This is a genomic window from Aurantimonas sp. C2-5-R2, assembly GCF_036549495.1.
GTDB lineage: Bacteria > Pseudomonadota > Alphaproteobacteria > Rhizobiales > Rhizobiaceae > Aurantimonas > Aurantimonas coralicida_A.
Genome location: NZ_JAZHLJ010000028.1, coordinates 1 through 48,869, shown reverse-complemented (window position 1 = coordinate 48,869; position 48,869 = coordinate 1). Strand labels below are relative to the sequence as shown.

At 63.0% G+C, this 48,869-nt stretch carries 45 protein-coding genes and 4 pseudogenes; 22 read left to right on the top strand and 27 right to left on the bottom strand.

The features are described 5' to 3' along the window. Window positions 1-1,579, top strand: a 1,579-nt coding sequence (locus VQ044_RS13530) for an O-linked N-acetylglucosamine transferase, SPINDLY family protein (protein ID WP_442880639.1), incomplete at its 5' end; no start/stop codon positions are given. Window positions 1,580-1,684: 105 nt separating this feature from the next. Here VQ044_RS13530 and VQ044_RS13525 read toward each other — a convergent pair. Beyond that, window positions 1,685-2,497 carry a cephalosporin hydroxylase family protein gene (locus tag VQ044_RS13525; RefSeq protein WP_327646723.1) on the bottom strand — a complete coding sequence of 271 codons (813 nt, stop codon included), beginning with the start codon at window positions 2,495-2,497 and terminating at the stop codon, window positions 1,685-1,687. Window positions 2,498-2,875: 378 nt separating this feature from the next. Between VQ044_RS13525 and rfbF the strand changes: the two genes are divergently transcribed. The 5 genes from rfbF to VQ044_RS13500 all read left to right on the top strand — a co-directional run bounded on the left by rfbF (window position 2,876) and on the right by VQ044_RS13500 (window position 7,934). Then, window positions 2,876-3,649 carry a glucose-1-phosphate cytidylyltransferase gene (rfbF, locus tag VQ044_RS13520; RefSeq protein ID WP_327646724.1) on the top strand — a complete coding sequence of 258 codons (774 nt, stop codon included), beginning with the start codon at window positions 2,876-2,878 and terminating at the stop codon, window positions 3,647-3,649. Then, a complete protein-coding gene (gene rfbG / locus VQ044_RS13515) occupies window positions 3,640-4,704 on the top strand; it encodes a CDP-glucose 4,6-dehydratase (RefSeq protein WP_327646772.1) in 1,065 nt (354 codons plus the stop codon). Before rfbF ends, rfbG begins: the two co-directional genes overlap by 10 nt. Beyond that, window positions 4,701-5,231 carry a dTDP-4-dehydrorhamnose 3,5-epimerase gene (gene rfbC / locus VQ044_RS13510; RefSeq protein ID WP_327646725.1) on the top strand — a complete coding sequence of 177 codons (531 nt, stop codon included), beginning with the start codon at window positions 4,701-4,703 and terminating at the stop codon, window positions 5,229-5,231. The genes rfbG and rfbC overlap by 4 nt, the downstream gene beginning before the upstream one ends. After that, window positions 5,228-6,538, top strand: a complete 1,311-nt coding sequence (locus VQ044_RS13505) for a glycosyltransferase family 2 protein (protein WP_327646726.1) — start codon at window positions 5,228-5,230, stop codon at window positions 6,536-6,538. The genes rfbC and VQ044_RS13505 overlap by 4 nt, the downstream gene beginning before the upstream one ends. Before the next feature lie 169 nt (window positions 6,539-6,707). Continuing rightward, window positions 6,708-7,934: a class I SAM-dependent methyltransferase gene (locus VQ044_RS13500; RefSeq protein ID WP_327646727.1), complete on the top strand. Its 1,227-nt coding sequence runs from the start codon at window positions 6,708-6,710 to the stop codon at window positions 7,932-7,934. 56 nt (window positions 7,935-7,990) lie between these two features. Here the strand turns inward: VQ044_RS13500 and VQ044_RS13495 are convergent, their stop codons facing one another. Genes VQ044_RS13495 through VQ044_RS13485 form a run of 3 tightly spaced genes read right to left on the bottom strand, consistent with a single transcriptional unit; the run spans window position 7,991 to window position 11,242 of the window. Next, window positions 7,991-9,298, bottom strand: coding sequence for a glycosyltransferase (locus VQ044_RS13495; protein WP_327646728.1), 1,308 nt, complete (start codon window positions 9,296-9,298; stop codon window positions 7,991-7,993). Then, a complete protein-coding gene (locus VQ044_RS13490) occupies window positions 9,295-10,368 on the bottom strand; it encodes a radical SAM protein (RefSeq protein WP_327646773.1) in 1,074 nt (357 codons plus the stop codon). The genes VQ044_RS13495 and VQ044_RS13490 overlap by 4 nt, the downstream gene beginning before the upstream one ends. 16 nt (window positions 10,369-10,384) lie before the next feature. Beyond that, window positions 10,385-11,242 carry an NAD-dependent epimerase/dehydratase family protein gene (locus VQ044_RS13485; RefSeq protein ID WP_327646729.1) on the bottom strand — a complete coding sequence of 286 codons (858 nt, stop codon included), beginning with the start codon at window positions 11,240-11,242 and terminating at the stop codon, window positions 10,385-10,387. Between the two features lie 434 nt (window positions 11,243-11,676). Here VQ044_RS13485 and VQ044_RS13480 point away from each other — a divergent pair, with 434 nt between their 5' ends. The 9 genes and pseudogenes from VQ044_RS13480 (at window position 11,677) to VQ044_RS13440 (ending at window position 21,819) form a co-directional block, all read left to right on the top strand. Continuing rightward, on the top strand, window positions 11,677-12,807 hold the full coding sequence (locus VQ044_RS13480; protein ID WP_327646730.1) for an FkbM family methyltransferase: 1,131 nt from the start codon (window positions 11,677-11,679) through the stop codon (window positions 12,805-12,807). After that, complete coding sequence (locus tag VQ044_RS13475; protein ID WP_327646731.1) at window positions 12,804-13,529, top strand: FkbM family methyltransferase; 726 nt, start codon at window positions 12,804-12,806, stop codon at window positions 13,527-13,529. Before VQ044_RS13480 ends, VQ044_RS13475 begins: the two co-directional genes overlap by 4 nt. Before the next feature lie 689 nt (window positions 13,530-14,218). Further along, entirely contained in the window at window positions 14,219-15,922 is a 1,704-nt protein-coding gene (locus VQ044_RS13470; protein ID WP_327646732.1) for a B12-binding domain-containing radical SAM protein, read from the top strand. A 165-nt stretch (window positions 15,923-16,087) separates the two neighbouring features. After that, window positions 16,088-16,279, top strand: a complete 192-nt coding sequence (locus tag VQ044_RS13465; RefSeq protein ID WP_327646733.1) for a hypothetical protein — start codon at window positions 16,088-16,090, stop codon at window positions 16,277-16,279. A gap of 671 nt (window positions 16,280-16,950) precedes the next feature. Continuing rightward, on the top strand, window positions 16,951-17,250 hold the full coding sequence (locus VQ044_RS13460; RefSeq protein WP_327646734.1) for a hypothetical protein: 300 nt from the start codon (window positions 16,951-16,953) through the stop codon (window positions 17,248-17,250). Beyond that, on the top strand, window positions 17,247-17,678 hold the full coding sequence (locus VQ044_RS13455) for a type II toxin-antitoxin system VapC family toxin (protein WP_327646735.1): 432 nt from the start codon (window positions 17,247-17,249) through the stop codon (window positions 17,676-17,678). Before VQ044_RS13460 ends, VQ044_RS13455 begins: the two co-directional genes overlap by 4 nt. A 61-nt stretch (window positions 17,679-17,739) precedes the next feature. Continuing rightward, a pseudogene (locus VQ044_RS13450) lies at window positions 17,740-17,847 on the top strand (IS5/IS1182 family transposase); the annotation flags it as partial. Window positions 17,848-18,204: 357 nt separating this feature from the next. Continuing rightward, complete coding sequence (locus VQ044_RS13445) at window positions 18,205-20,898, top strand: bifunctional acetate--CoA ligase family protein/GNAT family N-acetyltransferase (RefSeq protein ID WP_327646736.1); 2,694 nt, start codon at window positions 18,205-18,207, stop codon at window positions 20,896-20,898. 3 nt (window positions 20,899-20,901) lie between these two features. Next, complete coding sequence (locus VQ044_RS13440; protein WP_327650927.1) at window positions 20,902-21,819, top strand: histone deacetylase family protein; 918 nt, start codon at window positions 20,902-20,904, stop codon at window positions 21,817-21,819. Window positions 21,820-22,166: 347 nt separating this feature from the next. On the opposite strand, the pseudogene VQ044_RS13435 reads toward VQ044_RS13440, so the two are convergent. The 8 genes and pseudogenes from VQ044_RS13435 to VQ044_RS13400 all read right to left on the bottom strand — a co-directional run. Then, window positions 22,167-23,132 (bottom strand): annotated as a pseudogene (locus VQ044_RS13435) (FAD:protein FMN transferase); the annotation flags it as partial. Continuing rightward, window positions 23,113-25,320 (bottom strand): PepSY domain-containing protein, encoded by a 2,208-nt coding sequence (locus VQ044_RS13430; protein WP_327646738.1) that lies wholly within the window; start codon window positions 25,318-25,320, stop codon window positions 23,113-23,115. The gene VQ044_RS13430 and the pseudogene VQ044_RS13435, both read right to left, overlap by 20 nt. An 11-nt stretch (window positions 25,321-25,331) precedes the next feature. After that, window positions 25,332-25,802 (bottom strand): DUF2271 domain-containing protein, encoded by a 471-nt coding sequence (locus tag VQ044_RS13425; protein WP_327646739.1) that lies wholly within the window; start codon window positions 25,800-25,802, stop codon window positions 25,332-25,334. Window positions 25,803-25,852: 50 nt separating this feature from the next. Beyond that, window positions 25,853-26,191: a hypothetical protein gene (locus tag VQ044_RS13420; protein ID WP_327646740.1), complete on the bottom strand. Its 339-nt coding sequence runs from the start codon at window positions 26,189-26,191 to the stop codon at window positions 25,853-25,855. Between the two features lie 341 nt (window positions 26,192-26,532). After that, window positions 26,533-27,108 carry a hypothetical protein gene (locus VQ044_RS13415; RefSeq protein WP_327646742.1) on the bottom strand — a complete coding sequence of 192 codons (576 nt, stop codon included), beginning with the start codon at window positions 27,106-27,108 and terminating at the stop codon, window positions 26,533-26,535. A gap of 131 nt (window positions 27,109-27,239) precedes the next feature. Further along, the gene (locus VQ044_RS13410) at window positions 27,240-27,389 is read right to left on the bottom strand and encodes a hypothetical protein (protein WP_327646743.1); all 150 of its coding nucleotides are present in this window, start codon (window positions 27,387-27,389) and stop codon (window positions 27,240-27,242) included. Window positions 27,390-27,394: 5 nt separating this feature from the next. Continuing rightward, the gene (locus VQ044_RS13405) at window positions 27,395-27,853 is read right to left on the bottom strand and encodes a cytochrome b/b6 domain-containing protein (RefSeq protein ID WP_327646744.1); all 459 of its coding nucleotides are present in this window, start codon (window positions 27,851-27,853) and stop codon (window positions 27,395-27,397) included. Beyond that, a complete protein-coding gene (locus VQ044_RS13400) occupies window positions 27,853-28,230 on the bottom strand; it encodes a PepSY domain-containing protein (protein WP_327646745.1) in 378 nt (125 codons plus the stop codon). Before VQ044_RS13400 ends, VQ044_RS13405 begins: the two co-directional genes overlap by 1 nt. A 145-nt stretch (window positions 28,231-28,375) precedes the next feature. Here VQ044_RS13400 and VQ044_RS13395 point away from each other — a divergent pair, with 145 nt between their 5' ends. Then, complete coding sequence (locus tag VQ044_RS13395) at window positions 28,376-29,035, top strand: response regulator transcription factor (protein WP_327646746.1); 660 nt, start codon at window positions 28,376-28,378, stop codon at window positions 29,033-29,035. After that, window positions 29,032-30,372 carry an ATP-binding protein gene (locus VQ044_RS13390; protein WP_327646748.1) on the top strand — a complete coding sequence of 447 codons (1,341 nt, stop codon included), beginning with the start codon at window positions 29,032-29,034 and terminating at the stop codon, window positions 30,370-30,372. Before VQ044_RS13395 ends, VQ044_RS13390 begins: the two co-directional genes overlap by 4 nt. A gap of 10 nt (window positions 30,373-30,382) precedes the next feature. On the opposite strand, the gene VQ044_RS13385 is transcribed toward VQ044_RS13390, so the two are convergent. The 4 genes from VQ044_RS13385 to VQ044_RS13370 all read right to left on the bottom strand — a co-directional run bounded on the left by VQ044_RS13385 (window position 30,383) and on the right by VQ044_RS13370 (window position 32,540). Next, window positions 30,383-30,784, bottom strand: a complete 402-nt coding sequence (locus tag VQ044_RS13385) for a hypothetical protein (protein WP_327646749.1) — start codon at window positions 30,782-30,784, stop codon at window positions 30,383-30,385. Between the two features lie 147 nt (window positions 30,785-30,931). Then, complete coding sequence (locus tag VQ044_RS13380) at window positions 30,932-31,429, bottom strand: cytochrome c (RefSeq protein ID WP_327646750.1); 498 nt, start codon at window positions 31,427-31,429, stop codon at window positions 30,932-30,934. A gap of 174 nt (window positions 31,430-31,603) precedes the next feature. Continuing rightward, on the bottom strand, window positions 31,604-31,960 hold the full coding sequence (locus tag VQ044_RS13375; RefSeq protein WP_327646751.1) for a hypothetical protein: 357 nt from the start codon (window positions 31,958-31,960) through the stop codon (window positions 31,604-31,606). A gap of 166 nt (window positions 31,961-32,126) precedes the next feature. Then, on the bottom strand, window positions 32,127-32,540 hold the full coding sequence (locus VQ044_RS13370; protein WP_327646752.1) for a hypothetical protein: 414 nt from the start codon (window positions 32,538-32,540) through the stop codon (window positions 32,127-32,129). A 554-nt stretch (window positions 32,541-33,094) separates the two neighbouring features. On the opposite strand from VQ044_RS13370, the gene VQ044_RS13365 reads away from it, so the two are divergent. The 5 genes from VQ044_RS13365 (at window position 33,095) to VQ044_RS13345 (ending at window position 40,105) form a co-directional block, all read left to right on the top strand. Beyond that, window positions 33,095-34,096, top strand: a complete 1,002-nt coding sequence (locus VQ044_RS13365) for an HlyD family secretion protein (RefSeq protein ID WP_327646753.1) — start codon at window positions 33,095-33,097, stop codon at window positions 34,094-34,096. Then, complete coding sequence (gene rbbA / locus VQ044_RS13360; RefSeq protein ID WP_327646775.1) at window positions 34,089-36,836, top strand: ribosome-associated ATPase/putative transporter RbbA; 2,748 nt, start codon at window positions 34,089-34,091, stop codon at window positions 36,834-36,836. The genes VQ044_RS13365 and rbbA overlap by 8 nt, the downstream gene beginning before the upstream one ends. After that, complete coding sequence (locus VQ044_RS13355) at window positions 36,836-37,963, top strand: ABC transporter permease (RefSeq protein ID WP_327646754.1); 1,128 nt, start codon at window positions 36,836-36,838, stop codon at window positions 37,961-37,963. The genes rbbA and VQ044_RS13355 overlap by 1 nt, the downstream gene beginning before the upstream one ends. Window positions 37,964-38,241: 278 nt before the next feature. Next, window positions 38,242-38,871 carry a TetR/AcrR family transcriptional regulator gene (locus VQ044_RS13350; RefSeq protein WP_327646755.1) on the top strand — a complete coding sequence of 210 codons (630 nt, stop codon included), beginning with the start codon at window positions 38,242-38,244 and terminating at the stop codon, window positions 38,869-38,871. Window positions 38,872-39,043: 172 nt separating this feature from the next. Continuing rightward, window positions 39,044-40,105, top strand: a complete 1,062-nt coding sequence (locus VQ044_RS13345; protein ID WP_327646756.1) for an alpha/beta hydrolase — start codon at window positions 39,044-39,046, stop codon at window positions 40,103-40,105. Between the two features lie 16 nt (window positions 40,106-40,121). Here VQ044_RS13345 and ftsH read toward each other — a convergent pair. The 11 genes and pseudogenes from ftsH to VQ044_RS13290 all read right to left on the bottom strand — a co-directional run. Beyond that, window positions 40,122-41,810, bottom strand: a pseudogene (gene ftsH, locus VQ044_RS13340) (ATP-dependent zinc metalloprotease FtsH); the annotation flags it as partial. A 122-nt stretch (window positions 41,811-41,932) separates the two neighbouring features. After that, a complete protein-coding gene (locus VQ044_RS13335; protein ID WP_327646757.1) occupies window positions 41,933-42,178 on the bottom strand; it encodes a hypothetical protein in 246 nt (81 codons plus the stop codon). Window positions 42,179-42,674: 496 nt separating this feature from the next. Beyond that, on the bottom strand, window positions 42,675-44,294 hold the full coding sequence (locus tag VQ044_RS13325; RefSeq protein WP_327646759.1) for an MBL fold metallo-hydrolase: 1,620 nt from the start codon (window positions 44,292-44,294) through the stop codon (window positions 42,675-42,677). Window positions 44,295-44,392: 98 nt separating this feature from the next. Next, window positions 44,393-45,238, bottom strand: coding sequence for a F0F1 ATP synthase subunit gamma (locus VQ044_RS13320; RefSeq protein ID WP_327646762.1), 846 nt, complete (start codon window positions 45,236-45,238; stop codon window positions 44,393-44,395). Then, the gene (locus VQ044_RS25680) at window positions 45,235-45,462 is read right to left on the bottom strand and encodes a hypothetical protein (RefSeq protein WP_442880635.1); all 228 of its coding nucleotides are present in this window, start codon (window positions 45,460-45,462) and stop codon (window positions 45,235-45,237) included. Before VQ044_RS25680 ends, VQ044_RS13320 begins: the two co-directional genes overlap by 4 nt. A 74-nt stretch (window positions 45,463-45,536) precedes the next feature. Beyond that, a pseudogene (locus VQ044_RS13315) lies at window positions 45,537-46,688 on the bottom strand (F0F1 ATP synthase subunit alpha); the annotation flags it as partial. Continuing rightward, a complete protein-coding gene (gene atpF, locus VQ044_RS13310) occupies window positions 46,672-47,415 on the bottom strand; it encodes a F0F1 ATP synthase subunit B (protein ID WP_327646763.1) in 744 nt (247 codons plus the stop codon). The gene atpF and the pseudogene VQ044_RS13315, both read right to left, overlap by 17 nt. A 6-nt stretch (window positions 47,416-47,421) precedes the next feature. Next, the gene (locus VQ044_RS13305; RefSeq protein ID WP_206456179.1) at window positions 47,422-47,667 is read right to left on the bottom strand and encodes a F0F1 ATP synthase subunit C; all 246 of its coding nucleotides are present in this window, start codon (window positions 47,665-47,667) and stop codon (window positions 47,422-47,424) included. Continuing rightward, complete coding sequence (locus VQ044_RS13300; protein WP_327646765.1) at window positions 47,664-48,362, bottom strand: F0F1 ATP synthase subunit A; 699 nt, start codon at window positions 48,360-48,362, stop codon at window positions 47,664-47,666. Before VQ044_RS13300 ends, VQ044_RS13305 begins: the two co-directional genes overlap by 4 nt. Beyond that, entirely contained in the window at window positions 48,359-48,664 is a 306-nt protein-coding gene (locus VQ044_RS13295; protein WP_327646766.1) for an N-ATPase subunit AtpR, read from the bottom strand. Before VQ044_RS13295 ends, VQ044_RS13300 begins: the two co-directional genes overlap by 4 nt. Then, window positions 48,661-48,777, bottom strand: coding sequence for an AtpZ/AtpI family protein (locus VQ044_RS13290; RefSeq protein WP_327646768.1), 117 nt, complete (start codon window positions 48,775-48,777; stop codon window positions 48,661-48,663). Before VQ044_RS13290 ends, VQ044_RS13295 begins: the two co-directional genes overlap by 4 nt. Between the last annotated feature and the right edge of the window lie 92 nt (window positions 48,778-48,869).

The window sequence follows — 48,869 nt, the reverse complement described above, 5'->3', positions numbered from 1 at the left end:
CCTCAGTGGAATCGGCACCCCGAGCCTAACGGCTCGAGGCGGGCAACGCCGCCCACTTCAGAGTTTCAACAGAGACCGGGACATTCCCCGAATAAACCCGGGCGATGCGGCGATATACTACAATATTGCCGGGACACTTCAAGAAAAAGGTGAGGTAGAGGAATCCGTCCGTCACTATCTTCGAGCGCTCGAACTCGCTCCCGATTACCACAAGGCGCGAGCGCAGCTTTTGCACCAGCTGGCGCATCTGTGCGACTGGGATCGACTGCAATCCTTCAGCACGGGCACGGCGACCCTGGGGATCGTCGGCGAGCCGGTCGAGCCGTTCGCTTTGTTGTTCCTGGAAGACTCGCCCTCGCGCCAGCGTATCCGCTCGGAACGGTTTGCCGCTAAGAGGTTCGAGGCGAGCCCCCTCCCCATACCGATTCGGACTGTCGTTCCGCGGAAAAACTTGCGCATCGGTTATTTCTCAGCCGATTTTCACAGCCACGCGACCATGTATCTTCTCTCCCAAGTCCTGCTGGGGCATGATCGAAGTTCGTTCGAGATTTACATCTATTCCTATGGCACCAAGCAGGACGAATGGATCACGCCCACCCTGAAGAACGCCGTTACCCGTTTTCAGGATGTGCGGGAATTGTCCGATCTTGATCTGGCCGGCCTCGCCCGTCGTGATGGCCTCGACATCGCCGTCGATCTGAAAGGCTATACGCGGAATTCGCGGTCCGGCATTTTCTCGCACCGCCTGGCGCCGATCCAGATCAGTTATCTCGGATATCCCGGCACGATGGGCACCCGCTTCATCGATTACATTATCGCGGATGACGTGGTCATTCCGCCCTCGCACCGTGAACACTATACCGAGAACGTCATATACCTTCCCCATTCGTATCAGCCGACCGACAATAGCAGAGAAATTCCGGACAAGCCGTCGAGCCGCCAGCAATTCGGGTTGCCGCCAGACGGCTTCGTCTTTTGCTGCTTCAATGCGACCTACAAGATCACCCAGCGCGAATTCGCCATCTGGATGCGCCTTCTCGACAAGGTCGATGGAAGTGTTCTTTGGCTGTTGCGATCCAACAAGTGGGCCGAAGCGAACCTTCGTGCGGCGACCAGGACGCACGGAATCGATGAATCACGGCTCGTCTTCGCGGAACGGCAGCCGCATCTTGAGCATCTGGCGCGGCACCAGCATGCGGATCTTTTCCTCGACACGTTCAACGTCAATGCCCATACGACGGCGAGCGATGCTCTATGGGCCGGGCTGCCGATCGTCACGAGAATGGGCGAGCAATTCGCGGCAAGAGTGGCCGCGAGCGTCTTGCATGCCGCAGGGCTTCCAGAACTGATAACCGATTCCGACGAGGCCTATGAGATGCTCGCCCTCGACCTGGCGACGGATCGATGCAAGCTCGACGCGATCAAGCAGAAGCTTTCCGACAATCGTCTCACCCAGCCGCTGTTCGACAGCAGACGCTATACGAAACATCTGGAAGCTGCCTATCGGCAGGCCTATCAGCGCTATATTGACGGCAAGGCAGCCGACACGATCCGGGTGGAAGACGATATGGCGGGGTGATTGCCCAGACGGCAGATCGATCTCGCGATCGCAGCGACCGTAAGATCGGCCGACCGCACCTGGTTGCCCGGCGTACATTGCAATCCGCAAGAACTACAGGGCGTTTCAGACACGCCTCAGAAAACCGTCCGGTGAGGCCGTGATCATCAGCTTGTGCTCGATGTCCTTGTCGATCTCGAAGTGCAGGGACTGGCCGTCTCGGCCAGTCCGTCCGGTGGTGTTCAGCGCCTCCATGTACTCCCAGACCGCTGTCTTGGGGTTGTTACCTTTGCCCCATGGACGATCGGCGCACATGTCTGCGGGAAGGTTCTCCACGCCGCTATCCCAAACCACGCAGTAACACCCCTTGGACGTCAACGGTGCATACAGTTCAAGCTCCTCCAGCACATGCGCGTGGGTGTGATTGGAGTCCAGGAACACCATGACGCGCTCATAGCCATCGGCATGCGCATAAATCGCCTCCGCCGACTCCCGCGAAATGGACGACCCCTCGAGCAAATGGATCATGCGTCGCAGCGGATGGGCATCCAAGCCTTCGCGGTTATGCGCTCTGATGTCGATATCGACGCCGACGACCTTGCGCCGGCTCGCCTTCGGGTCGATCACGGTCCCGGCTTCGACTGCATCGCAATAATCGAGCAGCGCCAACATCGAGGCGCTCATGATCAAGGATCCGCCGTGAGCAATGCCGGTCTCGACGATCAGGTCGGGGCGGCACGCCCAGATCAATTCCTGGATGGCATAGATGTCCTGAGGCACCTGAATGATCGGCCGTCCAAGCCAGCTGAAATTCTGCGCGTAGCGATGCCGGATGGCCTCGCGAATCCAGATATTGCTCAGTCCGATAAAATCTCGGTCTTCACCGGCATCGCGGATATTCGATGCCACGAAATTGCGAAACTGTTCAGCGGGGTCCATCTCGTCTCCAATCGGCGCGCATTCCGAGGCGTCCTGTCGGCCCTGGCAGGCCCTGCAGTAAGGCGAATCGGCAGCAACGCACAAGCGGATGCTTCAAGGGCCAGGCGCGGCGTCGGTGATGGTCGGGCAGAGAGGGGTACAACGTGGCGGTGGCGAAGACCGCCGACGTCGGCAATGGTTGTCGACAGGCACTTGCCGCCATCTGGAATCGACGAAACCGCCGTCCGTCCGGCTTATCATCAGGCCCACACAAGCGAGTCTCCCTTAAGTCAATCAGGTGATTCTCGGGGACTTCTGGCAGATTTTGATGCAGCGTCATTCACCGTTTTCATCTGTAGCGCCATGCAAATCGGCGCATGCAGAAGCCCGGAATAAGGCATGAAAGTCGTTATCCTGGCGGGCGGCCGCGGCTCGCGACTGGCCGAGGAAACCTCGGTGCGACCGAAGCCGCTGGTGGAGATCGGCGAAAAGCCGATCATCTGGCACATCATGAGCATCTACGCCCATTTTGGCTTCAAGGACTTCATCGTCTGTGCCGGCTACAAGGGCTACCAGATCAAGGAATATTTCGCGAACCTCGTTCTGCACCACAGCGACGTCACGGTAGATCTCGGCCGGAACCTGATCCACTATCACCAATCGGACAAGCTCGATTGGCGCGTCAGCGTGATCGACACCGGTCTCGACACTATGACAGGCGGGCGGCTGAAGCGCGCCAAGCCGTATCTTACGCCGGGCGAGCCCTTTTGCATGACTTATGGCGATGGGGTCGCCGACGTGGACGTGGCCCGCGAAGCTGCGTTTCATCGCGCGCACGGGCTCAAGGCGACAATGTGTACCGTGGCACCACCCGGCCGTTTCGGCACGGTCAATATCGAGGGCGAACGCGTCTCGGCCTTCGTGGAGAAGCCCACGGCCGACACGCAACGCATCAATGGCGGCTTCTTCGTCCTGCAACCGGAGGTGCTCGATCTCATCGAGGGCGACGGCACGGTATGGGAGAGCGGGCCGCTGGAACGGCTGGTCGCCGAAGGCCAACTCGCCTCCTTTCGCCATGATGGCTTCTGGCGTCCCATGGACACGCTGCGCGAACGTATTCACCTCGACGAAATGTGGAATGCCGGCGCCGCGCCATGGAAGGTTTGGACGTGACCGGATTCTGGACCGGCCGTCGCGTCCTCGTCACCGGTCATACCGGCTTCAAGGGCGGCTGGCTCTGTCTGTGGCTGGAGCGCCTGGGGGCGCAGGTGACGGGCGTTGCCCGCGCGCCCGAGACCGAGCCGGCGCTTTATCACCTGCTTGGCCCCTGGAGCGGCCATGAACATCATCTCGCCGACATCCGCGATCTGTCGGCGCTGGCGCCGCTGGTAAATACGGCGCGCCCGCAAGTGGTGTTTCATCTGGCTGCCCAGCCGTTGGTGCGGCGGTCCTATGCCGAGCCGGTCGAGACCTTCGAGACCAATGTCATGGGCACGGTGAATCTTCTTGCGGCCATTCATGGGGCGCCGGATGTGCAGGCGGTGGTGGTGGTGACCACCGACAAGGTCTATGCCCATCGCGATGATGGTCGTCCGTTTGACGAGGACGACCGGCTCGGCGGCAATGACCCCTACAGCTGCTCGAAGGCCTGTGCCGAACTCGTCGTCCAGGGTTTCCGCGACAGTTTCTTCGGTTCGGGCGGCCCGGCACTGGCCACCGCCCGCGCCGGCAATGTGGTCGGCGGCGGCGACTGGTCGGAGGATCGGCTGGTGGCCGATTGCGTGCGTTCGCTCGAAGCGGGGAGGCCCGTCCATCTACGCGCGCCGCGCTCGATCCGGCCCTGGCAGCATGTGATTGAGCCGCTGGCGGGCTATCTGAAACTGGCGCAGGCGCTGACGGAGGAGCCGGCCCGCGCGCCGCAGGCTGTGAATTTCGGTCCGGACCCGGATCAGTCCGCCACGGTAGCCGAGATGGCGGAGCGGCTCGCCGCCGCTTGGGGCGCTGCCGAAGCCTGGCTTGCCGACGAGGGACCGCATCCGCCCGAGGCGAAGGCGTTGCGTCTGCGCTCGGATCGCGCCGCCGAGGCACTGGGCTGGCGACCCCGCCTATCGCTGGACGAAACCCTTACCTGGACCGCCGACTGGTATCGCGCTCACCGCGCCGGTGCCGACATGCGCGAATTCACGACGACGCAGATTGCCGCCTATGAAGAGCGGGCGTCGCGATGAGATTCATTGAGACGAAGGTGGCCGGCGCCTGGGAGATCGAGATCGAGCCACTCTCCGACGAGCGGGGTTTTTTTGCGCGCGCGTTTTGCGCGGAAACCTTCGCGGCGCGAGGGCTGATGGATCGATTCGTTCATGCCGACATTTCCTTCAACCCCTCCCGGGGCACGCTGAGAGGGATGCATCTCCAGGCTCCTCCGAGGGCTGAGATCAAGCTCGTTCGCGCCGTGCGCGGCCGAATTTTCGATGTCGCCGTGGATCTGCGACCGCAGTCGCCGACCTATCTCGGCCATGCCGCCGTCGAACTCGACGCGAGCCGCTGGAACGCCCTCTATGTGCCCGCCGGCTGTGCCCACGGGTTCCTTACCCTCGAAGACGATTGCGAGGTCCTCTACCTCGTCTCCGAGATCTACGCCCGCGACCTCGCCCGCACCTTCCGCTGGAACGATCCCGCCTTCGGCGTGAACTGGCCGGCCGAACCCCAGATCATCTCGGCCCGTGATGCCAATGCAGAGGACTTCAAGCCATGAACGCTCCCTTCGATCCCGCAAAGCTGCCTGCCAGCGCGCCCACCACAGTCATGGAGGCGCCGTCCGATGTGACGCTCAGCATCTGCGTCCCCACCTACAATCGCGCGCGCTTCCTCGAACATCTCTTTCCGCATCTGGCCGAGGCGAGCCAGGCCTTCGACTTCACCTATGAAATCGTTGTCTCGGACAATGCTTCGCCGGACGATACGGCCACCGTGGTCGAGCGCTTCCAGGCGGACGGCTTGCCGATCCGCTATTTCCGTCAGGAAGAGAACAAGGTTCTTTCCAACCTCCTCAGCGCCTTCCACCACGCGCGCGGACGCTATCTCGTCTATCTGGCGGATGATGATCTGATCGTACCGGAGGCGCTGGCCGACAACATCCGCTTCATGCTGGCCAATCCGGAGATCCGGGCCTGCTACACCCCGTGGGACATCTACGACGATGTGAACAAGGCCTCGCATCAGTTGTTTTATCAGCTGGATAGCGAACTCGCTGTCTTCCATCCCGGTCAGGAGGTGGATCTGCTCAACATGCTCGTCAAAAATCACATCATCCCGGAGATCGCGATCTACCGGGCCGATGCCGTGCGCTGCATCGTCTCGGCGCCACGCTTCTGTTACTGGGCGTTCAGCTATCTCGCCACAATCGCCGCGCAAGGGCCGATCGCCTTCCGGCAGATGCCCTACTACCGCTCGGTGACACTGTCGCCCGTCATGCCCAACCGGTCCCAGGAAGGAACTGCCGATAACCTGACCAACTGGGACAGCTTTCGAGGTGGCATCGAATATATGATTTTCAGCCTACTGCGCCGGCACAACGTAACCCCCGACGCGGAAGTACGGCTGGCGTTCCGCGACATGGTGGACAGCTTTCTGCAATTGCGTATGCGCGTGACCTTGAGACTGTGGCTGGGCCGCCGGGATTATATCCGCGCCTATGAAATCCTCTGCCGCCTGAACTATCTCAACCCCAACGCGATCGAGGGGATCGACAATCTGGAGAAGCTGTCGCCGTTGATCATGGCGCAGACGCTGGCTCGCCTCGCCAACGGCATCGCCGGAATCGACCGCGTAGTGCTGGCCGGTATCGGCGACAGCGATGCCGTCGGGACCATGTTGCGGGATCTGGGGCTGGAGGAGCGTATCCGGGTTGAAGCCGCCTCGGATGCGCCTGACGAAGGCGCCCGGACTGGCTGCCTTGTCTTCATTGGACAAGAGGATCTGCGCCAGGATTTTGTGGATCAAGGCTATGAATCTGGGCTCATCGTCAGCGAAAGGAATATCAGCGCCAACATTCTGATCTAAGCAACTCCTTGCCCGCTGGCTGAACACCTCTTCCACGCTCTCACAAGCCGACTCGTGTCCGCTTGCCGCCGCGGCTAAAGTCGAGCATTGACCGACCAGCCACATCGGTGGCGCCGGACCGCATTGGAGGCGAACGAGTGAGATCGACCCGACGCAATGGAGCGATCTGGTGAACTGCAGGCACTGCGGCGGCGCCCTTCGTCTGCCGTTTCTCGATCTCGGCAGCGCTCCGCCCTCCAACGCCTACCTCACCGAAGAGGCGCTGCGGGAGCCGGAAATCTGGTTCCCACTGCGGCTGCTGGTCTGTGGCAGCTGCTGGCTCGTGCAGACCGAAGATCACGCCGGCCGCGCCGCACTGTTCACCGATGACTACGCCTATTTCAGCTCGTTTTCGTCTTCCTGGCTGGCGCATGCGAAGCGGTATGTGGAAGCGATGATCGCACGCTTCGACCTCGGAGCTGAAAGTTCGGTCGTCGAGATCGCAGCCAATGATGGCTATCTCCTGCAATATGTCGCCGCCGCCGGTATCCCCTGCTATGGAATCGAGCCGACCGCCGGCACAGCCGCATCGGCGCGCGTCAAAGGACTCGAGATCATCGAGAGCTTCTTCGGCAATGCGCTGGCCGAAACCTTGGTCGAGCACGGCCGACAAGCCGACCTCATAGCGGCGAACAACGTGCTGGCGCATGTGCCGGACATCAACGACTTCGTGGCAGGTTTCGCCAAGTTTCTGAAGCCGAGTGGCGTTGCGACATTCGAGTTTCCGCATCTGCTAATGATGGTGCGGGACAACCAGTTCGATACCGCCTACCACGAACACTATTCCTACCTGTCACTGACGGTGGTGGAGCGAATCTTCACCCACAACGGACTGTTGGTTTTCGACGTCGAGGAACTGCCGACCCACGGTGGCAGCCTGCGGGTCTTCGCCCAGCGCCGCGATACGGCCATCCATCCCGTGTGCGCATCCGTTCCGGCGCTACGGGAGCGGGAAGCAAACGCGGGTATGAGCGACGCCGATTTCTATCGCGGTTTTCAGGTCGCGGCCGAGCGGGTCAAGGACGATCTGACGCGCTTCCTGATCGATGCCAAGCGCCAAGGCCTGACCGTTGGCGCGTACGGCGCGGCGGCCAAGGGCAACACTCTTCTCAACTTCGCCGGCGTGAAACGCGACCTTCTGCCCTATGTCGTGGATAAGAACCCGGTCAAACAGGGACGATTCATGCCCGGCAGCCGCATTCCGATCGTCGCGGAAGCTCACTTGCGGGCATCGCGGCCAGACCGTGTCCTGATCCTGCCCTGGAACCTCGCCGATGAGGTCATGGCCCAATTGGCTTACATCCGCGAGTGGGGTGGCGCCTTCGTTACTGCCGTGCCGAGGATAAACCTTATCTGACGGGTCGCGGAGAGATGCTGTCGGCGCAAGCCCAGCGCATCCGAGTCAGAGGACGCTTACGACGCGACGGTTCGCGTCTCGTCGCGCGGGCGCGACGTCTGCCATGGTTGAGATCCGACCAAGGGGGCGAGGCTTGGATCGTCTGGAAAGCAGGCGCGAAAATGCCCAATGCTGCCCTTGGATGGGCTTTCGGAGAGCAGATGCGCGCTGTCCCTCCTTCCCGCTTCTTGCGGGTCCGCGCGTAAGCTGGAGAGGAACCAGGCGCGCGAATCGCGCCCCAGAGCTGCGACAAAATCACGGCGCTGGCGGGGGTAGTCGGCCAATCGTGCATAGGTCTCGGCGAAGACGCCCAGCGTTTTCGCGGGCGTGCGCGACCTTGCCATGTCGGCAGCCGCCGCGGCTCCCAGCTTCGCCACCTCGCCGGCGTTTTGCCGTATCCGGTCGAGCAACGACGCGCACTGGGCGACATCCCCCACGACGAAGCCGTTACGGCCATGGCGCACGATACTTCGTTCGGCCGGGTTATCCCACACGATGGGCGTAGCTCCCATCGACATGGCTTCAACCAGTGCGTTCTCGCCTGTGCCGTAGTGGCCTGGGCTCAGGAGATAAAAGAAGACGTCGATCCCTTTCAGGACCGCACGCGGATCTTTGGCATAGCCCTCGAACCGAATTCTCTCGGGATATCGCATAGCGGCGGCGCGGGCTGCGACCTCCCCCGTTGGGTCAAGGTGACCCCACATGGAGACGCGAATGTCACCGTCCATTGCATCGATCACATCGAAAATAGCCGGGTGCATTTTGATGAAATCGAGCGTGCCGAGATAGCCATAGCGCAAAGGGTGTCGGGGACTCACCCGGCGCTTGGGCGAGGCGAAGCCGAAGCCCGAATTGGCGATGCCGAACGCCTCCGGGCGTGCCTCCACCAACGGCAAGAGATTGGTCGCTTCCAGTGAGCAGGGAGAGGTGAAGAGCGTACGATCCGCCTCAGCCAAAAGGCCGGCCGGAATGAGCGGCTGGCCAAGACCCGAAATATGGACCCATAGCGCCAGACGCATCGCCGGGAGGGGTGTGGTGGCGAGCGAATGATAGACACGGGGATGGTTCCACCATTCCACTTGCACCACATCCGCCGCTTCGACCAGATCGCAAAGCCGCTTGCTGCCGGGGCGGACAACAATGTGCCCGCCGGCCTCCGCGATGCGCCTGACGAAGGTAGTGTCGCGCGGCTCTTCCAGGAGAACGTATGTATGGCACAGGTGACGCCCTCCGTCCGCAGGCTCGTCTCGGCTGGCTTCGGCCAGCACGGCGTGGGCCTTGCCGACGCCGCCACCAAGATGAGCGCAGATGTGGAGGATGTTCACTCAGCCGCTTCCAATATCGGCCGCCGTCCGCCGGGCGCCGCGATCGCAGGATCGAGCGTGACCTCTGCTTTGAATTTGGCCAGAAGCTCGACTCGATAGGGATCGATATTGTCCGGAAGGCAGTGACTGAGTTGGCCGCAACCGCTGCAGACGTTATTTTCGCAACGCTTGCCTTCAAGGTGCTGCAGGCGCAGCGCGTTCATAGCGTTGGAATTCCAGATCGCCTTCATCGACGTCGTCCTGACGTCGCCAATGATCAGCTTGCGCCCCCAGTCGAGAAAGCAGGAACTGACGAGCCCGTCGGCATTCACCGAATAACCATAGAAAATGTAGGGACAGGTCTGCGTCGTCGCGACCGGCTGCTGGTAGATTCCTTGGGTGATCTTGACTCCCGTGTGGGCTTCGATGTCGAACTCCGGCCAGCATGGCGCGAAGTTTTCAATGAAGATGCGATCGCAATGGTCGCCGAAGGTGTCAAAGAATTCCTGCCGCTGCGCCTCGGTGATCAGCTCGCCGGGGATCTTGACCACCACTTCGCACTGGCCCTTGTTTTCGTAGAGCCATTTGACGTTCGTGACGAAGCCTTCGAAGTCGAAATCGAAGCCAGTGAAGCGCCTGTATTGCTCGCGCGTCATGCCGTCGACGGAAATGTTGATTTTGTCGAGGCCGGCTTTCAGTACCGGGCCGAGGCGTTCCGGGGTCAGGAAGGTTCCGTTGGTGGTGGTATCGATATAGTCGACATACCCGCTCGCCTTGGCATAGGCGATCATGTCGGCGAGGCGCTTGTTCAGGAACGGCTCGCCGTCCTTATATAGCCGCAACACCTTGATGGGTTTCTCAAACTCGGCGAGATCGTCCACGATCTTCGTGAATACGTCGAACTTCATGGCGCCCTGGTAGCGACCGGTCTCGCGGATCATGTCGCGATGGCCGGTAGGGCAGAACGTACACTGGAAATTGCACGAGCTGGCGGGATCGACGAAGACGACGAATGGGGTCTCGAGCGGAATAACGGTCTCGAGCGCCGTCCGGTCGTCGAGGTTTATGCGCGGCTTGATTTCTGCCTTCATGAATTCGGACTTATCCTCAGTTTCCAGCCGGTACCAGGTTGCACACGCCGACGACCGCCGTTGGATCTCCTGGCCGCGGCTCGGCGGCGCCAAATTCCAGCAGGTCACGGCGCCCCATTGCGTCCGCCACACGCTCGGCGAGCTGCCGAACAGTAACGGCGCGACCAGAGCAGATGTTAATTGCGCCAGGCTGCCCTGTGTCAACCACCTGCGCCACCATGGCACCGGCTGCGCGGACATCGAGAAAATCGCGTAGCTGCGTGCCCGATGAGAGCCGGGCCACCTGTCCGCGATCGATCTGCTGGCGGACATAAGCGGCGAGACGACTGGGGTGCTCCCCCTCGCCATAGAGATAAAACAGCCGGGCCCATGAGAACGTGGTGTCGGTCTCTGCAAAGAAGGCGCGGACCGTCTGGAACAAGGCGAGCTTTGCCGTAGCGTAGAGTGTCGTTGGTCCGAGCGGCGATTCGCTGCTCAGATGCGCAGATGGCAGCGCATATTCGAAGCAGGTCCCGATGCCGATGACGTGGCCGACACCGGCAGACGCGGCCCCACGCGCCAGCGCCAGGCTGCCACGAACGCAATCGAGGTTTTCCGGCGCGTGGAGATAAATGCCGGGGGTCGCAAACCATGCCGCATGGATGATGGCGTCCACCCCGGCGCTCGCCTTAGACCAGAACGCCGGCTCTTCCGCGAACAGGTCCTCGGTCTCGATAATGTCGGCTTCTGCGGCCAGCCGGCCGCCAGTGCCAGTGCGCAGCACCACCCGCACGCTGTGGCCGTTCTCGCTCAACGCGCGGTGGATTTGCCGTCCGACGAAGCCAGTGGCGCCAGTGAGCAAAACTGTCTTGGCGGGAAGCGAGCCCGGCCGCATTGAGGCGGGACAGTCGGTATCGGGCCGAGGTTCAGTCTGCATGGCGGCGCTGCCGTTCGCATTGCTGTATCGTGATCACACTGCCACCGGTCAGATGGCTCATGGCGGGAATCACTGTGGCCACCGCGCAAGCGCCACAAGGTTTGCGGCAGGGAGCGCGTTCAGGGTGCCGTTCGGTAGACTGCGGCGACAAAAGCCGCAGATTGATGACGCCGTATAGCCCGCCGAGCCTGGGAACTCCAGGCGGAGCGGTCAAATGCGCGAGAAAGGGATTGGGCCGAGGTGCGGCAGCGTAATTGGGAGAACCGGCTGTCGCGGCTGCGCGAAGAATGGTGGGTGGCGTGACCTCTGTTTGCCCCGCTGCATCCCCCGGTCGCGATGACCGGGTCAGCCGCCATTTCGACACCATGCCTGATTCCAGCGGAGCTTCTGCTTTGCTCCGGGCGGTCAATGCTGCCGCGCCCGGCGGCAGTCCCGTGGTGCCCGGCAACCGTCCGCTCTGGCTCTATGGTGCCGGCGATCTGGGTAAGCTGGCCCGCAGTCATCTCGATGCGGTCGGCCAGCCCATCGCAGGCGTTGTCGATCGCAACGCCGAGGCGCATGCAAACGATCCGGCCTGGGCCGGCATCCCGGTGCACGCGCCCGAGACCGTGCCGAAGGAGGTGAAGGCGAAGGCGTTGCTCGCAATCTCCATCGTCACAAGCCCCTACGCGCCTTTGCACAAAGTGCTCAACGACCAGGGCTGGACCACATGCGTGCCCGTCTATGACGTGGCCGAGGCGTTCCGCGACAGCCATCCACTGAGCAATGGCTGGTTCGCCTCTCAGCTCTCCGAGCTGGAACTGGAAGAAGCCGGCCTGGTGCTGGCGGCCTTCGCCGACGATGCTTCCCGGGCGCATTACCTGCGCTTTGCCGCTTGGCGTCTCAGGCGGCAGGAGTGGGACTTCGCAGGTGCCCCGGTGGTCCCGCGGGAGCGCTTCTTCATCCCCGAGATCAAGGCGGCCCTGCGCCCCGACGAACGCTTCCTCGATGCTGGCGCCCACCATGGCGGCGTGACCGCCCGCCTGCTGGCGGAAACCGAAGGTGTCTTCTCGACGGTCTGGGCCGTGGAGCCCGACGAGGCCAGCCGGGCCGGGCTCCGATCCTATGTCGAAGGGCTTCCTCCGCAGCTGCGGGACCACATCCATGTGGTCGACGCCGTGCTTGGCGCGCGGCGCGAGCCGGTCCGCTTTCATGATGGTCTCGGCTATGCATCGCAGATCGCCGTTACAGGTCAGGTTCTGCGCTCCAGCGAGCCCTTGGACGACCTGGACCTCGACGTGACGTTCATCAAGCTGCATCTGGAGGGGGCGGAGCTCGCCGCTCTTATCGGCGCGCGGGAGACGTTGCACCGGTGCCGACCGCTCGTCGCGCTGACTGTCTATCACGATGCTGCCGGCCTGATCGAGACGCCGCGCTGGCTGGTGCGGAACCTGCCCGATTACGCAATTTTCATGCGCACCCATGCCTGGTGCGGCACAGGCGCCGTGCTCTATGCCCTTCCCAAAGAGAGGCTCGTTCCATGACCGTATCGGCCGCCGCCAATCGTTTCGTCATGGATCTCGGCATGAACAATGGCGACGACACTGCCTACTATCTCGGCAAGGGGTACGATGTCGTTGCGCTGGAGGCGAACCCGCGACTCGCCTTCGCCGGTCGCGCACGGTTTGCCCCCGAAATTGCCGCCAAGCGTCTGACGCTCGTCGAAGCCGCAATTTGGAAGACGTCCGGCATCGTGACCTTCCATGTCAATGACGACAACGATCATTGGAGCAGCATCGAGCCCGGTTGGGCGGGGCGCGACGACACGGCGACCCACCCGGTGGAAGTGCCCGCCGTGACTCTCGGCGACCTGTTCAAGCGCCATGGCTCGCCGTTCTACCTGAAGATTGACGTCGAGGGCGTGGACGGGCTGGTGCTGGACCAATTGCGGGAGCAACCCACCAAGCCTTCCTATGTGAGCGTCGAGGATTGCCGCTTCGGATTCGACTACATCGAAACACTGGCCGCTGCTGGGTATGACGGCTTCAAGCTGCTGGATCAGTCTACGGTGGGGGAGATGCGGGATACGGAAATCGACTACGACTTTCCCGCGTCATCCTCAGGCCCCTTCGCCGAGGATGTGCCGGGCCACTGGTTGGCCAAGCGGGAGTTCGTTGACCTCTATGCGAGGACGGTGCGCGACCGGTCGGGGCGCCGACTCGCACCGAGGACAAACTGGTGGGATATCCACGCGGCACGGCTCTGAAGCCGGGATCGACGCGAACGACCGCGAGCCGTTCGGTCCTGCATCAGAACTTCGTCAGGATGACCGAGCGCGTAGCCTTCAGCTACAATGGGAGAGAAGATCGCATTCGACCGCCACCGCCATCCCCCCCCTCGCGCCAGGAGGGACGGAGGCCGCGCCCATTTGACCCGGCCGACCGTAAAACCATGTCTGCCGAACGTCACGCAGGGATACGTCCCCTTTGGTCCGGACGCGAAGGTTCAGCGTCACACCAGCCTGTCATGCGACCTGACATCAGGCGCTTGCCGTCGAACTGGGGTCGTCGGCCCCGGTGTCTTTCCCAATCTGTCGTCCGACACGGAGCAGGCAGCGATCGCATCGGAGCCATCTGCCATGCCGCCTCCGAAGCGACAGATGTTCCCCTCAGGGGCGGAGCCGTTCTCGCCGGCACTTCCGCCGACCTCGTCATTTTCGCGGTGTTGTTTCGCAGTCGATTGGACCGGTCCGCTCGGTTCGCGGTACGCCGAAAGGCGATGGACGGGGCGGGGCAAGCCGCGCATGGTGCGGCCATCAGGAGCGGCGACCGGGTCTGACGATCATGGCAGTAGCGACGCCGTGATGTGTGCCCAACCGCTGATCGCAAGTCGGACGTGGACCATGCCGTGGCTCCAGGCCATCACCGCCCCTCCAGGACATCGGGAGTCCGACCAGTGAAAAAGCTGCTCTTCATCATTCCCCCCTATTTCAACGCGAACGACTATCTCGACAAGCATCGCGCGGCCGTGCTGCCCGCCTTCACGATCCCCTACGGGATCCTGTCGATGGAGGCCTATCTGGTCAAACACTGCGCCCAGCTGGGCGGCATGCGATTGCTGGATCTCAATGTCACGCTCAAGCGGTTGGTGGAAACGCGGACGGTCGATGCCCACGAGGCCGTCTTCAATGCCGAACTGCAAGCCGTTCTGGAGGAGTTCCAGCCCGATATCGTCGGCATTTCGGCGCTGTTCAACTCGTCGTTCGGGTATATCCAGCGGCTGGTAAAAGTCGCCAAGGATTTCGACCCCGGCATCCTCACGATCGCCGGCGGCGGGTTGCCCTCGGCGGCCTACAAGTTGATGCTCGACACCTGTCCGGATCTCGATGCCATCTGCAAGGGCGAGGGCGAACTGCCGCTCAAGGCGCTGATCGATTCAGACGATCAGGCGCAGGTCATCGCGAACCATCGCGCCTGGGTCGACCGGCCGGCGATTGCCAGGGGCAAGGCGCCGGCCCACGATTTCATCGCTGATCTCGATGACATCCCACCGATGAACTATTCGATCATCGATCTCGACAACTACAACCAGCGCGGGATCGACAAGCGCTACACCGACCAGCCGAAGCGGGAAATGGCGATTCACACCTCGCGCGGCTGTCCATTCCTGTGCGTGTTTTGCTCCAATCCCTCGCTGCATGGCCGCGATGTCCGCTTCATGTCGGTCGAGCGTGTGGTCGCGGATGCCAGGCGCATGCGCGACGATTTCGGCATGACCGTTCTCATGCTGGAGGACGACCACTTCTTCCATGACAAGGAGCGCGCCAAACGGCTGCTGCGGGAGCTGGCGAAACTCGACATACGCTGCGAGTTTCCCAATGGCGCCGCAGTCTATGCGATCGACGACGACATGGCTAAACTGCTGGCCGCAGCTGGGGTCTCGGCGGTGGCATTGGCCGTGGAATCGGGGTCTAACCATGTGCTCAACAACATCATCAAGAAGCCGCTGAAGAAGAAACTGATCAGGCCCGCGGTCGAAGCCTTGCGCAAGCACGGTGTGCGATCGCATGTGTTCATCGTCACCGGCCTGCCCGGCGAGCTTGACGAGCACCGGCAGGAAACGCTGGAGATGCTGCTGGAAAACGGGTTCGACTGGATCCACGTCTACCTCGCGATCCCGATTTTTGGCAGCCGGCTGTATGATATCTGCGTCGAGAACGGCTATATCGAAAACACCGGCAATGAGAATTTCGTCGCGACCAAATCGGTGATCCGGGCGCCGGGAATCGACCCGGTGAAGCTCGAGGCCTTTGCCTACGAAACCCAGCTTCGGGTGAATTTCGTCGAGAACTACAACATCAAGATCGGGCGGCATGACATCGCGCTCCACTACATGAAGAACGTCGTCGACAAATATCCCGATCACGGCTTCGGCCACTTGTACGTTAGCCAGTGCTATGCGGCGCTCGGAGACCAGGAGCTGGCGCTGGAGCATGCGGCCAGCGCACGCACCATCTTCGACACCGACGACTGGTGGAAAGCCCTCGCTATCAAGCATGGGTGCGACTATCGGCGCATCATCGATGCGGCCGTCGACGAACAGCCGCTGCCGCCAGTGGCTGGTTCGGCCAAGCCAATCGTGGAAATGGCTTCAGTGTGATGGCGGCTTTCCTGTCCCCGTATTCCTCGGCCAAAGGAGGATCATGTTACCGTGTCCTGTCCCGCGATCGTCGCCCCCGGCGCTTCGAGGCGGTCCAGGCATCGCTGCGCAGCCGTAACCCGAAGCTTTCATCTCCTCGCATACTTACGGGTCCGATTGCTGCGCATGGAGGAAGAGCTGGCGAACGCGCGACAACGGATCAGCCGCCTGATGACGGTGATGGAGCGCGGTCTCATCGAAGCGTTCGATCCCGATCTCGCAGCGAAGCTTTCTGCGGAAGCAACTCACAATGACGGAGGGCGGGCCGTACCCACTGGGAGTCAGGAATGGTGCACCCGACAGGGTTCGAACCTGTGACCTTCGGCTTCGGAGGGCGACGCTTCATTCGGCTGACCTACAGGGTCGCAAACCCGGCCGACGATGTCGGACCCGCGCCTATCGCAACGTTCGCGCCGAAGATCGAAAACAGTACCGTCAAGGACCACTTCTGTCCGGATGGTACTTCCGAATTTGGAGCTGATCAATATGGACGAGGCCCGTCACACGGACCGTCAACTCCGATTGCTGCATACCGATAGACACCAATAGGATATGATAGATTATTATCTATTTATCAATGCGTTATAGCGTATCGTGGCGTGCCTTCGGATACTGCCGGAGGAGCGAAAATCACTCCCATTCGATTGTTTGCGAGTGACATAAGCTATTGTTTTTCCTAAATAAAATATTTTCCAACCTTCATCATACCGTCACGTGCACCGTCAAAAAACGGCGCTGTTGAAATCACTGGCTTTTTTCGAACATTTGCGAAAATCATGCCTTCGCCATCTATCGGAGGCGGTCGGACGAGTTTCCGCAGTGCAGGGCGCTGAGCGACGATTCGTGTCTTTGCACAAAGTACCGTCAAACAACGCATATCACGCGATCGGCGGCCGTGTCATTGCGCTGCGGCCACCCTCCGCCGACCGCGCGACCTTGCCACTGGCCATCGCTCTGGCTATATTACTGGAAATAATTCGGAGCCGATTATGGGAAGTTCACAAAAGCGCGCCATTCAAAATTATCGCTCTCGCCTTGGCGAGCGCGGCCTTGCGCGCTTCGAAGTGCTCGGCCGAGACGCTGATCGCGACCTCATCCGATCGCTGGCCAGGCGCCTGTCCGAGGACACGCCCGAGGCCTCAGAGCTTCGCGCAACCGTCAGCAAGTCGATCGCTGGCGATCCCCCGAAACCTGGCGGCATCCTCGCTGCGCTGCGGCGTTCGCCGCTGGTGAGTGCGGAACTCGATCTTCCGCGCCCCCGTGAAGAGAGACGCAAGGTCGACCTGTGACGCGCTATCTCCTGGACACCAACATCATTAGCAATGTCGTCAAACCGCAACCATCAGACTCGCTCTTGGCGTGGATGTCGACACAACGCGATGAGGACCTGTTCATTGCGTCACTGACCATTGCAGAAATCCGCTGCGGAATGTTGGAGAAGCCATGGGGCAAGAAGCGCGAGGCTCTGGGCAAATGGTTCTCGGGGCCTGAAGGGCCTCAGGCTCTGTTTGCGGGCCGCATCCTGTCGTTCGACGACAAAGCAGGCCTCATCTGGGCGCAGCTGATGGCGGCGGGGAAAGCGGCCGGTAAGCCGCGCGGTGGGCTCGAAATGATTATCGCTGCTGTCGCAGGTGCGAACGACTGCGTGGTAGTAACATACAATGAAAAGGACTTTGTCGGAGTTGAGATCGTCAATCCTATGCGCGGAGCGATCTAGTGCAGAGCCGGTTCAACGAATGCGTTGGGAGATATGATGGCTGAAACCCAAATAGAGTAGACGGAGCCGCAGGCTGTCCAAAGACTTCGAGAACCTGTCGCGCAACGCGCTCGCCTTCCTCAAACTGGCGTCTATCCGCTTCATGATCCGAAGGTTCTGTTTGAAATGAATAACTTTCCGGACCAACTCTAAAGTCCGGCGGGCGTTCCCAATCCGCGCTTCGCCGATATTCTCGCGCGAGGGCACTTCGCGCGGATCGTGCATCCTCCGGAAATGCTCGGGAATGTCGACGGCCGGACAATGCGGCGGCGCAATATTCTTGCAGCGAAAGAACGGCCGTCAGCGTCCCAAAGGCTGGTCCGCGCTGCGGTAAAATCGCCTTGCTTGCTTGATAAAGATCAACGTTCCGTCATGCCGGGCGGATACCATCGCCGCGAAATCACGCCAAGCCGCGCGCTGGGCGGTCGGAGCTAGGTCGTTCTGCCTCGCCGTTAACCGCCCGATCCCCGCCCAAAGGTTCGACGCCATGCAAGCCCTTCTCGACCGAAGTCCACTTCATCGACTTTTCAATCCGGAATCCATCGCCCTGTTCGGCGCCAGCGATGCAAAAAACAGTGTCGGGGCGAAGGTCTGGTCGAATTTGACCACCGGAGACTTCAAGGGCCGCCTCGTTCCGGTCAATCCAAAGCACAAGGAAATCGGTGGAGTGGCATGCTACCGCTCGATCCTCGATGTGCCCGGCGACATCGATCTGGCGGTCATTGCCACGCCGGCGCGCACGATCCCGCAGATCATCGCGGATTGTGGCGAAAAGCGCATCAGAAATGTTATCGTCCTGTCGGCGGGCTTCGTGGAGGCTGGTGCGGAAGGCCAGCGGCTGCATCGCCAACTGCTCGACGCCGCGCACCGCGCGAACATGCGCTTTCTCGGTCCAAACTGCGTCGGGCTTGTCCGTCCCTGGCTCGGGTTGAACGCAACTTTCCTGAATTCCGGTGTGCCGCAGGGCCGTCTTGCTCTGATCTCGCAATCCGGCGCGCTTTGCTCGGCCATCGCCGACTGGGCTGCACCACATCATCTCGGCTTTTCGGCGATCGTCTCACTCGGCAACTCAGCTGACATCGACTTTGGCGATGCCCTGCATTTCCTTGCCGTCGACCCGAAGACCGAGGCGATCCTTCTCTACGTCGAGGGCGTGCGCAATGCGCCGTCGTTCCTGAGCGCGCTACGCGCCGCAGCACGCACAAAGCCGGTCATTGTGTTGAAGGCCGGCCGCCACAACCAGAGTTCGACGGCCGCCCACACCCATACGGGCGCGCTGATAGGATCGGACGAGGTCTTCGATGCCGCACTTGCGCGCGCCGGGGCTGTGCGGGCCCGCACCTTCGGCCAACTCTTCGCCGCGGCCGAGATCCTGTCGGCCAACAAACGCTCGAAAGGCAACAGGCTTGGCATCGTCACCAATGGCGGAGGCGCGGGCGTTCTTGCCGCGGATCGCGCGGGCGACATGGACGTGGATCTCGCCGCTCCGTCGGAGGCCACCGTCACGGCGCTGGACAACATCCTGCCGCCCTATTGGTCGCGCGCCAACCCGATCGACATTCTCGGCGACGCCGCGCCCGACCAGTTTAAGGCCGCGGTGAAGGCTGCCCTCGCCGATCCGAATTTCGACGGTCTGCTCGTGATGCTCACACCTCAGGCGATGACCGACGCGACTGCGGTCGCGGAAGCGGTTGTTTCGGCCCTCGCCGAAAAACCCACCAAGCCGGTGCTCGCCTGCTGGATGGGCGAAAGCTCGGTCGCCGAGGGACGCTTCCATCTGAGCGAAAACGGCATTCCCGATTTCACCACGCCCGAGCGTGCGGTCGAGGCATTCTCCTATCTGGCCCAGCACTACCGGCACCGGAAGCTGGCGCTGGAAACCCCCGGCCCCGGCAACGCCTTCTCGCCGGATCTGAGCGGAGCGCGGATGATTATCGCCGACGCACTCAGCGAGGGGCGCAGCATGCTCTCCGACATCGAATCCAAGGCCCTGCTGCATGCCTTCAACATTCCGATCAACGTCACCATCGAGGCCGCAACTCCCGCCGCTGCGGTGATCGCCGCCGAGACGGTCGGCTTTCCGGTCGCGATGAAGGTCAACTCGCCTGACATCACCCACAAGTCGGATATCGGCGGCGTACGCCTCAACGTCATGAATGCAGCCGACGTCAAGCTTGCCTTCCGGGAAATCGCCGCGGGGATAGCGAAAACACGCGCCGATGCAGCTTTTCTCGGCGTTACTGTTGAGCGCATGGCCCATGTGGAGGATGCGCGCGAGCTTGTCATCGGAGCCAGCCGCGATCCGGTGTTCGGTCCGACTATCCTGTTTGGAGCAGGTGGCACGATGGTCGAAGTGCTGCGCGACAGCGCCGTCTCGCTACCACCGCTGAACACGGTTCTGGCAAATCGACTGATCAACCGCACACGGGTGTCGCGCCTGCTCGACGCCTTTCGCGACCGCCCGGCGGTGGACCGCGAGGCGGTGGTGGAGGTGCTGTTGCGCATTTCCGATCTCGTCTGCGAATTAGCCGAGGTGACGGAACTCGACATCAACCCGCTGTTTGCCGGTCGCGATGGCGTCATCGCCGTCGATGCGCGCATCGCTATCGCCCGACCGCCGGCGCGCAGCGGTCCGTATGACCATGTCGCGATCCATCCGTTCCCGCGCCATCTCGTCTGGAAGGAGCACCTCTCCGACGGCACTCCACTGACCATCCGGCCGATCCGCCCGGAGGATGCCGAAAGCGAGCAGACCTTTGTGCGCGAACTCTCGCCGGAAGCCAGGCAGTTCAGATTCATGGGCACGCTGAACCAGCTTTCGCAGGAGATGCTCGTGCGTTTCACGCAAATCGACTATCGCCGCGAGATGGCACTGGTTGCGATGACCGAAGGTCCGCGCGGACCACGTCAGCAAGGAGTCGCGCGCTACGTCATCAATCCGGATATGACAAGCTGCGAGTTCGCCGTCGTGGTCTCTGACGAGGTGCAGAAGCAGGGCATCGGCACGCGGCTGATGAAGGCGCTGATGGAAGCGGCGCGCGACGAGCACAGCCTGGCGGTGATGGAGGGCACGGTGCTGGCGCGCAACGCCTCGATGCTGCAACTGATGGCGGAACTCGGTTTCTCGGAAAGTCCCGATCCCGACGACCCCGGGCTTGTCTTCGTCGAGCGGGCGCTCTGAGGCATGCTCGGTATCGTTTCGCACCCCGACTGCCTGGAACACGACGCCGGGCCACTCCACCCCGACACGCGCCGGCGTCTGGACGCGATTTCGAACCAGATGATTTCGTCCGGCCTCGATTTCGTGGTTCGGCATTACGACGCACCGCTTGTCACCCGCGCCCAGCTTGAGCGCGTGCATGAACCGGTCTATCTCGACCGGCTCGAAGCCACGTCGCCCGCCGCCGGCTTGGTGGCGATCGACGGTGACACAGTGTTGTCGCCCGGTACCTTGCGCGCGGCGCAACGGGCGGCTGGCGCCGGTGTCCTCGGCGTCGACCTGATCCTCTCCGGCGAGGCCGGCCCGGTTTTCTGTCCGGTCCGCCCGCCGGGCCACCATGCCGAGGCGGGCGCGGCGCTCGGCTTTTGCCTGTTCAATAACATTGCCGTCGCTTCAGCCCATGCGCTCGATGCGCATGGGCTGAAGCGTGTCGCGATCATCGATTTCGACGCTCATCACGGCAATGGCACGGAGGAAATCTTCAAGCATGACAAGCGGATTCTGTTCTGCTCGTCCTTCCAGCACCCATTTTATCCCTTTACCGGCCATGCATCCGAGACGCCCAACCTCGTCGCTATCCCGCTTGCCGCCGGCGCGACCGGACCGGAGTTTCGCGAAGCGGTTGCCGATCATTGGCTCCCTGCCCTCGAACGCTTCGCACCGCAGATGGTGTTCATTTCGGCAGGCTTCGACGCCCATATTCTAGACGACATGTCGGACCTCTGCCTGACGGAGGCCGACTACGTATGGGTGACCGACAAGCTTCTTGGCGTCGCACGCGCGCATGGCGAAGGCCGCGTGCTCTCCATGCTTGAGGGCGGCTACGAACCCGCGGCGCTCGCTCGCAGCGTCGTCGCGCATCTGAAAGCGCTGATCGGGTGAGCGCCGCGAGCGGTTCCGGTATCCGCGATACTGATCGCCTATTCAATTTCCCGCGCTCGAAGGCGCAGTGCCTCTGACGGTCTGTTTGGCATCAAGGCATCGCCCCTTAGGTTCATCACGCTTTGGCACCTTGCCGCTCGCTTTCGCCATGATCACCGGCGCCCGATATATGCCGCCCGCGACGAGAAGCGCCCAGATCGCGCGGGCGATCTTGTTGGCCAGCGCCCACGCCCGCGACCTTGCATGGCTGACGCGCCATCAGCGACGATCCACAAGGGAAGTTTTACGCCTCTACGGGTCTGATTCAGGGCGTCAACGCGACCGGTGAGTGCGCAGCCGGATGCTCCTTCCCGAGCCGGATGCTCCTTCCCGTCCATCCATCCGACGCGGCTCTGACGCAGGGTTTCGCCGACACGTTCGATGAAAATCGCTTTCAACCCGCGATGTCGTGCAACCTCTAGCCCGGCGCGCGCGCCCCGCACCATAAGTGCCGTGGCCCAGGCGTCCGCGTCCATGCAGCTTTCCCCCAGCACGGTGACCGATGCCGGCGACCCGGTCGCCGGGCCGCCGCGGGCCGGGTCCATGGTGTGGGACAGGCGCCATCCGCCGACATCAAGCCAGTGTCGGTAGTCACCGGATGTCGCGACTGCGCAATCCGCCAGTTCCAGGATCGAGAGCGGCGCGCGTGTCTCGAAGTCGGGTCGCTCCAGCGCCACCGTCCAGGGGCGGCCATCGGAGCGCTGACCGCATGCGCGCATTTCGCCATCGAGCCCCACCAGGGCGTCCGTGATCCCGAAGCGTCCCAGCACCGCCATCATGCGATCGACGGCGTAACCTTTGGCGATTCCCGCCAGGTCCAGCGTCATGAGCGCGTGTTTGCGAACCCGCAACGCATCGCGGTCAAGATCGAGAACCTCATGCGCCAAGGCGTGGGCACTGCCCAGGGCGGCCCGCATCGCCTGTGTGTCCGTATGCTGCGGCCCGAACCCCCAGGCGGTGACGATGTCGCCCATGCCGATATCGAAGGCGCCATCGGACAGCTGCCCGATCTCGAGGCCGCGGGCCAAAACCTCCATCAGTTCGGGAGGGACCGAAACCCATTCACCCACCGGCGCGCGATTGACACACATCAGGTCGCTATCGGGCTTCCAGGTGGACATCTGGCGATCCACCAGGCCCACGCTTTCGGCCAACGCGCAACGGATCGGAACGGGGTCCGTAGCGGGCGATGCATCGAATAGCGCCGACCAGCGGGTGCCCATGGTTGGCCCATTCAGCGCGTGGCGAACCAGATCAGTAAACGTCCTCGGCATAGCGATTCTCCGCTTTCAACATCGCAGGTGTCAAACCCTGCGGGGTCAGGATATCCGTCAGCGCCTCCGCCACCCCCGCAGCCATGTCGCGTCCGCCACAGACCAGCACCTGCGCGCCGTCGGCGATCAGTCGCGCGACCTTCGGGGCGTCCCTTCGCAGCGCATCCTGGACATAGGCCCGCTGCTCCGTCCGTGAGAACGCGGTCGTGATAGAGGCAAGCCGGCCTTCCGTCCGCCAACCGGCGATCTCCGTGCCATAGAGTAAATCGCTGTCGGGGTGCCGGGCGCCGAACCACAGGTGCATCGGCCGGGCGCGCCGATTGGTCCGCGCGAATCCGGCAAGTGGTCCGATGCCTGTGCCAGCGCCGATCAGGATGACGGGCGATCGCCCGCGTGCCGGGCGGAAGCCTGGGTTTCGGCGAACGAAGGATCGGACCATCTGCCCGGGTTGAAGGTCGAGAAGCTGCCCGGAGCAAAGCCCGCCGGGATGCCGGCTGACGCAGATCTCGACGAAGCCATCGCCGCGTCCCGAGGCGAGCGAGTAGAACCGGGGCACGGCGGATCCGTCGGGGACGATGCCCAGAAGATCGCCGGGCCGAAAGCCTCCGAAGCCGCGGCCGAGCACGCGCCTCCAGAGCGAGGCCGTGGGCGGGGCGAAGCGCAGGATTGCGGTCGGCGCCTGCACCTCGGCCCCGTAGTCGCGGCGCGAGATCAGGGTCAGCGCCTCTGTCGCCGGCAGAACCGGCTGGTGGCCGAGCTCGAGTTCGATCTCCATGGCGGTGCCGAGCGCCCGGCCCCAGCGGGCGAAATCCTGCGACGACTGGCGGTCGACCGTGTCGAACGGCAGCAGCATCTTCCTGCCCCGCGCCTCAACCCTCTCGGCAACGGCGCGGGCGAAGGCGCAGTAGGCCGGGAAGCTGCGGTCGCCGAAACCCAGCACCGCGAAAGCTGCGGCGGGCGGCGCTTCGAGCTGCGCGACCCGGTCGAGGAACCCTCTGGCCGATGCCGGCGCATCGCCGTCGCCATAGGTCGCGGCGAGAACGACGATCTGCTGCGCGCGGGTGTAGCGGGCCGGATCGAAGGCCGACATCGATGCAGCATGAACGCTCTGGCCCGCATCCGTCAGCGCCTTGTGCAGCGTCGCGGCAAAGCTCCATGTACTGCCACCCTCGCTGCCGACCAGAATGATTGTTTCGGCCCGGGAAGCTGGCTGGTTGGCACGGATCTGCGGTCTGCTCCGCCGCCCCGCCCACCACAGCACCATCCCGCTTCCGCCCATCACCGGCACGCCGAGAGCCATCAGCCCGAGCACCAGCCCCAGCGTTGCCGCTCCTTTGCCGGTGTGCAGCATGTAGATCGTTTCCGAGAGGCGCTCCCACCCGGTCAGGTCAGCCCAGCCAAGCAGTGCGCCCGTGCCCTGATCGAGATACCCGGTGCCCCGGTCGGTTTTCAGCGTGAAGACATCGGTTGCGTCGCCGGGATAGGGAAAGCTCAGTTCGCGAAGTTCCGCGGTCGGGGTTCCGCCGAGCAGGTCGATCGCACCGATCGCCACGCCGGTTTCGCCGCTCATCTCGGACGGGACGGCAAGCGGCACACCGCCGTCGGGTAAAAGATCGAAGGTGGAGGCCGTCATCCAGAGCGCGGTAGCTGAAGAGAGCGCGAGGCCCAACACCGCGACGCGGGCGATCTCCACATGCAGGCGGCCTGGCATCGGACCGCGCAGCGGGGAGAACCAGCGGCGCCACCCACCTGCCCGCCGCGCGACCAGAAGCGCCCCGGAAACCGAAAGGACGAGCATCGCCAAAGCGGCCGCCGCCATGGCGATGCGTCCGCCGTCTCCAAGGAACAGGGACCGGTGCAGGTTGGTCAGCCAGCGCTCGGTCTGATTGGGGTCAGCCGAAGCGATCCCCTCTCCCGTGGCCGGATCGATGACTGCGGCGCCCGGCGTGCCGGCGTCGAACCAGTAGGCGGTGATCCGGCTGGACGGTGCGCGGCGGATCTGCTCGACGCCAGGATAGACAGCCTGAATGCGCGAAGCGAGGTCGGCCACGGTCAGACCGGCTTCTGCCTGCGGCGCAGCGAGGCGCTCCGCCGCCGGAAAGACGGACAGCGCCGCCCCGCTGAGCGCCAGAACGGTGATGAGAGCCAGAGCCACGAGGCCCGGCCAGCGATGGAGCACCCGGAGCATGACTCGCCCCCTCACATGCCGTAGCTGAAGTTGGCGATGTAGCGGCGGCCGCGCACCGGCGTATTTGCACCGTTCGTCGTCAGCGGCACGGCCACCTCGTTCGGACTGTCGCGCATGTCCTCGACGGCCGCGTCGACGTGCAGCGTGTATCCCGCATCGAACAGCGCATCGGCCAGGTCCAGCGTAATCGACAGCTCGCGTCCGGCGCCCACACTGGCGCCGGTGATGCCGTTGATCTGGGCGGCATCACCTCCAGTGGCGCGATACCAGTCCGAGAGGTGTTCGTAGTACTTCGACTTGCCGCCAGCCATCCAGAGACTGCCGACATAGGCGCCCTGCGCATCGGTGACATAGTAGGCAAGATAGGCGCCATCACCGCCATAGGTGTTGAGCGTCGTGGTCAGCACGACGGGACGCGCGGCGGCGAGGCTGGGAAGCGTCAGCGCGGTCGTCAGCGCGAGCGTTGCTAGAACGACTTTCATCGGGTTCTGCCTTATCGTTGAGGGGTGAGGACGGGGGCGACGGGCCGGGATCAGTTCACTTGGACGTGCGGCGCGACGCCGTTGCCGAAGAGAGGGTTCTGCGGCGGCGCGACCGACTTGGCCGGCGCGGGGTTGGGCCCGTTGTTGTAGTCGTCATCGTCATCGTCATCGTCATCATCGTCGTCATCGCGGCGGCTGGACCGCCGGCGGTCGTCATCGTCGTCGTCGCTGACGAGGAGGAACTGAAGCGACTCCGCTCCATCGTGGACGAATGCGGTGAAGCTGCTTTCCTCGCCGTCCGGCGGGGTTCGCAGCGCGCTCCACGCGGACACGCCGATGGCGAGCGTCAGCGCCGTGGTGGTGGCAAGCAGGGCGAGGGGTTTACGCATGGTGAGGTCCTCCTTGGATCCGATAGGATCAATTTGGAGACGGCACCTGAGGGCTTCCTGACAGCGACGCGGTTTCCGCTTCAGCTTGGTGTCAGGCAGGAAAATGGTCGCATCCGTTCGACGTTCTGAGTTCTTGCCGGGATGGGGCTATCGTCGCAGTCCGGATCATCATTGTCCGCGGTTCGCCGGAATCACGGAAGGCCGGCTGCAACTGCCGACCTTCACGGGAACCCTGCTGCACGAACGCTGCCATTTCGATGGCGCGCGCCGAGCGCTTGCGTCTTGCCCATATCCACTTCGGGCCGGATCATGGCCGTTGAGCGGACTCCGGGCCGATCCGGCTACCGGCGGTCGGCCTCAACGGTAGAGCCGATGAGAACGGCGGTCGGGTAGAGAAACTCCGCATCGCTCATCTCATGCCAGATGATCCTCTCGGCAAGACGCGATACATCCGGCCGGCCTCCCTCCTCTCCCGCGGCGTACAGCTCTGCCAGCGCGCCGATGGCCTCGACCTGACCGTCGATCAGCAGGGGCAGTTCCGCCTGCAGGCTCGCCAATGTCGGCTGAGACCCTGCCACGGCCTTTCCTTCCGCGACCTCCTTGATGAGCCCGAGGAACGGCGCGACCGCCCTCTCCTCCGCCTCGATGTGCGGGCCCAGACGATCGGCCGCGGTGCGGGCCGCGCCGCCGATCTGACCCGGCGTACCGGCAACTTTCTCGATCTGCGTGAGGAAGTCCGCATGGGCCACGCTCAGCACGTAGGGGGCTTCAAGCGGAGCTGCCGAAGCCGTCGCAGCAAATACGGATGCGACAGCAGAAACGATGAATGACGCGTGCATGGTCTTCTCCTTTGATTGAAGCGTGTCTGATCCGCGATTCGTTTTCAGTGTGGATCTTGCTTGAATCGATACGATCAATCTGGTGCTGCCACCTGAGAGCTTCCTGACAGCGACGAAGTTTCTGCTTCAGCTTGGTGTCAGGAAAAAAGCCCCGCCACGCAGGCAGGGCTCAGTCCGGGTCGAGGGGCACGCGGCACTTAAAATCAGGATCAGGCGATATCGCGGGGGCCGGGCGCGCGCTTGTTGCCCGTGATCATGGCACGGGCGAGATTCTCGTGATGGCGGAACGAGGCGAGCACCACGCCTCCCACGTGCAGCGCAACGAGGAGGAGCATCAGGTTGGCGAGTGTCTCATGCACTTCCTTCAGCGGGCCTCCCGTTTCCGCTTCACCATACCCGGCTTCGGGCCGTCCTCGTCGGCATGGGCGGCAGTAACGATCTGCGGCAGATCAACAAGCATCGCGACACGGCTCGGCTCTTCCATCAGCCAGCCGGTGAAGGCGGTGCCGGACAGTGTGACGAGCAGCGCCACGATCATCGCCGCGGCCGCCGGGTTGTGGCCAAGATAGCGGCGTTCTCGTCCCCTCGCCATGTCACCCAGATAGGCGAGCGTGGTGGCCGGACCGCGCAGGAACTGCGCGAAGCGCACGTAGCGGCTGCCGACAAGGCCCCAGACCAACCGAAACGCGACGAGGCCTGCCACAACGTAGCCCGCAATTTCATGAACCCGCTGAAGCTCGTCCGCCGTCAACCAGGTGACCGCAAAGGCCACGACCAGCGCCCAGTGGAACAGACGCACCACCGGGTCCCAGACGCGGATCATCACTCGACAACAACGCCGGGCTTGCTGCCCGGGGTGAACAGACCACTATCGGGCGGTGCCACCGTTCCGGCAGGAGCGGTGTTCATGTCCGGCCGGTTGCCCTCGTCGTCATACTCCGTTTCGACGATGGCCAGCGTGCCGGGATCGACCGTGACCTCGATCTCACGGCCTTGGGCGTCGCTGCCATCGATCTCATAGCAGCCGTCATCGGTCTTGATCCGGCGCACGGACCAACCCTGCGCCTCGGCCATCTTCTGGAGCGCCTGGCGCGGTTGCCAACTGGCCATAGGGACATTGCAATCGTCGTCATCGGCATAGGCAGCACCGGTCGCGACAACGCCCGACAGAAGTGCGACGGCCATCAGGGATTTCTTCATCGTTCCGTCTCCCGTAGCTGGTGGTGATACCCCCTTGTCGCGCGCTATTCTGACGGCGACCTGAAGGACACCGCCTCTTCACGTCAGGTGCCTGTAATTTTCGCAGGGGATAAGGGACCGACAGGGCAAATGGGACCGGAACGACATGCGTGTGTTGCTGATCGAGGATGACACGGTGCTGGGCGCCGCAGTGCGCGACCAGATCGCCGCCGACGGCCATTCGGTGGACTGGGCCACCCGGCTAGACGCGGCGAGCGGATATCTGGGGGTGGCGGTCTACGACCTGATCTTGCTGGACTTGATGCTACCCGATGGGCGTGGCCAGCCGTTTTTGCGCGCCTTGAGGGTGCGAGGCGATGTGACCCCCGTGATCATCCTGACCGCGCTTGACCAGATCAGCGACCGGATCGAGGGGCTGAACGCCGGCGCCGACGACTACATGGTCAAACCTTTCGACCTGTCCGAGCTCTCGGCGCGACTGAACGCTGTTGCCCGGCGCTATTCCGGCAACCCCAACCCGCTGATCACGCTTGGGGATCTGGAAATCGACCTCGCGGCAAGAACTATCCGTCGGGGCGGAAAGGTCGTACCTCTGACCGCCCGCGAATGGATGTTGTTCGAGGCCTTGGTGCAGCGGCCCGGGCAGATCCTGTCCAAGGCGCAGCTCGAAGAACGGCTCTACTCATTCGAGACCGAGATCGAGAGCAACACGATCGAAGTCCATGTCAGCCGGTTGCGCAAGAAGCTGGGGCACGACTGGATCGAGACGGTGCGCGGCTTCGGCTATCGGCTGGGCGCCGCATGAGATGGCCCGGCTCACTACAGGCACAGCTGGCGCTTGGGCTGGGACTGGGCTTGGCCCTCCTCTGGCTGGCAACCGCATGGGCGACGGCAGCCATCCTGCGCGGCGAGATGAACGAGGTGTTCGATTCCGCGCTCGAGGAAACCGCACAACGCATCCTACCGCTGGCAGTGATGGACATCATCGACCGCGAAGAGCAGGGCGTCAGCCAGCGCATCGCCACCCTGCGAAGCCACGATGAATTTTTCACCTACATCGTTCGAGACGACCAAGATCGCGTGCTGTTGCGCTCGCACGGAACCGAGGACGTAGTATTCCCGGCATTCGATGGCATGGGCTTCCGCCAGACGGCGACGCATCGGCTCTACTACGACGCGGCGCTGCAAGGGACGATCACCATCGCCGTCGCCGAGCCATTGAGCCACCGTGCCGACGTGGCGCGCGAGGCTTTGGCTGGCCTCGCTCTACCCCTGATCCTCGTCATTCCGATCAGCCTTCTCGGGGTGCTGGTGATCGTCCGGCGCAGCTTGCGGCCCGTTCGCCGGTTCAGCCGCGCGCTGGCCAGCCGCGGCGCCCGCGATCTGTCCGAGGTTGGCGACAGCAATCTTCCAAATGAGATCCTGCCGGTGGCTGAGGCCGTCAACCAGCTTCTGGACCGGCTGCGGCGTACGCTGGAGGCCGAGCGTAACTTCACCGCCAATGCCGCGCATGAATTGCGCACTCCCGTGGCGGCGGCGCTGGCACAGACTCAAAGGTTGATGACGGAAACACCCGATCCTGCCGTGACCCAAAGGGCGGGCGAGATCGAGACCGCCCTCAAACGGTTGACGCGGCTGTCCGAGAAGCTGATGCAACTGGCCCGAGCCGAGGGCGGGCGATTGCGGCGCGACACCGCGACGGACCTGCGGCCCGTGCTGCGCATGGTCGTCTCGGATCTTGAGGGGATCGCCGGGAAAGAGCGCATTGACCTCGAATTGTCGGACGCACCGGTCCTGTCCGATATCGACCCCGACGCCTTTGCGATCCTCGCCCGCAACCTGATCGAGAACGCGCTACGCCACGGTACCGGCGAAGCCCCCGTTCAGGTGATCCTGACGCCGCGCCGTTCCCTGCGCGTAATCAACGAGGGCTCCTCCGTCCCGCCCGAAACGCTGGCGCGACTCACAGCGCGTTTCGAGCGTGGGCAGGCCATATCGGAGGGCAGCGGGCTGGGCCTGTCGATCGCCAAGGCCATCGCGGACGGGGCGCAGGCGACGCTCACGCTGCAATCGCCCTCCCCGGGCCGGGCGGACGGTTTCGAGGCATCGTTCCAGGCACCGATAGGTCGGCAACCGGACTGAGGGAGGCCATTCAAACAGCCGCAGCGCGCCCAATGTTCCGAAAAGCCACGGCGGCTATGGCAGCCCACACAACCGTGCGCAGGATCATCGCGCCGACGGTGCGCATCTCGTAGGCGCCGCCTTGCATCACATGCACCCCGAAAGCCAGCAGGACCAGAACGGTGCCCGCCAAAATGGCGATCGAGAGCCAGACGGCCCAATGCTGCCGCAGGATCAGGCCGATCCCCGCCGCGACATAGGCGAACCCCGCCAGAAAGTTGAACCACAGCACGAACGGCACAGCGTCGCCCACCGCAGCGCGGGCCGCGGTCCCGCCGAAGAGCGCGCGTCCGCCCGAAAAGATGGTGAGCGCCCCGAACACAACCGCCACGGCAGCCGCGATCAGCAGACCGAATTTTCGACTTGTCCTCATTCCTCACGTCCTGCGATGCTGTCGACAATAGCCCCCATGACCCGATTGCCCGTTTGTGAAACACGTAAATATCCGCCCCAAGCGGCGTACCCCGGTCCGCTGCTCAAATACGTTGACGCCCGGGCGCGAGAAGGGAGGATGACGCGTTCATTCTGCGAATTTCGGAAAGCGGTCTGTGGCGTATTCGGCGTGGCAAGCGCTACATGCCTCAATCATCTTGCCGAACTCCTCTTGCTGTTGCGCCCTGTCGCCGGACCGCGCGGCATCGGCAAGCGCCGCCGAAATCGCATGAAAAGCACGGTCCTGTTCAACGAACCCCTTTGGAACAGCCGCCATGAGATTCTTCCTATCTTCGGGCGTCATCGACTGTTGCAGGATGAAGCTGTCATGGATGCGCTGGGCTAGTTCCGCCACGCGGGCGTTATCCCCAGCCACCAGTGCGGACAGGATCTGCTTGCTGGCATCCTCTATGGAAACCATCTCCTTGCGCAGTAGGTCTCGAAGCGTGTCAGTCAGCTTCGGGGAAACCGGCTCCGCGCTCTGTGCCAGTACCGAGCCATCGATAGCAACACTTGCGACGATCCCAAGCCATAGAGCGCCCCGAATGCTCCACGAGCGCTTTCTGTCGGCGATCTTGTCCATCATCCTCTTGTCTCCTCTTCTTTATCGTCAATTGGCCTATTTCTGAAGCACGTAGCATCCGGGCGTATCGGCAATGATTGGATTGCCGGACTTCGGGTTGCCCATGTTGGGCGCGGCAGTCGGCTCACAACTAGCCAGACTGGTTTGGCCGAGGCGGCACGCGCTCCAGCCCCGAGCCTATTCGCGAACAGTCAGTGTGATCCCTTCGGAATTGACGTACTTCCCGCCACCCAGGGGCTCGAAGGTGACACAGGTTTTGCCACGGCGTGGACCGCTGATCATCACCATGCAGATGCCATCTGCGCTGTAGCTCCAACTCCCGGAACCAGACATGAGCAGAGATTTCATGCTCACAGTGCCATCCGACGCATAGATCATGTCGACTCTCATTCCCATGCGACTGGCGGTCAGCTTTCTGCCCACGATCTGTTGGGAAATCTGCTGCGGGGTCAAAATCTCCGCGGCGACGGACGACGTCGAGCCGACGCCGAGCCAAATTGCTGAAAAAAGAAGAAGCCAGGGAAGTCGTGTCATTCGTCTCTCCGCTTGTCCGTTCCTATAAATTGCCATTGCACTCATACGGACCCGAGCTGCCGATCTGAGGTGTTCGTCTTCAATCTGTCGGGACCGGCATTCTCGACGAGACGCAAGAGGCCGCGCCGCCCACTTGCGTGGATGGGACCTCCTTCGAAAGGCACTCTCATTCCGCTTGGTCTCGTCTGGTCCACAACACCCAAGCGAAAGACGCGATGGTCAGCCACACCGTACTTCTCAAGGTCATGGCGACGATCGTGCGCACCTCATAACTTCCACCTGTCATAATATGCACACCGAATGCAGCAAATACCAGCAACGTTGCAACAGCCAGAAGTATCGATAAATTCACTGCCCATCTTCGCCAACTATAAAGGCCGATGCCGGCGATGATGTAGGCCAATCCGGCGATGACATTGAACCACAGCACGAACGGCACGTAGGCCCCAGCCGCGGCTCGTTCCGGCCCGTCGCTAACAAGAACGGCACCGCCGGAATAAAGCGTCAGCACGCCGAAGACGACCGCGATAATCGCCAGGACGATGATCCAACGGGGTCTTGATGCGGGAGGTCTGGCCATCGTCTCAATGCCTTCTCGATTCAAAAATCGGCATGGAAGTTTCGGACATCGACCTGAAAGGATGCGCACGACCGCGACGGTGGCCGGTGAATGCCCATCCTCGGTAGAGATCGCATGACTTTCACCCTTAACAGGCCTGTCTTATTATGTTAGCTATCAATCACAAACTGTCAAGTTTGAGCTGTGTTTGAATGTTGGAACGTGACCCTCGGACCAACAATCCGTTCGCATGTTATCATTGCGGCACTTCGCAGATCGCGATCTGCGAGGTCCTGCTACAGCGGGCTGCCAGCGTGGCCCCCACGCTCCGGGTCGGGCTGCGCGATCGGCCTGGGTCGCTGAGGCAGACCGCTACCACCTGCTGCCGCGGTCACCGGATCACGATGGTGGACGAGATCTACCCGGTTCAACAGCTTGCAGGTCCAAGATGCTGCGCGGCGAATATGCGCTCGATCAAGGCATGACGGTAAATCCCGCACTAAGACCTGTGGGACAATCATTGAAGGTCGCCTGGCTCCCCGGAGCCGCGGCGCCACGATAAGGACGGGCTTTTCATGCGATGGAAGCTGGGTTTGTTGCTCTTGGGCGCGGTGCTCCTCGGCGGAGGCGGGTATTTCGCGTGGCTCCAGTTCAAGCCGGCTGAACTGCCGGCCGGTTTCGCACAATCCAACGGGCGCCTGGAAGCCGAACGGGTGGATATCGCGACGAAATTTTCCGGCCGCGTGAAGGAGGTGCTGGTCGACGAAGGCGCTACCGTAACGGCGGGGCAAGTCCTTGCCAGAATGGACACCGCCGAACTTGAGGCGCAGCTCCAGGAGAGCAAAGCGGCTGGAAACGAAAGCGAGCAACAGCTGGATCAGGCAATCGCACTGCTTGCCCAGAGGAAGAGTGAACTGGCTCTGGCGGAGCAGGAATATGAACGATCCCGCTCGCTCGGGGAGAAGGGCTACACGCCGCTTGAAAAGGTCGAGCAACGGCAGGCGGCGAAGTTGACAGCGGAGGCCGCGGTCAGATCCGCCGAGGCGGGGATCGAACGAGCCAAGGCCGCCGTCGCCGCCGCGGCTGCTCGGACCAAGCGCATCGCTGAGAACATGAAGGACTCCGTGCTGACCGCGCCAAGGAGCGGGCGCATCCAGTACCGGGTCGCGCAACCCGGAGAGGTTCTGCCTGCCGGCGGCCGTATCCTGACACTTCTTGATCTGACGGACGTCTACATGACCATCTTCTTGCCGACTGAAGAGGCCGGGCCGCTGGAGATCGGTGCGGAAGCTCGCATCGTTCCCGACGCGGCACCGCAATATGTCGTGCCGGCGACCGTGTCCTTCGTTGCCGCGGATGCCCAGTTCACGCCGAAATACGTCGAGACCCAGAGTGAGCGTGAGAAGCTCATGTTTCGGGTCAAGGTACGCCTGCCGCCGGAAATACTCGCACGCTACGCGCAGAGGGTGAAAGCGGGCATCACGGGCATGGCTTACGTCAGAATTTCGCCCAACGCGGAATGGCCCGAACGGCTCCAGAACAATTTACCCGAGCTGGAAAGTCCTGATGATGCCTGAGGTCGCGCCGCCCGTTGCGCAACTCGTATCGGTCAGCCACCGCTACGAGGCCGTGACAGCGCTTGACGATGTCTCGATTGACGTTTCCGCGGGCCGCATGATCGGGCTGATCGGTCCCGACGGCGTCGGCAAGTCCACGCTACTCGGCCTCATCGCGGGCGTGCGAAAAATCCAGACGGGACAGGTCACGGTTCTGGGCGGTGACATGGCCGGGCGCCGCTACCGTGACGAAGCCTGCATGCGGATCGCCTACATGCCGCAGGGCCTGGGGCGTAACCTGTATCCAACACTATCGGTCCGGGAGAACGTCGATTTTTTCGGCCGGCTTTTCGGCCAGTCCGCGTCCGAGCGCGCCTGGCGGATCGATGACCTGCTGCACAGTACGGGTCTGCGTCCTTTTTCGGACCGGCCAGCCGGCAAGCTGTCAGGTGGCATGAAGCAGAAATTGTCGCTGTGTTGTTCGCTCATTCATGACCCCGATCTGCTGATCCTGGACGAGCCGACCACCGGCGTCGACCCCCTGTCCCGGCGACAATTCTGGCAGTTGATCGACCGCATCCGAACGCGCCGTTCCCACATGAGCGTGATCACGGCCACGGCATACATGGAAGAGGCGGATGGGTTCGATCACCTGATCGCCATGGATGACGGGAAAATCCTTGCGACAGGCACATCGGCCGAACTGAAGATCCGCACCGGCCGCGAGACACTCGAAGAAGCGTTCATTGCCTTGCTGCCGGAGGCCAAACGCGCGGGCCATACAGTGGTGGAATTGCCACCAAGAGTCTCCCATGACGGCGTGCCTGCGATCGAAGCCAGCGGCCTCACCATGCGGTTTGGAGATTTCACCGCCGTCGACCACGTGACCGTCACGATCGAACGCGGTGAAATCTTCGGTTTTCTCGGCTCGAACGGCTGCGGCAAGACGACGACCATGAAAATGCTGACCGGCCTGCTACCGCCCACCGAGGGCACGGCCAGGCTGTTCGGAAACCCGGTCGACGCGAACGACATGGAGACCCGCCGGCGCGTCGGCTACATGTCGCAGTCGTTCTCACTCTACGGCGAACTCAGCGTTCGCCAAAACCTGGATCTGCACGCAAGCCTCTTCGATCTTCCCAAAGCCGAGTCCCCTGCCCGCGTGCGGGAAATGATCGAGCGCTTCGATCTCGTCGATGTGGCCGATGAGTTGCCCGAGAGCCTGCCGCTCGGTGTGCGCCAGCGATTGCAGCTCGCCGTGGCGGTGATCCACAGGCCGGAAATGCTGATTCTCGACGAGCCGACATCGGGGGTCGATCCGGTGGCCCGCGACGAATTCTGGCGCATGCTAATCGCTTTGTCTCGTGAGGACGGCGTGACGATCTTCATCTCCACCCATTTCGTCAACGAGGCGGAGCGGTGCGATCGTATCTCCCTCATGCATGCCGGCAAGATCCTGGCGATGGATGCTCCGGACGCGCTGCGACAGGCGCGCGGTTCCGAGACGCTGGAGGATGCGTTCATCGGCTATCTCGAGGATGCGGCCGGCATCGATGAAACGGACGCGCAGAGCGACGTTCCACGGGGTGATGCTTCACCGGCCGCGACCGCGACACACGCCGCGACCCATTCCATCTTCGATGCGCGGCGCATGTGGGCGTTCGCGCGGCGTGAGGCGATGGAATTGATCCGCGATCCTATTCGCATCGCTTTCGCATTGCTCGGACCGCTCGTGCTCGCGATCGCCATGGCCTACGGGATTTCGTTCGACGTGGAGAAACTCACCTACGCGGTCCTGGATCAGGACCGGTCTCAGGAAAGTCGCGCATTCCTCGAGAATTTTTCCAGCTCCCGCTACTTCGACAAACGTCCCGAGATCAGCACCCGCGCCGAGCTCGACCAACGCTTGCGGAGCGGGGAGTTGCGGTTTGCGCTCATTGTCCCCCCGAGCTTCGGGCGCGATCTGCTGGCCGGCCACTCACCGGATATCGGCGCCTGGTTCGACGGCGCGGTGACGTTTCAGGCAGAAACGTCGCGCGGCTACGTGCAAGGGGTGCTGGCCAGTTATCTGGCGGAATTTTCCAGACGGGAACCGGTCGGCCAATCCGTCGCCCCGCTTGCCGATATCGAAACGCGCTTTCGGTACAATCAGGCGTTCTTGAGCGTCTACGCGATCTCACCAGGCGTCCTCATGCTGTTGATCTACATGTTCGCGACAATGCTGACGGCGCTCGGCGTCGTCAGGGAGAAGGAACTGGGATCAATCACCAATTTATATGCCGCGCCGGCCAGCAAGCTGGAATTTCTGATCGGCAAACAGCTGCCTTATATCGGAATCGCGATGGCGAGTTTTGCCAGTCTCGTCATCCTGATGTCGGGGTTCTTTCAGGTTCCGATCACCGGAAACTTCCTTGCGCTCTTCGTCGGCGCGATCCTGTTCGCCACGGCCGCCACTTCGCTGGGTCTGGTGATTTCATCCTTCGTCTCGACGCAGCTTGCGGCGATTTTCGGATCGGCCATCATCGTGATGATTCCGAGCCTGAATTTTTCCGGAATGCTCTATCCTGTTTCGACGCTGCAAGGCGCCGGACGTATCATCGGGCATGCATTCCCGGCGCTATACTTCCAAAAGATCACCAGCGGCACGTTCAACAAGGGTCTTGGCTTCACCGATCTGTACCAGAGCTATCTCTGGCTTGCTGCCTTCTGTGTTATATTCTGGACGCTCGCCACGTTCTTTCTGAAAAAGCAGGAAGCCTGATGCGCAAGCGATTGAAGAATATCTTTCGCCTGGGTGTAAAGGAGCTGAACAGCCTTCGGCGCGATCCCGTCCTGCTGTTTTTGATTTTCTTCACCTTTACATTTGCGATCTACACCGTTGCAACCGGTGTGCAGACTGAATTGCGCAATGCGTCCATCGCCGTGGTGGACGAGGATCATTCCGACCTGTCGCGCCAGATCCGCGCGGCGTTTCTCAAGCCCTATTTTCAGTCCCCCGCCACCCTCGCGATCGATCAGATCGACCCGGCCATGGACGCGGGTCGCTACGCGTTCGTGGTCGATATTCCCATCAACTTCCAGACCGACGTCCTTGCCGGTCACCGACCGCAGGTCCAGGTCAACGTCGATGCGACCGCCATGACGCTGGCCGGAAATGGGGCCGCCTATATTCAGACGATCATCACCAATCAGCTCTCCGAGTTCCTGAGCCGTTCGGACCGGACGCCAACCCCACCGGTCACCTTGACGATGCGCACGGCGTTCAACCCGAATCTCGATTCGAGCTGGTTCATGTCGGTGATGCAGATCGTATCGAACATCACGATGCTGTCCCTGATCCTGTCGGGCGCCGCGGTCATCCGGGAACGCGAACGTGGCACGATCGAGCATTTGCTGGTCATGCCAGTGACACCGGGTGAAATCATGATGGCCAAGATCTGGGCCAACGGGCTGGCGATCGTGCTGGCGGTCATCCTGTCGCTATACGTCGTCGTCCAGGGAGTGCTCTCGGTCAGGATCAGCGGTTCGATCGCGCTGTTCGTGCTCGGTACGTCGGTGTTTCTCTATGCGATGACCGCCCTGGGGATCGTGCTGTCGACCTTCGCCAATTCAATGCCGCAATTCGCCCTTTTGGCAATTCCGTTCTTTGTCGTGATGAATATGCTCTCCGGCGGCACCTCGCCGCTCGATGGCATGCCGCAGCTGTTGCAGATCATCATGCAGGCCGCCCCATCGACCCATTTTACGAGCTTTGCGCAGGCGGTTCTGTTTCGCGGCGCTGGCATCGACATCGTCTGGCGTCAGCTCGCGGCGATGGCGGTTATCGGAACGGTCCTATTCCTTATGGCGCTATCACGCTTTCGCGCAACCATGTCAGCCGCCCGGTAGAGCGACAACAAGAAAGGTGGGCGAGACTTGGCACGCCCCCTCACCCAGGCAGGTTGGACGACAGCGTCGGATACTCGGCATGGAGCCGCATACATAAAAACGGTTGGTGTCCCTCGACAATCCACGTCATCACGCATCCCGGTCCGACGCTATGGATATCTCGATGGACAGCGCGTTATCCTGGCGAACGTTTCCCATTCAGTCGCTTGCGGATCCGCCATTGGCAAGGATCGAGGTATGGGTTAGTTAGTGTCTAATTACTTATTTTTGGAATTGTCATGGCGGTTCGAAAACCCGCGCAGGAGCGCAAGGCCGAAATTTTGGAGGCGACCTTGCGGCTGGCGGACGAGCTCGGCCCCGACCGCCTCTCCACCGAGTCGATTGCCCGCGCGGTCGGACTGACCCAACCGGGAATTTTCCGGCACTTCCCGACCAAACAGGCGATCTGGGAAGCGGTCGCGGCGACGATCACCGACAAAATGGCCGCAGGCTGGCGAGTCGTCCTTGATCGTGGCGGCACGCCGATCGATCGCTTGCGTGGCTTGATCGGCGCCCAGTTGCGGCTGATCCAGGCGACCCCCGCGATTCCCGCCATCCTCTTTTCCAGGGAGCTGCACGCTGAGAATGATTTTCTGCGCAAGTCGGTGCTGGGCCTGATGAACCTGTTTCACGCGGCAATCGCCGGCGAAATCGCCAAGGCCCAGGACGAGCGGATGTTCCGGCGGGATCTCGATCCAGACGACGCCGCGTATCTGGTGCTCGGTCTTATCCAGGGACTGGCGGTTCGTTGGTCGCTGAGCGGGCGGTCCTTTCGATTGGCCGACGAAGGTATTAGGCTGCTCGAGGTTCAGATCGGGCTGTTCGCCATTCCCTCCCCGAACCCGACCATCAGCGAGCGGCCCGCATGAAGCGAAGCGGAAGCGGCGGCCTACGGCTTGGTCGGGGGCCTGATTTCCGACGGCGAACAGCGGAAAGGAGAGGATGGATGATGACCATGTGTCCCCTCGCACCGATCCGCATCGCAGCGGTCGCGACATGACTTCAGCACCGGGACGCGGCTTGGGGAAGCCTTGGACCGTCATGTTGCTGATCTTGCTGGTGGCGACCGGCTGTGCGTCGCGTCCTGACTCGCAGGTTCTCGCGGTGGTGCCGGCGAGCACCACCGCGATCGAGCAGGTGACCATCCAAATTGCCACGACGCGTCAACGGGACCCGTCGAACGGCAGCTATTCGGCCGACCGTTCTCCGACACTGAATTTCGAGCGCTTTACCATCTCCGCACCACCCGGCCACACGGTCACGGAGATCGAATGGCCGAAGGGAGCACCGGATTCGCAACGAAGCTTCGCGGTGACGGAACGGACCATCCTGCCGAAGCTCGAATTCAAGCCCCCGTCACGCGGAAGCGGCGGAACCGGATCAAGGCGCGATGTCGTCATCTTCGTCCATGGCTACAATTACAGCTTCGAGGAAGCGCTGTTCCGCCTGGCGCAACTCGCCATCGACGGCAAGCTGACGGAGATGCCGGTTCTCTTCGCCTGGCCTTCGGCGGCATCTGTGGCGGGCTACGTCGCCGACAAGGACGCCGTCACCTATTCGCGCGATGATCTCGTTCGCGTGCTGACGGATATCGCCAATGATCCGAAGGTCGGAAAGATTACCGTGTTCGCGCACAGCATGGGCGCCTGGCTCACGGCGGAGGCTCTGCGCCAGCTCCGGCTGACCGGCCAGGACGCGATCATCGAGCGGTTGAACGGCGTCGTGCTTGCCGCCCCCGACATCGATGTCGATGTCTTTCGTCGCCAGATGGACATCATCGGCCCTCTGGACCCGCCGATGACGCTGCTGGTTTCCAAGGACGATCGCGCCTTGATGGTCTCCAGCCGGATCGCCGGGTCCCGCGACCGGATCGGCACCCGCGACGTCAACGACCCGCAAGTCCAGGCGCTCGCTGGCGCCAACAACATCCGGCTGATCGACATATCCGAGGTCTCGGCTCTCGACGGAGCCAACCACAACCGGTTCGTCGGGCTGGTCACGGTGCTCCCGCGCCAGGGGAACGACGTGCGCACCGGCATCGCCCGGGCCGGCGCCTTCGTGCTCGAACCGATCAGCGCCACTCTCCTGCCGCCCCGGCCGTAAGGTGCCCCGACAGATGCTACCCTCTCTGCAGCGGCGCGAACTCCTCAGCGGTCAGCGTTTCCCGGGTGAGTAGCATCTTCGCCCCGGCGTCCAGATCGGAACGCTTCCCCTCGAGAATGTCCTTGGCGCGAACGCGCGCGCCCTCGACGATCTCCCGGACGGCCAGGTCGATCTCGCGCTCGGTGGCTTGCGAGGCCTCGAATGAGCGGGTTTGCGGCACGGCGAGAAACGCCTGGGCGGGCCGCGCATAGGTCCGTTCGCCGAGGCCGGAATCCATGCCGTACCGCGTCACCATTTCGATGGCGATGTCGGTCGCCTTCTGGAGATCGTCCGCGGCGCCGGTCGACACGTCGCCGTCGAAGATCAGATCTTCGGCGGCGCGCCCACCCATCAGAACGACGATCCGGTTCTTCAATTCGCTGGCGGCGAGCAGGAACCGATCCTCCGTCGGCCGCTGCATGGTATAGCCGAGGGCGCCGACGCCGCGCGGGATGATCGAGACCTTCTGAACCGGATCGACGCCCGGCAGATTGGCCGCGACCAGCCCATGGCCCATCTCGTGGTAGGCGACGCGGCGGCGCTCGCTCTCGCTCAGAACACGGCTCTTCTTCTCGATGCCGGCGACGATCCGCTCGATGGCGGTCGTAAAGTCGCCGAATGTTACCGAGACCCCGTCGCGGCGGGTTGCGGCGATCGCCGCCTCGTTGATCAGATTGGCAAGGTCGGCCCCGGTGAATCCGGTGGTCAGGCCAGCGACCTTGGCAAGGTCGACATCGTCATCGAGGATGATCTTGCCGGCATGCACCTTGAGGATGGCAAGGCGGCCCGCCTGGTCGGGCCGGTCGACCAGAACCTGGCGGTCGAAGCGACCGGCACGCAGCAGTGCGGGATCGAGGATTTCCGGCCGGTTGGTGGCGGCGAGCAGGATGACGCCGACACTCGGATCGAATCCGTCGAGTTCGGCGAGCAGCTGGTTGAGCGTCTGCTCCTTTTCGTCGAAGCCACCATAGCCACCCGCCGTACGGCTGCGGCCAAGAGCGTCGAGCTCGTCGATGAAGATGATCGACGGTGCGGCCTTGCGCGCCTGTTCGAACAGATCGCGGACCCGCGCCGCGCCGACGCCCACGAACATCTCGACAAACTCTGACCCCGAGATCGAGAAGAACGGCACCCCCGCCTCCCCCGCCACGGCGCGGGCCAGCAGCGTCTTTCCGGTGCCCGGTGGCCCGACGAGGAGGATGCCTTTGGGCACGCGCGCGCCCAGTCGGCCATAGGTCTTCGGGTCCTGGAGAAAGGAGACGACCTCCTGCAGTTCCGACTTGGCCTCGTCGACTCCGGCGACATTGGCGAAGGTCACCTTGGTGTCTTTCTCCACATAGACCTTGGCCCGCGACTTGCCGATCGACATGAGGCCGCCCAGGCCTTGCCCGCCGGCCATGCGACTGAAGAGGAACATCCAGATCACGTAGATGACGAAGAACGGCAGCACCCAGGCGAGCAGAGTTCCCGCGAAACCACTGGATGGCGCGCCGGTCACGGTGACCCCATGGGCGATGAGCTTGTCCGCCAGCCCGGTGTCGACGCGGTTGGTGATGAAGCGCGTCTTGCCGCTCGGCAAAGCCTCCTTCAGCGTTCCCTGGACGGTGTCGTCGCCGACGGTGACCTCCGCCACCCGGTCCTTGGACAAAAGCTCCTCGAACTGGCTGAGAGTCCGTTTCGAAACTCACTGCGGCGGGTTCAAAGGCCCCTCGGATGGTCGCTCCGCAATGACATGATACCCGATTTCCGCGGGTTTNAGAGTCCGTTTCGAAACTCACTGCGGCGGGTTCAAAGGCCCCTCGGATGGTCGCTCCGCAATGACATGATACCCGATTTCCGCGGGTTTGGGCGTCCCGGGTGAACCATGGAGGCTGGTCTTGGCAGGGTTTCGAAACGGCCTCTGAACGGGATGGTTTCGATTTCGGAATAGGTTCCCCAGGCCCATTGCAGCAAGGTGAAGCCGAGTATCGCCGCGAGGACATACCAGATGATGATTGTCTGCTTTTGCGGCGGCGTCGGCGAATCCTTGGCCATGTGTGGCTCCGGTCAATCGAAAGACGCGGTCTTGACGGTCCACTTCCGACTGCATCAAGACGTGCGGGAAATGCGGCTGCGGCAAGACAAACGCATGAACATTACGGCGGTCGCCGCAGGGAAAACCCGCGACGACCGCTACCCTTGGCGGACCAGCCGGTCAGGCGGCCGTCACGGCGATCTTCTTTTCCTTGCTCGGCGGCCCCGGCCGTCTTCGGCAGCTTGACCGTCAGCATGCACTTCGTGAAACTCGCCGCAATATTGTCGGCGTCGGCCCCCCTCGGGAACACGGAAGGAGCGTGTGAAGGACCCGTAGCGGCGCTCGGAGAGGTAGTAGTCCTTTTCCTTAGCATGTCGCGATACCGTGCTGGTCCGCCGGAGCCGCTGAACGGGATGACCAAAGCCGGCGCATGCGGCTTCGGCATTGATCCTGATCAAGATTTTGCATCTTGGCGGCGCTTGATCCGGATCAAGCCGCGAAGGAGGCCTCATGCATCTAACCGTCACTCGCGCCGAGGGCGCGTCGAAGCGTCCGGATCACCACCCCTCGCGCCTTGTCGTCGGCCGCCTTCTCAAGCCGCTCGTTGATGTCGAGGAAAAGCTTCGATATGTCGTTGTGCCAGTCGAGATGAGCCAGCTTGCCCGGGTCGATGCGGCGCGGCGTGTCGGATTTCAGCGGGAGGGCGGCTTCGGGCGTCAGCCTGAAGCCGTCGTCCAATCGCGGCACGAGGACCCGGTCTTGCGGAACCACCGCGCTCACACGCTGCTTCAGTCCCTCGATCGCCTCGACTTCCCCATGCACGAGGAAGAGGCCGGCCCCCACCGGACGCCGTTCCGACAGCCAGTCACAAAGCTCGGGTCCGTCGGCATGCCCGGAGTAGAGATCGATCTCGCGGATTTGTGCCCGCACGACGAACTCATCGCCTTGAATACGAACCTGGCGGGCCCCGTCCCTCAGGATCCGGCCCAGCGTGCCCTGGGCCTGGAAGCCGACGAACAACACCGTCGCTTCCGGCCGCCACAGCCAATTCTTCAGACGATGCCGGATGCGCCCGGCCTCGCACATTCCGCTGGCCGCGATCACGATATGGAATCCCTTCAACCTGTCCAGCGCCTTGCTCTCGTCGACTGACTGGGTGAAGCGGATGTTCGGTGCCCGCAAAGCGCGCGACAGAATATCGCCGTGCTCCAATTCCCCCGCATGGTCGTGGAAGACCCGGGTGGCACGGGTGGCGAGCGGCGAATCGATGACGATCGGAATCGCCGGCAGATCGCCGGTCTCGATGAGACGCTGCAGGTCGACCAGGAGCTCCTGCGTCCGCTCGACCGCAAAGGACGGGATCAGGAGCGCCCCGCCCGGGTTGTTCGCCGCCCTCACCGCGTCTCGCAGCATCCGGCGACGATCGGCTTCCGACGCCCCGGCACGATCTTCGTCGCCGTAAGTGCTTTCGCAGATGACATAGTCGAAGCCGCTCGGCGCGTCCGGATCGGCTTGCAACAGCTTGTGAGCCGGGCCGAGGTCGCCGGAAAACAGCAGCCGCAGTGGTAGATCTCTGGAGCTGGAGATCTCGATTTCGATGGAGGCAGAGCCGAGAAGGTGCCCCGCGTTCCAATAACGCGCCCTGACGCCGGCCATCACATCGAACCATGCGTCGAACGCGACAGCCCGGAACTGGCTCAGGCATTGTGCGACGTCGGCGGCGTCATAGATCGGCGCCACGACCCTGCGACCGCGCCGCTTGTTGCGACGGTTGAGATGCGCGACTTCGGTATCCTGGATATAGGCCGAGTCGGGCAGCATGACGCTGCACAGATCCTGGGTGGCACGGCTGGCGAAGACAGGACCGGCGAACCCGTGCTTGGTGAGCTTCGGCAGCAGCCCGGAATGGTCGATGTGGGCGTGGGTCAGCAGCACCGCATCGACCTGCTTTGGCTCGAACGGGAAGGCGCGGTAGTTCAGCTCCTTTTCCGACTTCGACCCCTGGAACAGGCCGCAGTCGACCAAAAACCGGCCGCCGACAACCTCCAGTTCGAAACACGAGCCCGTGACGGCCTGTGCCGCTCCGTGGAACCGGATGATCGGCCCCGGGACCGTCTTGGCGCTGTCATGACTCATTGGAAACTCCAGCCGTTATCGTAAGAATTGGTTGCCGTCGGTCGCCGCGTTCAGGTCGGTGATCATCTCCCGGCAAGCTCAAGGCATCACGCCCCCGCTCACCGTTGGCTCGCCGCCGCGCCGCCTGCGAGCTCGATGATCTCCGCGGTGATCTGTTCCTGGCGAACATGTCGGAATGTCGCCCGCAAAGCGCCGATCTGCCGATCGATTTCGCGATGCGCCGCAGCCATCGCCGTCATCCGTGCCTGGTTTTCCGCAGCGAAGGCGTGCAGCGCAACCTCGCAGAACAGAGCATGCAAATATTCGGCGGTGAGATCGGCCAGGAGCTTGCGGGTCGGCAAATTAAGGATCGGCGGCTCCCTGTGCTCAACCCCCGCGAAGGTGGCAGGGTCCAGCGGCAGAAGAGGCCGACGAACGACCGTCGGCTCGGCCCCGACGGACCCATCGGCGAAGACCGCCGTCACCCGTTCGACCCCTCCTGCCCCGATCCTCTGGTAGAGCGCGTCGCAAATGTCGCTGGCGAGCTTCGGAATGCCGGAGGAATGGGAGGGCATCGCGCTGGTCCAGTCGGCCGCAATGCCTCGTTCGGCGGCATGGGATAATCCGCGCGTGCCGATAAGAAAGAGCACCGGCACCGGCACCTCGTCGGCGATCGTCGCCAACACGCGCTCGTTGAAGGCTCCGGCGAACCCCTGTTCGGCGCCAAAGACGACGAGCGCTGCCTTGCTCGTCCGCTCCGGTGGAGGCGGCGCCTCGGTGGAAACCTGGGCCAATATCTGAGCAAGCCCCGCGGCGATCGTCTGGGCGTAGGCGTCGACCGCGCCCAACTCGTCGCGCGCTTTCTGCACCCGAGCCCCGGCGATCCCACGCATGGCGTTGACCACGGTGCCAAGCTGGCGGATGCCCTCGATGCGGGCCGAGACATCTGCGAGCCGGTCGCTCATGACGGCCTCGCGGCAGTTTTCGGGGAATCGACCTCGCGCACGATTCTCCGCATGGTCTCGAGAAGCGCTTCGTGACCGTCGGAGTCCAGCATTCCGTTTTCCTCGATCTGCCGGACAGCATCCGGAGCGCCGTGGTCGAGCCCCGCCGCGACCGCGCGGCGAAGGTCCGGCACCCGCTCCAGCGGCAGCCCGTCGACGAGCCCTGTCTGCACGGCCCCGACCAACGCGACCTCCTCGGCAAGCCGAAGCGGGTGAACATTTCCAGTTCGAGGAACTGGGCGTAATCGAGGCGCATCGTTTCCGCGGCCTCCCTGAGGGCGTGCGCTTGCGTCTTGCCGCCGACGCGGCTGACACTGGTGCCGACGTCGACAGCCGGCTTCTGGCCTTCGTTGAAGAGCCTGGTGTCGAGGACGATCTGCCCGTCGGTGATCGAGATCAGATTGGTTGGGATGTAGGCACTGAGATTGCCCGCGTCGGTTTCGGCGATCGGCAGCGCCGTGAGCGAACCACCGCCCCTGTCCTTCGACAGCATGGCGGCGCGTTCGAGCAGGCGAGCGTGGACGTAGAAGATATCGCCCGGATAGGCTTCCCGGCCAGGCGACTGGCGCGTCAGGAGCGCGATTTCGCGATGCGTGGCGGCGTGCTTGGAAAGATCGTCGATCACGACAAGCGCGTGCTGGCCACGATCGCGGAAATACTCGGCGATGGTAAAGTCGGCAAATGGCGCGATCCATTGCAAACCCGGCGAGGTTGCCGGCCCCGCCACCACGATGATCGTTCGCTCGGGTGCGCCGTGGGTCCGGATCGCGTCGATCGCCCGACGAACATTGGCGCTCTTTTGACCGACGGCGACATAGATCGAGATCATGTCGCTCGCCTTCTGGCTGATGATCATGTCGAGCGCCACCGTCGTCTTGCCGGTCGCGCGGTCGCCGATGATCAGCTCGCGCTGGCCGCGACCGAGGGCGAACAGCGTGTCGACAACGAGAATACCGGTCTGCACGGGCTGGGTCACGGCGGCGCGCTCGACGATCGCTGGAGCCGGACATTCAATCGGCTCGTTGCTCTCGGCCGAAACCGGGCCCTTGTCGTCCAGAGGGCGGCCGAGCGGATCGACGATCCGCCCAAGCAGTCCAGCCCCCACCGGCACGCGTACCACGTCGCCCGTGCCGGTAACGGTGTCGCCAGCTTGAACGCCGGCCACATCGTCGAGGAGCACGCAGCCGATACGATCCTCGTCCAGCACCTGGGCGAAACCGAACCGCCCATCCTTGAACGCGAGCAGTTCGTCCAGCCGCGCGTCGGGCAGGCCGGAGACCAAGGCAATGCCGTCGCCGACCTCCTCGACGCGGCCGATTTGCCGCGCCTCGGGACTCAGTGTGGCAGCGTCGAGACGCTGGCGCGCCCGCCGGCGCCACACTTCCGGCTCGAGTTCAGTCGCGGACGTCATGGGAAAGCTCCGTCAGGATGCGGTCGAGATCGGCGCGCCAGCTGTTGGTCACCAGGATATGCGATCCATGCAATTCAAGGCCGGCGATCAGCTTGGGATCCGCCTTGAAGTCGAGCCTCGGGCTGCCGCCCAGCGCGTCGACGAGACGCGTCCGGACGCGCTCCTTGTCTTCGTCCGCGAGAGGGCTGGCACTGACCGCCTCGAAGATCGCGCCGTCCCGTGCAAGGCTGTGACGGGCATGGTCGGGAAGACGGCCTATCTCCGCGACCAGCGAATCCAAAAATGCCTCCTGCAAAGCCTTGTCGTCCAATCGCGCCACCAGTCGCCGGGCGATGTCGACGGCGAGCCGGGAGGCCTGCTCGGCCCAATTCTCGCGATTCGCCTCCGTTTCCTTCTCGATTTCCGCTCTCGCCGTATCCCTCAGAACCTCCGCTTCCGCTTCGGCCTTTGCCAACACGCCCGCACGGACCTTTTCGGCGGCGACCTGTGCCTCCGCGACGATACGCGCCCGCTCCTCGGCAAAGCCCGCGCGCGTCGTCTCGATTTCGGCGAGCGCCGATCGCGCCTCGCTACGCTCGGCCTCCGCCTCGGCCAGAGACCCCGCCGCGGCCTTGCGCCGCGTCTCGATCATCGCCGCGAGCGGTCGCCAGAAGAAGCGCGCCAGGAGCCAGACCAGGATCAGGACGTTGACGGTCTGGATGCCCAACGTCCACCAGTCGATGCGCATGGGCAATCAGAGCAACAAGGGGTTGGCGAAAAGCAGAAGCAACGCCACGACCAGGCAATAGATCGCCATGGTCTCGATCATCGCCAGACCGACGAACAGCGTGCGGGAGATCGTCGCGGACGCTTCGGGCTGCCGGGCGATGGCGTCCATCGCCGCGGCGACCGAGCGCCCCTCGGCGAGCGCCGGTCCGATCGCCCCGAAGGAGACCGCGATCACCGCGCCCAGAATGCTTGCGAGCGCTAGCCAGTTCATTGTGTAGCCCTTTCCTTGGTCTTCGTGGGAGCCGGGCGTCCGTCGTTGACGGCTCCGGCGATGAACACCGTCGCGAGGACGGCGAAGATGTAGGCCTGGACGGCACCGGTCAGGAGATCGAGCGCCATCAACGGGATCGGGACGAGGAGCCCGGCCAGCGACAGGACGATGCCGATGACGAAAACCCCGCTCATGATGTTGCCGAAGAGGCGGACGAGCAGGGAGAAGGTGCGTGTGATGCTCTCGACGAAGTTGAGCGGGATCATCAGGACGCTCGGCGAGGCAAAGCTTTTGAGATAGCCACCGACGCCCCCCGCCCGGACGCCGAACCAGATCACCGCCAGGAAGACCAGCAGCGCCAACGCCGCGTCGGTTTCCAGATTGGCGGTCGGCGGCTCGACGCCTGGCACCAGCGAGGTCCAGTTAGCGAAGAGAATGAAGACGAAGAGCGTACCGATGAAGGCGCGGTAGTCAGCGGGCTCCGCCTGCATTGTTTCGCGGATTTGCCCGTCGACCGTCTCGACGACGAGTTCCAGCGCCGCCTGAAGCGACGACGGCACGAGCGACAGACGACGAGACACCGCCATGCCACCGGCGGCGAGCAGCACCATCAACGCCCAGGTTACGAGGATCGGCTCGGTGATCGGGACCGGGCCAAGCTGGAACATCGCTTCGGTGGTCAGCGGCGAGTTCATTCGGCAAGCCTTCCGACACGGCGCATGACGAAGGCGCGGCCGCCGAGCAAGCCGAGCGTCACCGCGAACAGGGCCGGCGCGCCTTGGAGGCTGGCGAGCGTAAGCGCTCCGACAAGCAGTGCGAATCGCGCGATCGCCACGGTCGCGGTCCGCCAAGGTGACGTACCGCTCGCGAGCCGCTGTGCCTGGTACCAGAGGGCCGAGAAGTGGGCCAAGCCGAGGGCAAGGCCCGCCGCGAGGAAGCCGAAAAGCACCATCGGCGTTCGCCAGTCCATCGCCTGGGCGGCATCGATCAGGGTCATTGCCCATTCATCCATTTCCAGGCCGACCAGCAGCCGATCGCAAGGCCGATCATCAGCAACGCCCCGGTGATCGTCAGTCCCGACTCGAACATCCGGTCGAGCCAGCGACCCACGAAGCTTGCCTATCCGGTTGTTACCCACGCCCACTAAATGTGGGGTGCGCCCATTCCCCGGAGTAAAGCCCGTCAAAGGTCGGCGCAGCTGC

Excerpts from the sequence above, each read along its gene's own strand:
- VQ044_RS13460 (WP_327646734.1), top strand. The coding sequence starts at position 16,951 with ATGGGAAGTTCACAAAAGCGCGCCATTCAAAATTATCGCTCTCGCCTT.
- VQ044_RS13350 (WP_327646755.1), top strand. The coding sequence starts at position 38,242 with ATGGCGGTTCGAAAACCCGCGCAGGAGCGCAAGGCCGAAATTTTGGAG.
- VQ044_RS13485 (WP_327646729.1), bottom strand. The coding sequence starts at position 11,242 with ATGCGGCCGGGCTCGCTTCCCGCCAAGACAGTTTTGCTCACTGGCGCC.
- VQ044_RS13325 (WP_327646759.1), bottom strand. The coding sequence starts at position 44,294 with ATGAGTCATGACAGCGCCAAGACGGTCCCGGGGCCGATCATCCGGTTC.
- VQ044_RS13345 (WP_327646756.1), top strand. The coding sequence starts at position 39,044 with ATGTTGCTGATCTTGCTGGTGGCGACCGGCTGTGCGTCGCGTCCTGAC.
- VQ044_RS13425 (WP_327646739.1), bottom strand. The coding sequence starts at position 25,802 with ATGAAAGTCGTTCTAGCAACGCTCGCGCTGACGACCGCGCTGACGCTT.
- VQ044_RS13465 (WP_327646733.1), top strand. The coding sequence starts at position 16,088 with ATGGAGGAAGAGCTGGCGAACGCGCGACAACGGATCAGCCGCCTGATG.
- VQ044_RS13420 (WP_327646740.1), bottom strand. The coding sequence starts at position 26,191 with ATGCGTAAACCCCTCGCCCTGCTTGCCACCACCACGGCGCTGACGCTC.
- VQ044_RS13375 (WP_327646751.1), bottom strand. The coding sequence starts at position 31,960 with ATGACACGACTTCCCTGGCTTCTTCTTTTTTCAGCAATTTGGCTCGGC.
- VQ044_RS13385 (WP_327646749.1), bottom strand. The coding sequence starts at position 30,784 with ATGAGGACAAGTCGAAAATTCGGTCTGCTGATCGCGGCTGCCGTGGCG.
- VQ044_RS13335 (WP_327646757.1), bottom strand. The coding sequence starts at position 42,178 with ATGGCCAAGGATTCGCCGACGCCGCCGCAAAAGCAGACAATCATCATC.
- rbbA (WP_327646775.1), top strand. The coding sequence starts at position 34,089 with ATGCCTGAGGTCGCGCCGCCCGTTGCGCAACTCGTATCGGTCAGCCAC.
- VQ044_RS13295 (WP_327646766.1), bottom strand. The coding sequence starts at position 48,664 with ATGACCCTGATCGATGCCGCCCAGGCGATGGACTGGCGAACGCCGATG.
- VQ044_RS13305 (WP_206456179.1), bottom strand. The coding sequence starts at position 47,667 with ATGAACTGGCTAGCGCTCGCAAGCATTCTGGGCGCGGTGATCGCGGTC.
- VQ044_RS13390 (WP_327646748.1), top strand. The coding sequence starts at position 29,032 with ATGAGATGGCCCGGCTCACTACAGGCACAGCTGGCGCTTGGGCTGGGA.
- VQ044_RS13320 (WP_327646762.1), bottom strand. The coding sequence starts at position 45,238 with ATGAGCGACCGGCTCGCAGATGTCTCGGCCCGCATCGAGGGCATCCGC.
- VQ044_RS13370 (WP_327646752.1), bottom strand. The coding sequence starts at position 32,540 with ATGGCCAGACCTCCCGCATCAAGACCCCGTTGGATCATCGTCCTGGCG.
- VQ044_RS13380 (WP_327646750.1), bottom strand. The coding sequence starts at position 31,429 with ATGATGGACAAGATCGCCGACAGAAAGCGCTCGTGGAGCATTCGGGGC.
- VQ044_RS13490 (WP_327646773.1), bottom strand. The coding sequence starts at position 10,368 with ATGAAGGCAGAAATCAAGCCGCGCATAAACCTCGACGACCGGACGGCG.
- VQ044_RS13445 (WP_327646736.1), top strand. The coding sequence starts at position 18,205 with ATGCAAGCCCTTCTCGACCGAAGTCCACTTCATCGACTTTTCAATCCG.
- rfbF (WP_327646724.1), top strand. The coding sequence starts at position 2,876 with ATGAAAGTCGTTATCCTGGCGGGCGGCCGCGGCTCGCGACTGGCCGAG.
- VQ044_RS13430 (WP_327646738.1), bottom strand. The coding sequence starts at position 25,320 with ATGCTCCGGGTGCTCCATCGCTGGCCGGGCCTCGTGGCTCTGGCTCTC.
- VQ044_RS13405 (WP_327646744.1), bottom strand. The coding sequence starts at position 27,853 with ATGATCCGCGTCTGGGACCCGGTGGTGCGTCTGTTCCACTGGGCGCTG.
- VQ044_RS13395 (WP_327646746.1), top strand. The coding sequence starts at position 28,376 with ATGCGTGTGTTGCTGATCGAGGATGACACGGTGCTGGGCGCCGCAGTG.
- VQ044_RS13525 (WP_327646723.1), bottom strand. The coding sequence starts at position 2,497 with ATGGACCCCGCTGAACAGTTTCGCAATTTCGTGGCATCGAATATCCGC.
- VQ044_RS13355 (WP_327646754.1), top strand. The coding sequence starts at position 36,836 with ATGCGCAAGCGATTGAAGAATATCTTTCGCCTGGGTGTAAAGGAGCTG.
- VQ044_RS13505 (WP_327646726.1), top strand. The coding sequence starts at position 5,228 with ATGAACGCTCCCTTCGATCCCGCAAAGCTGCCTGCCAGCGCGCCCACC.
- VQ044_RS13400 (WP_327646745.1), bottom strand. The coding sequence starts at position 28,230 with ATGAAGAAATCCCTGATGGCCGTCGCACTTCTGTCGGGCGTTGTCGCG.
- VQ044_RS13475 (WP_327646731.1), top strand. The coding sequence starts at position 12,804 with ATGACCGTATCGGCCGCCGCCAATCGTTTCGTCATGGATCTCGGCATG.
- atpF (WP_327646763.1), bottom strand. The coding sequence starts at position 47,415 with ATGCGCATCGACTGGTGGACGTTGGGCATCCAGACCGTCAACGTCCTG.
- VQ044_RS13440 (WP_327650927.1), top strand. The coding sequence starts at position 20,902 with ATGCTCGGTATCGTTTCGCACCCCGACTGCCTGGAACACGACGCCGGG.
- VQ044_RS13365 (WP_327646753.1), top strand. The coding sequence starts at position 33,095 with ATGCGATGGAAGCTGGGTTTGTTGCTCTTGGGCGCGGTGCTCCTCGGC.
- VQ044_RS13300 (WP_327646765.1), bottom strand. The coding sequence starts at position 48,362 with ATGAACTCGCCGCTGACCACCGAAGCGATGTTCCAGCTTGGCCCGGTC.
- rfbC (WP_327646725.1), top strand. The coding sequence starts at position 4,701 with ATGAGATTCATTGAGACGAAGGTGGCCGGCGCCTGGGAGATCGAGATC.